The following is a 56,772-nucleotide window of genomic DNA, read 5'->3' as shown; positions in this document are numbered from 1 at the left end:
GCCGTCCGGCTGCGCATTCCATCCGCGATGCCCATTGGCAATTGACAAATGTCGCGCCGAGGTACCGGCACTGACGCGCCACGCCAATGGACACGCCGTTGCCTGCTGGGTCGACGTTCGTGACTGAGCCGATGACCGATAACCTGGTGTGGCTGCGTGCGCTTGTCGTGCATTTCCCTGTCCTCAGCGGTTTGCTGCGGCGCCAGCCGGTCGGCACCGTGCACGCCGTCGACGGCGTCGATCTCGAAATCCGGCGCGGCGAAACGCTCGGACTGGTTGGCGAAAGCGGTTGTGGAAAATCGACTTTGGGTCGTGCCATCCTGCAGCTGGTACGGCCGACCTCTGGCGAGGTCTGGTTCGGCGGCACCGATCTCACCAAACTCAGCGACGAGGAGATTCGGCCTCTGCGCCGTCGCATGCAAATGGTGTTTCAAGACCCCTTTTCGTCGCTCAACCCCAGGATGACCGTGGGCGATACCGTTGCCGAGCCGATGCTGGTGCACGGCCTGGCGGCAAATGGGGCTGAAGCCCGCGAAAAGGCGACTGAGCTTTTCAGGATCGTCGGCCTCGATCGGGGAATGCTCGATCGCTTCCCGCACGAATTCTCGGGCGGCCAGCGCCAGCGCATCGGGATCGCTCGCTCGCTCGCGGCGCAGCCGGACTTTATCGTTTGCGACGAGCCCGTTTCGGCGCTTGATGTTTCGATCCAGGCCCAGATCGTCAACCTGTTCGAGGCGTTGCGCGACCGGCTTGGCCTGACTTACATCTTCATCGCGCACGATCTGGCGGTGGTGCGACACCTGAGCGACCGGATCGCCGTGATGTATCTCGGCAAGATTATCGAGATCGCCCCGAAGCAAAGTCTCTATTCGTCGCCGCTGCATCCTTACACGGAGGCGCTGCTGGCGGCGGTGCCGGTGCCGGACCGGGCGATCGAAAAGAAGCGCAAGCGAATAGTGCTGCAGGGCGAAGTGCCATCCCCGCTCAATCCTCCCAAAGGCTGCCGCCTGCATCCGCGCTGCGCCAAGGTGATGAGCCGATGCCGCATCGTCGAGCCTGCCCTGAAGCAGCAGGCCGAAGGTCATTGGGTCGCCTGCCATCTCTACGACTAGTCTAGAGCGATGTGCAGACGCGCGGTGTCCGAGCTTCGGACCATGAGCGGTCGTTCCAGCGACATGAAGCACATTCTAGACGGCAGCACAGGTGCAGTGTCGTTCGTTCCACCATCAATCACACATTAACTGCGCTCAATGTCTCGGCTGTCGTCCGCGGAGACGGTCGAAGCCCTGCTTTATGGCGGCGAAGCGGTCGTCGATTAAGGGCTCGAACTCAGTGTCAGTGAAGATGTATGGCCAGTCATTTTCGATGCCTTCTCGAACCAATTCGCCGACATAGAGCGGATCGATGCCCTTGGATATCCGCTCCTGAAATTGTTTGATGACGTCAGCGACGGGACCTTCTGTCGGCGGGGCTTCAAGAGCGCTAGCGAACCGCTGAGGGACATTGCGGCCTGAGTTCATGATTTGCGTGCGGACAAAACCCGGACACAGAATGGACACTCCGATCGCCCGCGGCGCAAGGGTGATGCGCAGTGACTCGGAGAGCGCAACGACGCCATATTTGCTCACATTGTACAGAGGATTTACTTCTCCTGAAATCAGTCCAGCGATAGATGCGGTGGAGACGATCTGTCCTCCCTCGCCGTGCGCTTCGATCAGCGGGCCAAAAATCTCGATCCCCCAGATCACCGACATCAGATTGACGCCCAGAACCCAATTCCAACGCGCGTCGGACCAGCGGCCGTAGTTGCCGCCAGCGCCAACCCCAGCATTGTTGACCAAAATGTGGACCTTGCCATACCGCACGACGGTGGCGTCCGCGGCCGCCTGCAACTCTGCCTTAAGTGAGACATCGGCTCTCACCCCATCAACATCAGCGTTCGTGAGCTTCAAGCCTGATATCGCCTTTGCCAGCGCCTCCTCCTCGATATCGCAGAGCATGACTTTCACTCCTGCTTGCGACAGCGCGGTAGCGATCCCCAGTCCGATACCAGATGCGGCGCCCGTGACGAACGCCGTCTTTCCAGACAGGTCTTTCATGCACGTTTCCCTGCGCTTCTATTTGGCCAGAGCCGCTATTGTTTCACTCGCTCGGTTGCATGGCAATGGAATCTCCCCCTTACTTGAATTACTGTGGGGGCGTTTCCCCGGCGACAACCCTATTCGCTTAAGGTCATCCGCGTCGGTTCCATCGCCTTGCCGGCATTTCCGCTCTGCCTCCTGAAAGCTGACATTTGGGTAATCGCCCGAGTTCGTCGGTGTGGGCCAGTAACGGACTCATGCTGCGAAAAATTCGGGGCCTTAAAACTCGTTGTCAGTCGTGCAACTCATCGAGCAGCGCCTTGGACTCCTTCAAGTAACGCGTGTCGAAGCCTTGGGTGAACCAGCCGTAGATCGGCGCGAGAAGATCACGGGCTGCGCCGCGCCTGTCCTGTTGGTACCAGAGGCGCGCCAAGCTGATCGATGCCCGCAATTCCAAAAGCTTCGCGCTCTGCCGCTTCGCTGTGCTGCGCGCCCACAAGGCTGCGCAGGCTGAGGAGCTGCTAAAGCTCGGAGTGCGGCAAACCGGCGACACCCTAGTCTGCGCCCACCCCGACGGCTCGCTGACGCATCCGCGCTGGATTTCCAAGAAGTGGGCCAAGGCCATCATCAAGGAGAGCGGGCTACCTCGGCGGGGGGGGGTCCATCACTTGCGGCACGCGCACGCGACCCAAATGCTGGCCAACGGCGTCCACATTAAGGTAGCTAGCGAGCGGCTCGGACATTCTACCACCGGCATCACTATGGACCTGTACCAGCACGTGATGCCGGGCATGCAGGATGACGCCGCCGCCCAGATCGACGCCGCCTATCAGAAGGCCATCGCGGGCCCATCACGCGATCAGGGCTGAAATGGTTGCAGGAGGTTATGCGCCGAGACGGGATTGCCAGCTAAGCCATTGATTTGGCTGGCAGGAGTGGTAGGGCTCGAACCTACGACCCCCGGTTTTGGAGACCGGTGCTCTACCAATTGAGCTACACTCCTAAGGGACCGAAGCAGCCAGATCGGTCCGCGCCGTTTCAAGCACACCGCATGGCCGATTTGCAAGGGCGAAGCGCGGCAAAAGCGCTGTTCAAGTGGCCCCTTCTGCGTAACAGTTGAGACATAACAAGAGCCCAAGGGAGAGATCATGACCCCGCAGACCGCCGCCAGCACAACCGCCAAGGCCACGGCCGCCCCCCAGACCCCACCTTTACCCCACGCAAAACCCGAATCCCTCGGACTTTCCGCGTCCCGCCTGCAAATCCTCTCCGATGCCTTCAAGCGCGAGGTGGACAAGGGAACCCTGCCCGGCGCAACCGTGATGGTGGCGAGGCGCGGCCAGATCGGCTGGTTCGACGCCATCGGCCGGCAAGCCCCCGGCTCCGCCGCGCCCATGACCCGCGACTCGATCTTCCGCATCTTCTCGATGACCAAGCCGATCGTCTCGATCGGCATCATGATGCTGATGGAGGACGGCCATCTCCTGCTGAACGAGCCGGTCGCCAAGTTCATTCCGGAATTTGCCAGACAGCAGGTCGGCATCGAGAAGCACGGCAAGCTCGAGCTCGTGCCGGTCGAGCGTCCCATGACCATCCAAGACCTGCTCCGGCACACCTCCGGCATCACTTACGATCACACCGGCAACAGCCTGGTGCAGCAGCTCTACAAGGAGACGCGGCTGCGGAGCCGCAAGATCACCAATGCCGAGCATGCGGCGATCGTGGCGAGCCTGCCCCTGGTCTGCCAGCCTGGCGCCGAATGGAACTACAGCCGCTCCACCGATATTCTCGGCCGCATTATCGAGGTCGTCAGCGGCAAGCCGCTCGGCACGTTCCTCACCGAGCGGATTCTCGCACCGTTGCAGATGGCCGAGACCGCTTTCTTCACCGGTGAAGAGAACGCCTCCCGCCTCGCCGAGCCCTTCCCGACCGATCCCTGGAACGGTGAGAAGGTGCAACTCTTCAACATGCTGGAACGGCCGGCGATGGAATCCGGAGGCGGCGGTCTGGTCTCGACCACCATGGACTACGCCCGCTTCTGCCTGATGCTGCTCAATGGCGGCAGCCTCGACGGTAACAGGATTGTCGGCCGCAAAACGCTGGAGCTGATGGCCGCCGATCACCTCAATCCTCAGGTCGCGATCAAGGGCACGCTGCTCACGCCCGGCCACGGTTTCGGGCTCGGCTTTGCCATGCGCAACACCGCCGGCATCGCCTCCTTCCCGGGCTCGGTCGGCCAGTTCTTCTGGAGCGGCATGGGCGGCACCTTCTTCTGGATCGACCCGAAGGAGGAGCTGTTTGCAGTCTTCATGTCGCAGGCGCCCGGGCAGCGGGATTACACGCGCACGCTGGTGCGGAACTTGGTCTACGCGGCTGTACAGTGAGGCATAGGCCTCGCCCCCCTTCAGGCTGTCATGCCCCGCGAAGGCGGGGCATCCAGTAACCCGCGGCTTCTCGGCTCAAGCACGGCTGTCTCTGGAATACTGGATCGCCCGCGTTCGCGGGCGATGACAGGGAGGGTGTGGGCCAAGCACGCCCCCTTCCCGGCAGCCACGTCAACTGATCGTCGCGCCACCATCGACCACGATGGTCTGTCCCGTCGTGAAGCTACCCGCCTTCGAGGCCAGGAACACCGCGGCGCCCGCGATCTCGTCGGGCTCGCCGATGCGCAAAAGCGGTGCGCGGGCGGTGGAGGCCTTCAGCGTTTCCGGATTTTCCCAGAGCGCACGGGCGAAATCGGTCTTGATCAGGCCCGGCGCGATGCAGTTCACACGGATGTTGTGCTTGCCATATTCGCAGGCGAGGTTGCGCGCGAGCTGCATGTCGGCGGCTTTCGAGATCGCGTAGGCGCCGAGCACGGTCGAGCCCTTGAGGCCCCCGATGGACGAGACGATAGTGACGGTGCCGTCCTTGCGCTCGATCATCTGCGGCACCACGAGGTTGATCAGCCAGGTGTTGGCGACAATGTTGTTGTCGAGGATCTTGCGGAACTGGTCGTCCGCGATACCGGCTTGCGGGCCATAATAGGGATTGGACGCGGCGTTGCAGACCAGCGTGTCGATCTGGCCGAAGGCGCGATTGGTCTCTTCCACCAGGTTCTTGAGATCGTCCTTGGTGGAGATGTTGGCCGGAATAGCCAGCGCGACCTGCTTGCCCTTGCCGTATGTGTCGTTGATCGCCTTGGCCACCTCGTCGCAGGCTTCCTTCTTGCGCGAGGAGATCACGACCTTCGCGCCATGCTCGGCCATGCGCTCGGCGATGGCGCGCCCAATGCCGCGCGAAGATCCGGTGATGACGGCCACTTTTCCGGTCATATCGAACAGGGTCATGTAGTCCTCCCAAATGTTTCCGGCGTCGCCGGTTGCTTTCAGATCAAACGTATGGCTCGCACAGCGCCGGCAGATGCCGCCTCAGGCGAGTTTGCTTGTCGTGACTTCGGGCCCCGCCGGCTGATGCATGGCAGCGTGCGCGGCATCCGCGATCCACGGCTGCTGGTTCAGCATTGGTAACCGCCAGTTGGCCCGGCCCGGGGTTGCATAGTGATCGAGCCGTGTCACCGAGCAATTGTCGATGTCGAAGGCAAGGCATTTGTCCACGAGGTCGCCAAGCGCAACGCCGATAGCCGCCTTGATCGAGCCGCCATGGCCGACCGCGATCACATCCCTGCCCGCTTGCTCGGCCGTGATCCGTTCAATCGCGCCCTTGGTGCGGTTGTAAAGATCCATGAAGCTCTCGCCGCCCGGCGTGGGCTCGCTGATCTCGGCAAACCAGTTGCTGCCCGCCGGCCGGCTCGCCAGGAATGCGGCGCGATTCATCCCCTGCCATTGGCCGAGATTCTGCTCGGCCAAGGCGGCCTCCTTCGCCATGCTCGCTGGCTGCGGGTAGCCCGCGGCCCAGATGGCCTCGGCGGTCTGATGGGTGCGCATCAGGTTGCTGGCAACCCACACGGCGTTGCGCGGCAGTATTTTGGCGACCGCCTCGAAAACCTCGCGATCGCTGGTGTCGCAGGCGATATCCGTCTGGCCGTAGATGTTGCCGCCGTCATTGCGCACGGGCGCGTGGCGCACCCACCACCACCGCGTGGTCACGACTTCTGGCTTGTCTTTATTGGACATCCCAAAAACCCTTCAATACTGTTCGCCGCCGTCGTACGTGAGCGCGCGCGTCGCCTCAAGTGACTTCGACGTTTGAAAACTTGTTTGAAACGAGCCGAAAATTCCACCAGGAGGAAACGCATGACCCGCCTCGCAGGCAAATCCGTCATCATCACCGGCGCCGGAAGCGGCATCGGCCGCGCGGCAACGCTTCTGTTCGCCAAAGAAGGGGCGCGGCTGATCGCGGTCGATCGCACCGAAGCGGTGAAAGAGGTGGCCGCCGAGGTCAAAAAGGCCGGCGGCACCGCGGAGGCGCTGACGGCGGATGCAGGCTCGGAGAAGGATGTGATCGCGTTCATCGATCGGGCTCTGAAAGATTACGGCAGGCTGGATGCGATCTGGGCCAATGCCGGCGTCAGCGGCGGGCTGGTTCCCCTCGCCGACCAGACAGTGGAGCATTGGCAGGAGGTGCTGCGCGTCAACCTGATCGGGCCCTTCCTCGCCATCAAGCATTCCATCCCGCATATGACCAGGCAAGGCTCCGGCTCGATCATCTGCACCGCCTCCGTTGCCGGCCTGAAAGCAGGTGCCAGCGGCCATCCTTACGGCGCCAGCAAGGCGGGCGTCATCAGCCTGGTGCAGACGACGGCCTATTCGCTCTCCGGTACCGGCGTGCGCATCAACGCAGTCTGCCCGGGGCTGATCGAGACCGGGATGACCAAGCCGGTCTTCGACCGTGCCAAGGAGCGCGGCACCTCCGACAAGATCGGCCAGCTCAATCCGTTGAAGCGCCCGGGCCAGCCGCACGAGCTCGCGGCGATGGGGCTGTTTCTGGCGAGCGACGAGGCATCCTACGTCAATGGTCAGGCGATTCCGGTCGATGGCGGTTTGACGGCTTCGATGCCCTATACGGGCAAACCGATCTAGGCTGACGTGTGCGCGCCTTGTCAGCGGCGCCTGACGATTCGAGACGCGCGGCTCTGCTGCGCTCCTCACCATGACGGGTCTGAGGTCTGGCAACACGTGACGACCTCATCCTAAAGAGCCCGCGCGAGCAGGCGTCTCGAAGGGTGGGCGCGACGAGAAGGTCGACACGATCTCTCATCCTCGCCGCGCGTTTCGCCGAGCTTTGCTTCATTCATTACCCTCTCGAAAAGCAGAGGGCGCAGGGAAGGCCGGGTGACCGCTGCAGCCGGGGCGCTCGCGCCAGAAAAGTTGCGCGAAGGGCGCGTGACCATCCCCTACGTCGTCGCCCCCGCTGCAAAAGCAAGGAGATCAATCTGGCGTGGCGCCCTGATCGATCACAGGCATCTCCGCAAAACTTGATAGTCTGCTTCCGTGGCTGACGATTGTCATTCGGTACCGCTTTGCCCCCTCGCCATTCCATCGTACAACAGCGAAACGATCCACCGAGCACAGCGGAGGGGGAAGGCATGATGACCCAACCGGAATTCGCCATGGTCGAAACCAACGGCATTCGGCTGCGCGTGGCCCTGGCCGGCAAGGGCCCGTTGATCGTGCTGGTACATGGCTGGCCGGAGAGCTGGTACTCCTGGCGCCATCAGATCGGAGCACTTGCGGACGCGGGCTATCGCGTCGCCGCGCCCGACGTGCGCGGTTATGGCGGCAGCGACAAGCCGCAGCCGATCGAGGCCTATTCGATCAAGGAAATCACGGCCGACATCGCGGGCCTAATCGAGGCACTCGGCGAGAAGCAGGCGATCCTCATCGGCCATGACTGGGGCGCGCCCATCGTCTGGAATACCTCGCTGCTATTCCCGCAAAAGGTGCGGGCGGTCGCGGGATTGAGCGTGCCGTTCACCGGACGTGGCCCTGCCCCACGCATCGAGCTTTTCCGCAACATCTACAAGGATCGCTTCTTCTACCAGATCTACTTCCAGGAGCCCGGCGTCGCGGAGAAGGAGCTCGAGGCCGATGTGCGGACCTCGCTCAAGAAGATCTACTACTGGATATCAGGCGAAGGCGTGAAGACCGCGCCGAAACTGAACAAGGGTCCTGATGCCAAATTGCTCGACGGATTGAGCGAGCCCGTTACGCTGCCCGCTTGGCTTACGCCGGATGACCTCGACCATTACACCGGCGAATTCCAGCAAAGCGGCTTTCGCGGCCCCCTCAACCGTTACCGCAACTCGCATCTCGACTTCGCCCAGCTGGCCGATATCGCGGGCCGCCGCATCGAGCAGCCGGTCGCCTTCATCGTCGGCAGCCTCGATCCGGTTCTTGCCTTCTTTCCGGGCGTCGACCTCGTCGCAATGATGCGAGAGAACGTCGCCGACCTGCGGCTGGTCCGCACGATCGAGGGCGCCGGCCACTGGGTGCAGCAGGAGCGGCCGACTGAGGTGAATACGGCGCTATTGGAGTTTTTGAAGGGGCTGGGTTGATCGCGCATATGAGAACCAAGCCGTAGCCCGCATGAACGAGAGCGACATGCGGGTCCACGGCTCCCGGGTATCGTTTCGCTCACTCGGGCTACGCTTGCTTACCCCACGCCCGTTGAATGAACGAGATCATGCAAAGCTCAGCACCCGGCCCCGTCACCGACCGCATCCGCGCCCAGCTCGCAGGCCTCATCGGCTTCGATACCGTCAGCGATCGTTCGAACCTGCCACTGATTACCCATATCGAGGACTATCTCGCGTCGTTCGGCATCACTGGCCAACGCATCGTGGACGCGACCGGACAGAAGGCCTCGCTCTGGGTGACGATCGGGCCCAAGGACAAGCCCGGTATCGTGCTATCGGGGCATACGGACGTCGTGCCTGTCGAGGGTCAAGCCTGGACACACAATCCGTTCGAGATGATCGAGCGTGATGGACGGCTCTATGGCCGCGGCACCACCGACATGAAGGGCTTTGTCGCGACCTGCCTTGCCATGGTGCCAGAGATGCAGCGCGCGCCGTTGGCTACGCCAATTCATCTCGCCATCTCCTATGACGAGGAGATCGGCTGCGTCGGCGTTCGTCCGCTGCTCGAGATGTTGAGCCGCGCGCCGGTCAAGCCGATAGGCTGCTTCGTCGGGGAGCCGACGCAGATGGAGCTAGCGATCGGCCACAAGGGCAAGCACGGCGTGCGCGCCACCTTCCGCGGCCTCGCCTCCCACTCATCGATTGCGCCGCGCGGCGTCAATGCGATCGAGCATGCAGCCACCCTGATCGCGGAGATCAGCCGGCGCGCAGCACAGATCGCAACCGATGGCCCACGCGATGCGCTCTACGACGTCCCCTACACCACGTTTCTCACCAGCATCGTGCAGGGCGGCACTGCGCTCAACATCGTGCCCGACCGCTGTGTGATCGATTTCGAAGCACGCGGATTGGGCATCCAGGAATCCAGCGACGTGACTGGCGCGGTTGTCGCTTTTGCAAAGGAGACGATCGAGCCCGTGATGCAAAAGGTTGATCCGTCCTGCGGCATCGATTTCGAGGAGATCCTCGAATATCCCGCGCTCGATATGCCAGCGGATCATTCATGGGTGACGCTTGCGAAGAAGCTCTCCGGCCGTAACGACCATCGCAAGGTTGCGTTCGGCACCGAGGCGGGCCTGTTCGTCAGCATGGCCGGCATCCCGGCGGTCGTGATCGGCCCCGGCTCGATCGAGCAAGCACACAAGCCTGATGAATATGTCGAGCTGTCGGAGCTTGCGAAATGCGCCGGCTTCATCGAACGGGTGATCGCGCATTGCGCGAGCGAAGGCGCCACTTAGAGCAAGATCCAGATGAGTGGAAACCGGTTCTCCGAAAGGCATGTCCTCGGGCTATGCCCCGGCGCGACCGCGGTACGGCAACTCGACAAAAGGGCGACTGCGCCCACTCGCCGATGCGTTCATCGAGGTCTGCTTCCCGCGGCATAGCAGACCAGTTTGCTCGGGCAGAGTTTTTCGCATTTTGACCCGTAGCGGACGTTTTTGAGAGCCCAGACGTTGCCATTTCTACGAGAACTCGCGTATGCACTACGTGCAGGATCGAAGTGTGGGACACTCAAATGGCGATGGAGCTGAGCGGCGCGCGAGGCGAGGGATTTGCGACGATTGCCGCTGATGGTCGCGTGCTGGATTCCTGGTTTCTTCGGCCAAGCCTGGTTGCGGAGGCCGACAAGGCGGCAACAATACGGCTCGCGAGCGACGAGACCATCAGATCGTTGGGCGAGTCGGCAGACGGATATGCGCGACACGACGACATCCGCAATGTCGACATCGTTCCCATTCGTACGGAAATCGGCTCCCTTGCATCTGCGCCGACTGATGTACACGACGCATATCTTCGACTCCATCTTCTGAGCCACCGGCTTGTCCAGCCGAATTGCGTGAACCTCGATGGAATTTTCGGTCTGTTACCTAACGTTGCCTGGACGACGCTCGGTTCCTGTGAACCCTCTCGTGTTTCGGAAGCCCGCATCGTGGCGCGGAAGCGCGCCATTGCATTTGAGGTGACAGGCGTCGACAAGTTTCCGCGCATGACTGATTACGTGACGCCCGCGGACGTGAGAATTGCGGATGCAGATCGCGTACGCCTGGGAGCCCACCTGGCTCCCGGTACGACCGTCATGCATGAAGGCTTTTGCAATTTTAACGCGGGCACGCTCGGTCCCTGCATGGTCGAAGGACGGATAAGCGCCGGTGTCGTTGTGGGAAGCGGCAGTGACATTGGTGGCGGAGCGTCGATCATGGGCACGCTGTCCGGAGGAGGGAAAGAGAGGATTGCAGTTGGTGAGCGCTGCCTGATCGGCGCCAATGCCGGTATCGGCATTTCATTGGGTGACGATTGTATCGTCGAAGCGGGCTGTTATGTCACGGCAGGCGCGCGCATCCTTTTGGAAGATGGCCGTGTCCTGAAAGCCAAAGAACTCTCGGGCCAGAAAGGCCTTCTTTTTCGTCGTAATTCCCAGAGCGGCGCACTTGAGGCAACCAGACGTACACCAAATTGGGACGGCCTCAACGCGCAACTTCACAGCTAGGCGGTTCAATCGAAGGCGTCGGCCGCGACAATTGTGGCGCGTGAGCGATGTCGCCTTCTGATGCTGTGGACGGCTCCTCCAGCGGCGCGAGAGCGCCAAGGAGTGGGTGCCGATTGAGGCTCCACGATTCGGAGGAGCAGCCTATGCAGTCAATGTCGACCATCGGTCTGGATATCGCAAAGTCGGTCTTTCAGGTGCACGGCGTTGATGCAGCCGGCCAGGTCGTTTTGCGCCGTCAGTTGCGGCGCCGACACGTCCTGACATTTTTCCAGAAACTGCCGCCATGTCTGGTGGCCCGAAGCGGCGGACCCGGCGTGTCCGCCAGATGTCTGCTCTTTGGGGTGAAGCGGACTCGATATGCTCATTTGGAGTTTTGTCGAGATTGACCCAACTGAGACATGTGCGCCGCAGGATTGTTGCGATGCAGAGCGCGTGGATATAAAAAAGGACTACGGCGGCAAGGTAGTCCGCAACGCCAACGGCGCTACGCCTTCCCCAGCATCCGGTACCTAATCGCATGACCAAAGCGCGCGCCGTGCCCATGCCCAGCAACAGCGTGCTTGCGCCGCTTTACGCGGGCGCGGACCTTTTGGACTCCTTTGCAATTCAACTGCCGGCGGGGGCCAGCAATGATCTAGAGGTGCTGGCACGCGCCGCGCTCGAGCGACAGTCGTGGTGGATTCGTGCGCTCACTCGTGTCCGCGATGTGGTGATGGCGACAGTCGCCGTCAAATCGTCGCGCGCCGTCGGTCTTGCCGCTGCGGCGCGTGGGCCGGTTATCGGCTTCTTCCCGGTGCTGTCAAAGAGCGCGACGGAGTTGGTAGTGGGCGCGGATGACTGGCATCTCGACTTCCGCGTCACCATCCAACTTCGCGCCGATGCAGCAAATGGGCGCGAGCTGGTCGCGGGTACCGTGGTGCATTGCCATAACCGACTGGGGCGTATCTATCTTACGACGATAGCGCCGTTTCATCGCGTGATTGTGCGGGCCAGTTTAGAACAGGCGGCAAGAGCAATAAAGATTTAAGCATGCTTTGGTGGTCGCGACTGGCTGTAGTCGGCCACTAGACGCCTACGGCCCGGAGCGCTGCCACTGGGGAACGGACCTAACCAATTGATTCGCGCGGGCCACCTACCGGCAGCGCGTGACGCAATTCACAGAGGAGCTTCCGTTCCTCACCAAGAGCGACAAGGACTGGGTCATGGGGCGCGCAATCCTGGCGCGGCTTCGCTGGACATGAGCTAACCTTGCGGCGACGAACGAGTCTGCTTCTGGCCCCCAAGCAGCGGTTGGCGGGAGCCAGCGCTTCCGAAAACCGCCCCCCCTCGTTATCAAGCCGGTTTCCAATGTGCTAGCTTGAAACTAGCGATCGGTTATTTCTAGGCTTGGCGCAGGGGCGCGGGACATGAGACGACGCGAGTTCATTGCGGCACTCTGCGGCGCAGTCTGGCGGGCGAGTTTGTTGAGTGAAAGCAAGGTGGGAAGCGCATGAGAGACTTGGCTGGACAGACCGCATTCGTGACAGGCGCTGCCTCGGGGATCGGACTGGGGATCGCGACCGCGCTGTCACGGGCGGGGGTGAAGGTCATGCTCTGCGATATCGAGGAGGAGGCGCTGAAAAAAGCGGTCGCGGACCTGAAGACACGGACCAACGTCGATGTCGATGGCGTGAAAGCTGACGTCTCGCTCAAAGGCGAACTTCAGGCGGCAGCGGACGCGACCGTCGCGCGGTATGGCAGAATCCACATATTGGTCAACAATGCGGGCGTGGGCGGCGGCGGCACCTATGGTGAGTGGACTGATGCAGGCTGGAACTGGGTCCTCGGCGTCAACCTGATGTCGGTGATCTGGGGCTTCGAGATTTTCGGTCCGCTGATCGAAGCGCACGGCGAAGGAGGGCAGGTTGTTTCCACGGCGTCCGTCGCCGGACTGATTGCGGGACCAAGTCTGGCGTACGATGTGAGCAAATATGGAGTGGTGGCGCTGTCCGAGGGGATGCGTAACGTGCTCGCGCCGAGGAAGATTGGGGTATCGGTTCTGTGTCCGGGCGTCGTCCGCACGCAGATCATGAACTCTCGGCGCAACGTGCCACAGCGATTTGCTGGGGCTGTCGGCAACCCTCCGCCGACAGAAGGACCCCGCGCCGAGTTCATCAAGGCATTGCAGGAACGGATCAACAACGGCATTGATCCGCTCTATGTGGGCGAACTGGTTCGCGAGGCCATCGAAAACGACTGGCCCTACATTTTCACCGATACTGAGCACGAACCGTTCATCGACAAGCGCTTCGCAGCGATCAAGCGGGGCTTCGACCGTATACGCGGACGAACGCCGCGACGCTAGCTCTCGCATCTGCTCACAGCCTATTGTGGCCCCAAGCGGCGGACCCGGCATGTCCGCTAGATGTCTGCTCTTTCGGGTGACGCGGACTCGATATGACGATGCGATGGATGGCCCAACTAGCATCGCTGCCGAACATCTCGACATCGCAGCGATAAAGCGATCGTCACCCGTCTTGTGAATTTAGTGCTGCAAAATCTTTGCATAGGCGTTGTATTTGTTGGTGGCGATATCTTCAGGGTCGAGTTGGCCGGGCTTAACCTTGCCGTCCCGCTCCAGCACGTCGAGCCAGAATTTGACATCGTGGTCCTTATAGAGCGCGTGCTGCGGCAGGCCGTAGCCAGACCAGGCCGCCGCCGCCACCGGATCGTCGCCCCGCTTCTTCAGTATCTCAGCAAGCATTTCCCTCGCTTCGTCGGGGTGCGCACTCGCCCAGTCGGCCGCCTTGGCGGAAGCGGTCACGAACTCACTTACGATCCGGGGGTGTTGATCGATGAAGGTCTTGCTCATCACAATGTTGCCGAGCACGAGATCGCCGAGAACATCGTAATCGGTGAACAGCACCCTTACACCGCCTTCCGCCACAATCGCCTTGGCGATAGGGCCCTGCCATGCGCCGACGGCCACCACGTCTGCTTGCCGCTCGCGCAATGTTTGGTCGAGCTTCGGTCCGGCGACCTTGACCAGCTTCACTTCGTCCTTGTTGAGGCCGTGCATCCGCAGATATTCACGGATCGAATAATCGAGGTGGGCACCTATCGCGTTTACGCCAATAGACTTGTTCTTGAGGTCCGACGGAGCCCTGATTGAACTGCCATCCAGCACGAAGAGCTTGCTGTTTATGTCTTTGTTGATGCCCAGGGCCGGCATAACACAGAGTATTTTCGCACCGCCAGCGACGGCATTGATCACCGCGGGGGTGGCGATCCCGCCTGCATCGATGGAGCCTGACAGCAGCGCAGCCAATGTTTCGGGCCCGCCGTGCGAGTCCCCCTTCGATTCGATACGAATACCCTTGTCCTTCAAGAAGCCCAAAGCCTCGGCAATTTCGAAAGCACGAACGGCCCCGGGATCGTTCAGATATCGGATGACAACCTGGTTTCCGTCGGGGGCTTGGGCGCGCACCGGGCCTTCGACGAATTGTCCGCAGACCATCGCTACCACGATGGCGAATACGACCTGAACAGCTCGGCGTAGCGGATGACGCTTCATCTTCGTACTCCTCCGGCACCTCCGCGAGGGTACTCTTCAGAGCACACGGCCGGTTATGAAAACTTCCGAAGATTTGCGAAAATAAGAAACACCGCCGTCTCCCCGGAGAACGCTGCCGGTGCTACGGTGTTTCGCTGCCAACTGCCAGAAAGCGCTCTGTGGAGAGGCGTATGAGCGGCGACGAAGCGTCCGTGAACCTTCTCTTCGACGGCCTGGAGCTTAACCGGCGGGGGCTCTTCCGCCTGGCTCCAACAGGAAGGGCCGTGCCTGTCGCGCTTGGCTCGCGCGCACTCGATCTCCTGTTGCTGTTGGCCAGCCAGGGGGGCGCGGTCGTCTCGAAAGGCGACCTCATGGCAGGGGTCTGGCCCGGAATTGCGGTCGAGGAAAGCAATCTAACGAAGCAGATCTCGGTGTTGCGTCGCGCGCTGGATCGGAATCCCGGAATTGGCAGCTGCATCCAGACCGTGCCTGGCCGCGGATACCGTTTTGTTGCGGCAGTAAGGCGGACCGACCAAGCAACGACGGTTGTGCCGTTGCACGCCGTCCGTGAAGGGCCCTCGATAGCGGTGCTGCCATTCCGAAACTTGAGCGATAATCCTGCGCAGGATTGTTTTGCCGACAGCATGACCGAAGACATCACGATCGCAATCGCACGTTTTCCCAGGCTCTTCGTCGTCGGCCGCAGCTCCTACTTTGCCGATAAGCACAGCAGAGGCCTTGACGCGCGGCGGCCGGCGCGTGAACTGGGCGTGCGCTACATTCTCCAAGGGTCGGTCAGAGCCGACGGCAACCGGGTGCGCATTGGCGCGGAGCTGATCGACGCGACGACGGCGCGACATATTTGGGGCGACCGGTTCGACGGCACTCGAGGCAACAGCTTCGCTTTGCACGATCGGGTGACGGCCGCCATCGTCCGCGCGATCGAACCGCGGCTGCGGCTTGCCGAGATCAAGCGCGTGAGCCGGAAGTCCGCTGAAACCCTCGATGCGTACGATCTCAACCTCCGCGCATCGGCACAGATGTCAAAAAGAACCGAACGGGATTTCGCCGAGGTTGTCCGGCTCCTGCATCGGGCGCTGAGGCTCGATCCCGGCTATGCTCCAGCGATGGCCCAGCTTGGCTACGCGCGCCTTATGCAAACCGCGCGGCATTGGATCTCCCCCGCCGGGTCTGAGGTTGACGAGGCGACTAGCATCGCACGGCGGGCGATCGTGGAAGCCGGGGATGACCCCGAAGTGCTTACAGCTGCCGGTCACACGCTGGCCTTTTTCCTGGGTGACGTCGAAGCCGCACTCGGCGCGTTTGAGCGCGCTATCGACCTTAATCCGAATTATGCCCACGCCTTCGGCCAGCAGGCCATGATTCTGGCTTGGCTCAATCGGCCCGAGGACGCCATCGCTGCCGCGCAACAGGCAATCCACCTGAGCCCGCACGATCCCGACAGATTCGTCTGCTGGCTAGCGCTGGCTTGGGCGCATTTGACCGCCGGCCGCTACGAAGAGGCGTTGCTGTGGACGAACCATGCGCTGCAGGAAAATACCGGGGCACCGGCGCTTCGGCTGAAGCTGAGCCTTTGTGGCCATCTCGGGCGCGATGATGAAGCGAAGGCGTGCCTGCGACTGTTGCGGGAAGTTCACTCAGAGCCGACGGTCGCCGCCGTAAAACGGGCCTTGGGGCGGGGCAAGTCCCCACAAGTCGTCGTCAACCTAACCGAGGGACTGCGCCAGGCCGGCCTGCCGGCTTAGTGAGTCCGGCGCATCGGCGACAGGAGGTCCGATTTCTCGGTCGCATTTGCTCGCCTGCGGCCGCTGATGTCCGTTGCTGAAGGTAACTACTTCCTCTGGTGGGCCCCAAGCGGCGGTTGGCGGATGTCGGCTATTCCGCCGCTGTCAGTGCATAACCGGACATGCGCTCACTCCCGATGCCTTCGCCGATCATCATTCCTGTCCGAAGCAGGTCCGCGCTGGAGCACTGTCCGCAGGATGCCAATGAAGAGCAATACTGCGACTGGCCAATGAAACCAGATTCGGTGCAGACCGGTGAAAACATTGATTAGAATCAGAAAGCCCGAAACCGTGAGGGTTACTGCAAGCGGGCGAGGCAGACTAGCCAACCGATCCGGGATGGAGCTTATCCATGTGGATGGCGCATATCCGCCGTAAATCCGTTGAGCGCCAGCTTCCGAGGTTGCAGCTGCTTCAGTTCGGTGAGCAGGGCTTCCGTCAACCGGGAGTCCTTGTCGCCCGACGGCGCGGCCCCCCATGGTAACTCGATAGCTGATTACGGGAGCAACGTTTTTCATCTGTTGCCGGCCGAGACTGTCAAAGCCAAGGGATAGTTTGTTGTGCACCTGATCGTAGACGGAGGCGGAGACCACGATGCCACCGGGCTCGGCGAGTTCTTGCAGCCGCGCCGCGATGTTGACCCCGTCGCCAAAGATGTCGGAACCGTCCACCATCACATCTCCCAAATTGATGCCGATGCGAAACCGCATCTGGAGCGCCTGAGGCGGGTCCTGCTCCTGCTTGGAAATTTCCTGCTGAATTTCGACCGCACACTGCACGGCCTCGACCACGCTGGCGAACTCGGCGATCACCGCGTCGCCCCAAGTATTCACGATCCGCCCGTCATGGCGCTCGACCAATCCCGCAATGGCGCTGCGGTAGCGGCGCAGTGTCCCCAACGTTCCCGCTTCGTCTGCTCCCATGAGGCGAGAATAGCCGTGCACATCGGCACACAGCACGGTGGTCAGCCGCCGTTTCACCTTGTCGTCGGTCATCGACCACATCGTAGCCTTACCGACGGCCAAATGCATCAGGCACATTTGGCGCCACAGCGGTTAAGGGCCGCGGCTGGCCCAACTCGGACCTCGCGCCGCGGCCAAGATAGACGTGTGCGGAGGACGACAACATCGCTATCCGCTCATTTGCGCAACTGAGGAGAACCGAGATTTTGGTCGGAGCGTTGAACCAATCGCACGCGTTCAGCGTACGAAGCCCTCGAGGCGCACATCCTGCGAAGCTTCACGCCGCATGCAAAAAGGGCGCGCCCTCCAAGGACGCGCCCTTCTGATTCAGACCGCCCCCGCCTTCTGCGCGTATTCCCACGAGGCCTTGGCGAGCGGGACGGTGCGCTTGGCGGATTCGATCGCCTTGGCATTGGCCGCGGTGCCATCGCGGATGCGCCCGGCGATACCCTGCGTGATGCCCGCGAGGCGGAACAGATTGTAGGAAAAGTACCAGTTGAGATCAGGCAGCGGCGAGCCGGTGTAATCGCAGTAGATCTGTGCGGCCTCTTGCCAGCTCGGGATATTGAGCGCCTTCAAATCCGCGCCCTGCAGGCCCGGCATGATCCACTGCATCAACAGATAGGTGAAATCCGCCATGGGATCGCCGAGCGTCGAGAGCTCCCAGTCGAGCACCGCGAGCACCCGCGGCTCTGAGGGGTGGAAGATCATGTTGTCCAGGCGGTAGTCGCCATGGACAATGGAGACGCGCTTCTGCTCAGGCAACGTCTTGGGCAGCCACTCGATCAGCTTCTCCACTTCGGGAATGTGCTGTGTCTCGGAGGCCCGATACTGCTTGGTCCAGCGATCGACCTGGCGTGCGAAATAATTGCCGGGCTTGCCGAAGTCGGCGAGTCCGATCTTGTCGGGCTCGTACATGTGCAGCTTGGCCAGCGTCTCGATCTTGCTCCGGAAAATCTTCGGCCGCATTTCAGCCGGCTGGCTCGGCAGCGTGGGATCCCAGAACACCCGGCCCTCTTCCATCGACATGATGTAGAAGGCCGAGCCGATCACGGCATCGTCGGTGCAGAGCGCGTAGGCATGTGCGACCGGAAAGCCCTGCTTGCCGAGTGCGGAGATGACGCGGAACTCGCGATCGACCGCATGCGCCGACGGCAGCAATTTGCCGAACGGTTTGCGCCGCATCACATAGGAACGGCCGGGTGTATCGAGCCGGTAGGTCGGGTTGGACTGGCCGCCCTTGAACTGCAGCACGGTCAAAGGGCCGGCATAGCCCTCGACATTTCCGGCCATCCAGCGCGCGAGGCTGGCCTCGTCGATGCGATGACGCTCCTCGACCGGCCTCGTGCCCGAAAACTCTTCGTCTTTCCTGACGCCGTCCGCCACGCTGACGCTCCCTCTTTGTTTGTTGGGAGAGCCATCAAACCCTCCCGCAATTCGAGGCGGATCGAGTTTGGCTGAATGGTCCGTCGGGGGACATGGCCTACCTCTCCCCAGCGGGGAGAGGTCGATTTGCGAAGCAAATCGGGTGAGGGGCCGCAGCTCCAATGAGAGAGCATAACCCCTCACCCGGCGCTACGCGCCGACCTCTCCCAATGGGAGAGGTGAACCCCAACCGCCGGTGCCGCTTCGGTTCAATCCAAACTCAACTCACGCTCGTGAGTGCTAGGAGTTTGCATACTTCCGAAGTTCAAGTCTGGCAATGGCGCGGCAGTGAACTTCATCGGGGCCATCCGCCAGGCGCATGGTGCGCATGGAGGCATAGTCGCGCGCGAGCCCCGCCTCGTCCGAAACGCCGGCGCCGCCGAAGGCCTGGATCGCCTCGTCGAGGATCTTGAGCGCCATCCGGGGGGCCGCGACCTTGATCATGGCGATTTCGAGCTGGGCGGTCTTGTTGCCGACCTTGTCCATCATGTCGGCGGCCTTGAGGCAGAGCAGCCGGTTCAGCTCGATGTCGATACGGGCTTCCGCTATGCGCTGCTCCCACACCGAATGCTCGATGATCTTCTTGCCGAAGGCCACGCGCGAATTGAGCCGCCTCACCATCTTCTCCAGCGCCTCCTCGGCCTTGCCGATGGTGCGCATGCAGTGATGGATGCGGCCGGGCCCGAGACGGCCCTGCGCGATCTCAAAGCCCCGACCCTCGCCGAGCAGGATGTTGCTTGCGGGCACGCGGACGTTCTCGAGCAGCACCTGGGCGTGGCCGTGCGGCGCATCGTCATAGCCGAAAACGGGGAGCATCTTCTCGACCGTGATGCCCTTCGAGTCCAGCGGCACCAGGATCTGCGACTGCTGCTGGTGGCGCGCGGCCTTCGGATCGGTCTTGCCCATCAGGATCGCGATCTTGCAACGGGGATCGCCGACGCCCGACGACCACCATTTGCGGCCGTTGATCACGTAATGATCGCCGTCACGCTCGATCCGGGTCTCGATATTGGTGGCGTCGGAGGACGCAACCGCCGGCTCGGTCATCAGGAAGGCGGAGCGGATCTCGCCGTTCATCAGCGGCTTCAGCCACTGCCGCTTGTGCTCCTTGGAGCCGTAGCGCATCAGGACTTCCATGTTGCCGGTATCGGGGGCGGAGCAGTTGAAGACCTCCGAGGCCCAGCCGATGTGGCCCATTTCTTCGGCAAGCGATGCATATTCCAGGTTGGTCAGTCCCGCGCCGCGGAATTCATCGTCCTCATGCGAGGACGGCGGCATGAACATGTTCCACAGGCCCTCGGCCTTCGCCTTCTTCTTCAATTCCTCAAGCACCGGAATCACCTTCCAGCGCGGACCTTCGGCGTCCTGCTGCTTGTAGACGGGCACGGCCGGGCGGACATGCTTTTGCATGAACGACTGCACCCGCTCGAGCCAGTCCTTCTGCTTCGCCGACATCGTGAAATCCATGGGACGCTCCTCTCCTAGACTTGGGCCGCTTTCAGGCAGGCTGAGCAGCCGATTGGGCCATAATTTCTTCCCGCAGCCTTCGCATCGCAAGTGCGTTTCGCACGACTTGCCAAGACCGGCGGACCGCTTTTTGCCGTCGCGCGGAAAGCCGCACATTGACAAAACCAGCTCTCAAACGATAGTTTCATACAAATGTTTGAAATGCAACTCCCCACCAAGGGGTGACCTATGGCGAGCGATCAGACGAGGTCTGCGATCCTTGCGGCGGCTGAGCGGCTCTATGCCGATCGCGGCTTCGGCGACGTGACGCTGCGCGACATCGTCGCGGAGGCCAATGTCAATTTGGCCGCGGTGAATTATCATTTCGGCTCCAAGGACGAATTGATCGCCGAGCTCTTCGTCACCCGCAGCCTGCAGCTCAATCGCGAACGCTTGCGCGAATTGCGCGAGGCGGAAGAGGCAGGAAACGGCATCGGCGATATCGCGGACATCCTGCGCGCGCTCGTCGGTCCCACCCTGCGCGGCTGCCTCGGTCCTGACACCCAGCACTCGACCGCGGCGCGCTTCATGATCCGCGTGAATATTGAATCCGTGCCCGCAATCCGCCGCATCCGCAACCGCGAGATCGACCATTTGCGCAAGTTCATTGCCGCGATGAAGCGGACGCTGCCCGAGCGCAGCGACGTCGAGCTCTATTGGGGCCTGCACTTCGCGCTCGCCATGGCGCAACAGACCGTGCGCGACACCGAGCGGCTGACCAAATTGTCGGAAGGCAAATGCGACGTCGACGACGTCGACGGCGTGATCGACCGCGTGGTAAGGGTCGCGGTGATGGCGCTGAGCGCGGGCGATGCCACGAGCAAGGCGCTGACGCGAGCGATGGCGCGTGAAGCGCGGTAGACCTTTAACGGGGAGTCTTACGACAGCTTGAGCATCGCCCGGGCCTCGCGCGATGTCGCGATGGGCGCCCCCAGGCTGCGCAGGATGCCTGCGGCATGCGCGACCAGTTCGGCGTTGGTCTTGGCCAGCACGCCCCTGGACATATAGAGATTGTCCTCCATGCCCACCCGCACATGGCCGCCGAGCAAATAGGCTTGCGCCACCATCGGAAACTCCGCGCGACCGATGCCGAAGCCGGACCAGATCGCGCCCGGTGGCAACAGACTGCGTGCATAGAACATGGTCTCGGGCGTGGCGGAAAAGCCGTATTTGACGCCAAGCACCAGCGAGAACAGCCCGGGTCCTTCGAGCGAGCCGTCGGCGAACATGTCGCGGGCGAGATGGCAATCGCCCGAGTCGAACAGCTCGATCTCCGGCAGCACGCGTGCCGCCTTCATCCGCGCGGCCATCTTGCGGACATTGCGCGGCGTGTTGATCACGACCTCGCCGCCCGAGTTCATGGTGTTGAGATCGAGAGTGCAAATGTCGGGACGCAGGATCTCGATATGCTCCACCCGCCTCTCCGGCAGCATCAGCGTGGTGCCCGGACCCGCGACCTTCGGATCCTCGTCCGAGGGCACGAAGCGACCGCCGGGGCCGGTGGTGAGGTTGATGATGAGATCGCGGTTGCGGTTGCGGGCGCGGATGCGGTCCATCACCTCGCGATAGAGCTCGATCTCCATCGAGGGCCGTCCGGTGGCGGGATCGCGCACATGAATATGGGCGATCGCCGCTCCCGCCTCCGCCGCCTCCAGCGCGCTGTCGGCGATCTGCTGCGGCGTGATCGGCAGATAAGGCGACTGCTCCGGCTTGGTCAGGTTGCCCGTGATCGCGCAGGTGATGAGAGTCTTTTGGACTGGATCGTTCGCCATGAGTGATGCCCTCCGCCGCCGGCTCGATCGCCGCCCTAAAGCGCGATAAGATTTGGTTGAACCGTCATCGCGCTTTAGGTCCTTTGATTGAGCATGATCTTTTCGGAAAACCGCTACACACTTTTCCGGATCATGCTCTAGATAACGCCCGCCTTCTTCAACTCGCCGATTTTCGCATCATCATAACCGAGCTTCGACGACAACACATCCTGCGTGTGCTCGCCGAGTCGCGGCGGATAACGATACTCGGTCACGGGCGTGCCCGAGAAGGTCAGCGCGTTGCGGATCAGCGACAGCGAGTGCTCGAAGGGATGATCGACCTTCACCTCCATGCCGCGCGAGCGGACCTGCTCGTCGGCAAACACCTGCGCGAAGTCGTTGACGGGGCCGGACGGCACGCCGGCCTTTTCCAGTTCGTCCAGCCAGTGGGCGACCTTATTCTTCAGGAACAGCCCGGCGAAGATCGCCATGATCTCCTTGCCGTGCACGACGCGGTCATTGTTCCTGAGGAATTTGGGATTGGTCGCGAGTTCCGGCTCGCCCAGTACCGCGCAGGTGCGCGCGAACTGCGCGTCGTTGCCGACCACCAGCATCAATTCGCCGTCGGCACAGCGGAACACGCCGGCCGGCATGCCGCCATTGCCCCAGGTGCCGCGACGCGGCGGCGTCCTGCCGCTGACCAGATAGATCTGCGCATAGTGCGAGAGCGAGGCGATCACGGTGTCATACAGGCAGACGTCGACATGCTGGCCCTCCCCGCCATTGACCTTGCGGTGATAGAGCGCCGAAAGGATACCGATCGAGGTGTTCATACCGGTCATGTAGTCGACGATCGACGGGCCGACCTTCATCGGCCCCGCGCCAGGTTCGCCGTCCATGTGGCCCGTCACGCTCATCAGGCCGCCCATGGCCTGGAAGATCGCGTCGTAGCCGGCGCGCGGCGCATAGGGCCCGGTCTGGCCGAAGCCGGTCACCGAGCAATAGATCACGCCCGGATTGATCTTGCGGATCGCTTCGTAGTCGAGACCGTAGCGCTTGAGGTCGCCGACCTTGTAGTTCTCCATGAAGACGTCGCAGTCCTTCGCCAGCTCGCGAATGATCGCCTGCCCCTCGGGCTTGGCGATATTGACCGTGACGGAGCGCTTGTTGCGGTTGGCGCAGAGATAGAAGGAGTTGTTGTTGTTCGCCTTGCCCTCGGGGTCCTCGAGATAAGGCGGCCCGAAGGCGCGGGCGTCGTCGCCAGTGCCGGGCCGCTCGATCTTGATCACGTCGGCGCCGAGATCGCCCAGCATCTGCGCGGACAAAGGCCCCGCCAGCACGCGCGTGAGGTCAAGAATCTTGATGCCAGAAAGCGGCAGGGCCGACATGAAAGCTTCCTCCGATATTGGGTTTTGCGGCGCGGGGACGAGCCTCGGTTACGCCGCCCGATCCGATACACCATTTTTGCCCCTTGAGCCCTGCGCCCAAGGCATGACGCCATCCGCCCGCGGCGGCATCTCATCCGTTACAACCAGGATTCAGTGACGTTTCGGGGCTTGGACGGCGTACAACCTCTGGTGAACCATCCACTCAGGCAGCCCGTCAAGCAGGGTGTAACCCAGCGGCAGCTTGAGCAGGCTCGCAACAATTCTAGATGACGGCGGATCCTCATAGACCGACAAGTTATAGAATTTGACGGGCGTGAATCCCAGGGACCGGAATTCGTGCATCAACCGCTTATGACCAAATTGCCTGACGTAATCGACAATTGGACCCGAAAGCAAAAGCATCTTGCCGGAGTGTTCCGTAGCGACTTTCTGCAGAAAAGCTCCCCGCTCCTGAAGAGACAGATAGTGGATGCATTCAATGGCCGCGATAACATCATAGCCTTCGAATGAGACTTCCAGAAAATCGGCGCTCTCGAATCTGGCATTTGGCAGGCTCAGCGATTTCGCGCGAGCAATCGCCACATCGCTGATGTCGATACCGACCACGGATCGCGCCTTGCCAAACACGGCTTCGGTCAAGTGGCCCTCGCCACATCCAAGCTCGAGAACCGACCGGTTGCGGGTGAACGGCCTTAGACAGTGGCGCAGGACCTTGTCCCTGAATCGTGCCTGCGTGATGCGCCAGGGATCGGGAGACGCGTAAAACGAATTAAACTCAGCTGCAGTGCGCATTGGGCCGCACCTTCCTACCGAGTGCAAGGGCACAAGCTACGACGACTGCGCTGGATTGGCTATTGTTGGGAGCGCGCTAGGGCAAAATTATGGTGAGGGTATAGCCGGTTCGCCATCGAGATGCGCGACCATGCACCGCCCGCCCGAGTGCAGCGCAGCGCTCGAGATCGCAAATTCTCGCGCGGTTCCGCGGCCAGCACAGCATTCACAGTAACTATTGGTCTTGAACTATTGGTCTTGCGGCGGCAATGCGCCGGGCGACGATCTCGCTTGAGGCGACGCATGCGCCGACGTGGGCTGACGGGGCGCAATGGGAATTGGTCGTCGCGAAGGTATTGGTGCCGATGACGAAGATACGGGCAATCCCCTGGGCTGCGCGCTCGGTTCGGAGCTCTTGGTTACGAGGCGCGTCATTTGCTCCTGGCCCGCTTTGAGCTCCTCGATGGCCTTTGCATTGTCGCTGGCGATTTGCACCTGGGCTGCCTTGAGCTGCTCGAGCTTCTGGTCCAGGTTTGCGATGTCCTGCGTTATCGTCTGTAGCTGTTGGGCCAGCTCGGGAGACAACGGAGCAACGGTCAACGCGACGTCCTGCGGTGCTGCCTGAGCCGGCGAGCTCGCCGGCACCGCTGTCGGCCCCGCCGCGGCGAGCTGGACCGCGCCCGGCGAAGCCTGCAGCTCCGGCCTTTCAATCGACGCCGAGGAAGCGAGGGCGGCCTGAGGCACCCACCGGGCGATCACCAGCCTGGTTGCCTCGCCCCAGGACGACTGCGAAACGAACGCCGCACCAACGATGCAGGCCGCAAGCAGCAATCCGGTGACGCCGCGAAGCGTGGACCTTCCAGCCGACGGCGGTCGGCCCGGAGGCGCCAACGCTCGTTGCGCGGCATCACGTTCCAGCTTCGAAAGCTGCTCGGTTACGCGAACGAGCTGCTCATCCGCGCTCGCGATCTGCTGGTAAGCGTGCTTGAGCCGCTCATCCGCGGCCGCGGCAACGGCATTGTTGGGTTCAACTGCTATGGGGTCCAGAATGGTCATCGCGCCTCTCCGCCACCAACACTCAATTCAGTTTTGACCAAAGCAAGGCCGCGGGATGGAGAGTGTGGGGCCACTTGCGGATTCCAGGTCAGCAACGGTGCCATATCGATTCTTCCGGCAACCGCTACGTCTCACCAGTTCTCCCCATACGGCCGCAGCTCGGTCAGGAACGACCACGCGGAGCGCGGCTGATGCACGAGGTGCCATGCTTCATCCGCAATCGCGGCCGGCTGGATGAAGAAATCATCGGGCTTGTCCTTGAAGCGCTCTCGGGTCCAGGGCACGTCGATCACCGCATCGATCATGAGGTAGGCGACGTGAATGCCCTTCGGGCCGAGCTCGCGGGCGATGGATTCCGCGAGGATGCGCTGCGCCGCCTTGGTCGGAGCGAAGCCGGCGAAATTGGCTTTGCCGCGCAGCGCGGAGGTGTTGCCGGTGCAGATCAGCGCGCCCCCCTTCCCCATCATCTTTGGCGCGGCCCAGCGGGCCAGATGCAGCAGCGCCATGACGTTGACCTGGAAGTTGCGTTGCACGATGTCGGGTGAGATATCCAGGAAGGAGCCGAAGGCGCCGCCAACGGCGTTGTGGATCACGACCTCGGGCGCACCGGCACGGGCGGCGATTCCGTCGAGCGCCCCGAGAAAGGCTGGGCTATCCGACACGTCGCAGACGACGGCAAAACTGTCGGGCAATTCGTGCGCGATTGCGTCAAGCCGCCCGGCATTGCGCGCGATCATGGCGACCTGGTAGCCGCCCGCACTGAAGCGCCGCGCCATCGCGGCACCGCTGCCCGGGCCCACCCCCGTAATGATCGCCAGCGGCTTGCGCGCGATGAGATCAGGCTCGATCGTCATCGCGCTTTAACTCTTCGATTGATCATGATCTTCCCGGAAAACCGCTGCACACTTTTCCTTATCATGCTCTACCGCCCCTGGAATACGGCGGCGCGGCGCTCGACGAAGGATTTGATGCCCTCCGCCGCATCCTGCGTGTCCAGCACCCGGTCGCGGATTTGCGGCACGATGGCGATTGCGGCCTGCTCGCCCTGCTCGATGAATTTCCGCCCGGCTTCCTTGGTGACCTGGATCCCGAGCGGTGCGTTGCGCGCAATGATGTGCGCAAGCTCCATGGCCCGATCGATCTGCTGGCCGACCGGCACCACCTCCTGCACGAGCCCGATCCGGTAGGCCTCGCTGGCTGAAAATTCATCGCAGAGGAAGAGATGGTACATCGCATTGCCCCATCCCGCCCGTGTCGTGTAGCGGAAATGCGCCCCGCCGAGCGGAGCGATGCCGCGCTTGGCTTCCATCTGGCAGAAGCGGCTGTCCTCGGCGGCGACCACGATGTCGCCGGCCAGCATCATTTCGATACCGACCGTGAAGACAATGCCCTGCACCGCCGTGACGATCGGCTTGCGGCACTGGTTGGCTAGCCCAAACGGATCGATGTTGCCCTCCGGGCGCGGCTTTCTGGTCGCGTTAGGGCCGAAAAATTTCGGCATATCGAGTCCGGCGGTGAAATTCCCTCCGGCGGCGCAGAGCACACCTACCCAGAGCCCCTCGTCCTGGTCGAGCAGAGTGAAGGCGTCCGACAGTTCCGCCATCATCTCCGGGCTGAAGGCGTTCTTCTTGGCTACATTGTCGATGGTGATCTTTAGAATGTGGTCGAACCGCTCGTGGGTGACCCGCCCTTCGGTGCTGCTGGCCATGTTCAAGCCTCCCTGCGTGCCGTAACCGGAAATGGATCGGCCCTCTCGCCTGCTTTTGGGTATGGAAGCCGCCCACGTTTCTGCATTATAATTATCATCCAGATGGATGATGGGTATCATCCAGAAATCCCAACCAAAGTCAACGAGGGATCCGACGATGGGCCATTCCCAGGCCGACAAGGCGCAAAATCGCGAACGAATCCTCAACGAGGCGGCGAGGCAGATCCGCCAAGGCGGGCTGGAGAACCTGAGCGTCGGCCCTCTGATGGAGAGCGTGAACCTCACCCATGGCGGCTTCTACGGCCATTTCGCGTCCCGCTCGGAGCTGATCGCGCAGGCGCTGGAACGGGCGCTTTGCGAAGGCGAAGCAAAATCTCGCGCCTCGGACGATCCCGACAAGCTACCCAGCGCGACGGTGATGGTGAGAAGCTATCTGAGCCGGACCCACCGCGACGCGCCTGACACCGGCTGCGCGATCGCGGCGCTGATCTCCGATGTCGGCCGCGCCGACGCGCGCTGTCGCGCGGTGATGCAGCCGCACATCGAGACCTTCATCGCCAGGGCCGCACGCGTGCTCGGCAGCGGAAGCGAAAATGAGGCGATCCTGGCCGTGAGTGCAATGGTCGGCGCGCTCGCGATCTCGCGCGTCATCACCGATCCCAAACGCTCGGATGCCATCCTGCGCGCGGTCCGCGATGCCGTCATCGCGATGAACGCGAATGATTGAGTCACCCGTGCGTGAGACGCTGGTGATCCCCTCGATCGTCACTGCCAGAGCTTGGCTTGTGTAGCGTAAGCAACTCCAGAAACATTGCGAAACGTTTGTCGCCGTGCTGCTCGCGTACGTGTTACCGAAGCGTCACCCAAGGTTAAGAACTTTTCATCGAGGCGTGAGGCGCCGATGCATTAACGTACCTGCCCTAGAGTCTTAAAGGGGCGGCCTTTCGATGGAATACATGCGCGATCTTCCGCGTGCCGATGGGAGAAGAACTTGCGTCGTCGTTTGCGGAATGCATCGAACCGGCACGTCGGCCGTCGCCAGGACGGTGAGTCTTCTCGGCGCAGATATTTCCAGTGACTTGATCGAGCCTGCTACGGACAACATCCGCGGCTACTGGGAGTCCAAGAGCGTTGTTCAGATTCATGAACAATTGCTGGAGGACCTCGGTTCGTCTTCGGCGGACCCGCTGCCGCTTCCCGACGACTGGATCAGCACGTCCTTTGCGCGACTGGCACGCGAGCGGCTGGCCGAGCTGATCCACACCGAATTTCTGGACTCACACCTGTTCGTGATCAAGGATCCCAGAATCTCCAAGCTCCTGCCGCTGTGGATCGAGCTTCTTGACGAGATCGATGTCGACATCGTGGTCGTCACGACATTCCGCAATCCGCTGGAGGTCGCTGCCTCGCTGGAAAAGCGCGATCACATGCCGCTCGCCTCCTCGCTGCTGCTGTATGTCTCGAGCTATCTGAAAGCCGAGATGGCGAGCCGCGATTGCCCGCGGTGCTTTTTGAATTATGCGCACATGGTCAGCGACTGGCGGGTCCTAGAAAGCCGGCTTCGCTCGATCCTGGGCTCGCGGCTGCCAACGCTGAATGAAAAGCGATCGCTGGAAATTTCGCAGTATCTCGTCCCCGACCTCAGGCATCATCATTACGATCGTGCGGAGCTGAAGCGACGCGGCGAGATTCCAAGCATCGTCGCCGATCTCTATGATCTCCTGAGCGAAGCGGAGGCCCAGGGCAATGCGGCCTCGCTTTCCCGCGCCTTCGACGAGCTCCTGAGATCGGCCGACGGCATGGCCGCCCTGTTTCGTGACCTGGTGCACAACGAGCGGGCCGAGCGCAAGGCTTTCGAGAATTCCACCAGCTGGCGCGTGACCGCGCCGCTTCGCTGGCTGAAGCACGAGCTGCAGCGCAAGTGACGCGGCGGCCGGCCCAGGCCCACTGGTTACCTTCGGGCACCTCTTGCCGGCGGGGAGAGGTAACTCAGGTCGGCAGCTCGCGACCGTCCTGCTCGCGATGCCGCGGTGACATTCTTGCCGAAGATGACCGAGCATGCCGACCCCGGCGGCGTGAACTGAACCACCCGGTAGTCGTCACCGACGGCAAAGTCGGCGTCCAGCCGCCAGCCGAGGCCATTGTAGAAGCGCTTGGCACGATCGACGTCGGACACGGGGATGACCACGACTTCGAGCTTCATAGCGACCTTCTGCGCGCTTGCGGTCGCGATTGAGGCCTGATTGCGCAGAATGCTGTCCATGTTGGGCTCCCTCGAGGATTGGTTCGGCGTAGACCGGACCCTACCCGGCTACGGGACGACCTTGCTACGGGAGCCGTGAAATTGCGCGTTATTGGTTGTTAGCGGCTGTTAAGTATTGCGAGCCGAGGCCTGCTGTCGGACCGGAACCGGCCGGCGGCTTCGCTCATTCGGTCAACAGCGGCATCGCTCGCGAGCCTGCGCCCCTCGCCCGGACTGCTTCCACGGCCGCAGGGCCGCTGCTAGGATCGCAAAAAATTCCAGGAGGAAACCATGAAAGCTCCGGCCTTCAGGGAGACGGGCGCGGGCGACATTGTGCCGGCGGTGCTGGCGATCGGACGCCCCTCATTCCCACAAGCTCTGATCGACACGCTGCGCCGTGTCGCCGATGTCGGCCACTGCATGGTCTTCACCTTCGACGGCGAGCGCGCCACGCGCTGCCTGCTCGACGTCGGTAACATCCCGACCGGCGCCGATCTCGGTGTCGCCTATGCCGGGCACTTTCATCTCGCCGATCCCAATCGCGAGACGATCTTTCGGGAACGCGAACGCTCCTCGCCGATCGTGCTGCCGACTTTCGCGCGACGGAAGTATGGCGAGCGATACCGCAAGATCTTCTTCGAGGATTCCGCGATCGTTGACAAATTCGCGACCGCGATCTGGATCGAAAGCGCCTGCTTTTACGTGAATTTCTACCGGACCACCGCGCAGGGCCGCTTTGCTCCGGGCCAGATCCAGCGCCTGATGCAGGTTTCCCCCGCGATTGGCGCGGCGGTAGCACGGCATTTCCGGGATGATATTGGCGATCCGGCTGCGCCGGAGCCCGATCCGTTCGGCAAACTTGCGAGCCTGTTTGCCAGCTGTGCACCGCTGACGCGCCTGACCGAGCGAGAAAAGGAGGTCTGCCTGCGCATTCTCGCCGGTTTCAGCTCGGAGGCGATTTCGGCCGACCTCGGCATCGGCCTGCACTCGACCCTGACCTATCGCAAGCGCGCCTATGACAAGCTCGGCATCTCCTCCCAGAACGAGCTGTTCGCCATCGCGCTGCGCCTGTTCGCCGCACCGCAGCGCCTGAACTGAGCAGGCGATGCTTGCTGGCCGGCTGTCCCCATCCATTGGGACAGACGCGGCGCGCTGCGCGGTCTATGCTGGCGCGATCGAACATCTCGAGGCCACCCCGTGAGCAGCGCTCCCCGCATCGATATCGACGTCAAGGCCTTCTGGCAGGACCCCTACCCGACGCTGGCCCAGTTGCGGAAGGAGGCGCCGATCGCATTCGTGCCGCAGCTCAACTCGACACTGTTGTGCAGCCGCGACGACATCTTTGTTTCCGAGAAGCAGATCGATATCTTCAGCTCGCACCAGCCCGAAGGTCTCATGAACAAGCTCATGGGGCACAACATGATGCGCAAGGATGGCGAAGCGCATCTGGCCGAGCGCAACGTATTCTTCCCGGCAGTCTCGCCACGGGCGGTGAAGTCGAACTGGATCGCGCAATTCCAGGCTCATGCCGATCGCATCATCGATAACCTGCCATCATCGGGCGCGGTCGATTTCGTCCAGGCCTTTGCGTTACCCTTCTCGGCCGAATGCCTGAAGTCGATCACCGGGCTCACCAACATGCGCTTCGAGGACATGAATGCCTGGTCGCAAGGCATGATCGACGGCATCGCCAACTACACCGGCGATGCCGCGGTCGAGGCGCGCTGCCATGTCGCGACCGCCGGCATCGATGCCGCGATCGACGACATGCTGCCGGTGCTGCGAAGGACGCCCGACAAGAGCCTGCTCGGCGTCATGGCGGCTTCGGGCATGCCCATGGAGAGCGTGCGGGCCAACATCAAGCTTGCGATCTCGGGCGGCCAGAACGAGCCGCGCGATGCGATTGCAGGCGCGACATGGGCGCTATTGGCGCACCCCGAGCAGCTCGCGCTGATCCAAAGCGGCGAAAGGCCGTGGCTGCAGGCGTTCGAGGAATATGCCCGCTGGATTTCGCCGATCGGCATGTCGCCGCGGCGGATCACAAAACCCTGGACCATTCGCGACATCGCCTTCGAGCCGGAGGAGCGCGTGTTCCTGATGTTCGGCTCCGCCAATCGGGACGAGAAGCACTTTGCCGCGCCTGACAGGTTCGATCTTGCCCGTGACACCTCGAAGAGCGTCGCGTTCGGCGCGGGGCCGCATTTCTGCGCCGGCGCCTGGGCCTCGCGCGCGATGGTCGCTGATGTGGCACTGCCGACCGTGTTTGCACGGCTGAAGAATCTCCGGCTGATTGCAGAGCCGCCGGTGCGGATCGTCGGCTGGGCGTTCCGCGGCCTGCTCAATCTGCCGCTCGAATGGGACAGGGTGGCGGCGTCAGCCCGCACCACGCATTAGCGCTGCACTTGGGTGTCTCCGTTCGGCCGCTCGCCCCATCGGTTCGTCTCCGTATTGTTCGGATCCCGATCCGGGCAAGTTTCCGAAGCCAAACGAGCCTTGTGAGCGACGATACACCCGCAAAGCACGCACATTCGAGCGTTCGGATCGCCGCCGGCCACGGCCTGGTATATCAGCCGCTTGGGGGCCCGCATGACATTGGGACACTCGGTGCAAGCGGCCAAGCGTCTCTGAAACGTTGGATCATCGACGGTGTCAAATCCCGTCTTGCTCCATCTCCAGAGATCGCCGGCAGCTCGCACGAGCAGGTCCGCATCGGATGGTCCACGCTTCTCCAAGCTGCTTTCCCTCGAACACTGGCGAGTTACCAAGATTCGACCCGAACGCCAGTGGATTATCATTCCCTGGGCGCATCGACAAACAGCTTGAACAGGTTCAAGGCCATGGGAAGATACTTCCACTGAAGGTCATCAGACTTCAAATGAGCAAGCTCGACGACCGCCGCGCTGACCATGGCTTCAACGAAGCGAACTTCGTCCTCGGCAACGACGCCGTGATCCTCGTTTTTGAAGTAATTGCCTCCTGCACAGCCCTGGAGAAAACGCCATGCCCACGATTTCGCCAGGCTCGGAATTGCTTCGGGCCTGAGACCTTCGACAAACGCCTTCTGAGCGACGTCCTCGAGAACCTTGGCATCGCGTCGAACGACGGAGCCAAGACGAAACTTCGAATTCCGGTAGAACATGAAGCAAGGATAGACGGTGCCGTCTGAGTCGACAGCGATGGTGCCGTTGCCGGCCGGGCAAATGAAAATGGATGGGTGATCCGAGGGATGAACGAGTGTGTCCACCATTTCGACTACGGCACTCAGGAGGCAGAGCTCGTCAACCGGCTTGGTGACGACATCGCGAATGGAACGGGACACGGCCGCGGAGTAGTACGAGTTTACGAGATCGAAGTCTTCGGGCCTTATCGCGAGTGGATCGTGCCGATTTGACTTTCCCAACACGTTGATGGGCATGTGCAGAAGATGAATCCCGAGCTCATCGCGAATATAATCCATCACGTCGGTAACCTTGACGCCCTGCTCAACGTGTAACCGCGTGTAGGTGCCTTCGATTTGACCCGGCTGGCCGGTTTCGTGCTGGAGGATACGGATGTTTTCCTCGACGCGCCGTGTGATCGGCTGTCCCGTGCGCGCGATCCGAAGCTTGTCGTTTATCTCCGGAGGGCCGTCGAGACTCACCGTCATTTTCAGCTGATACCGCTTGATCAGATCGATGATCCGTGGCGAAAGGATCGTGCCGTTGGTAATCATCGTATAAGTTGGCCGGGCGCGCCCGAGCTCATCTGCGGTTTGCCATCCGAATTCGCACAGTCGCTCGATCACGTCAGCGTTCAATAACGGCTCGCCGCCAAAAAACATCACGCGTGATATTTCGTCGTAAGTGTCATAGAACTTCCTGAACGCGCTGCGCCCGACTTCGAAGGTCATTCGTTCATGCGGGCCGCCATAGTCTCCGCCCTGCGCATAGCAGTACACGCAATCGAGATTGCAATAATTGGCGACGTTCAGCACCAGTCGATCGAGCCAACGCCCGCGTTTCCACTGCCGTTGTGCCCGGCCACCCGGCAATTCGAAGGCCCGTGCATTTCCGACAGCCGTAGGCGCGTCACGCAGCAGGGCGGCCGTGCCAGACGGCTCGCCGACACCGTTGACCATCTCAAAAGCAGCGAGGGGCTCGAAAGCAAGTGTTCCAGGATCAAACGACGCGCGGCGGTCTTGATAGGAGACGATCATTGTCAGGGCCTTTCCGCGTTAGACAATCAGCCTCGTCCTCTTCAGCGGTATCTCGAATACAGCAGCGGGTCACTGGCTACACGTCATTGATATGTCCGCAGCCGCAGCCACCACCACAGCAATTGCCGTTTTCATAGATCTTGGCCAAGCTCCGAAAAAATTGTTCCTCGCTCGGACTCGCCGCTCCGCCGTAGTATTGCTTGATGAAGCCCGATGGATCTCGAATAAATGCGGCGCGTGCCTTCGGGTCGCTGCTCAGCTCCTGGCTAATCATTCCAAGTGCCATTTTGGCTAGCAGCGGACTGCCCGAGCCGCGCAGGGTATCCAGGCTATAAATGTCAGTCATGGCGACCTCTTTGCTTGAGATTTCGGATGCCGTGATGGCTTATCCTCGCGCGGCCCTTCGAGCCGCATCAGGGGCGCACTATTCTTCCCGCACTCGAGCGGCGGCACTGCATCCGGACCCTTGCCCACCGCCGCCGCAACCGCACCCGCCGCCGCAGCAGTTTCCGTCTTCATACATCTTCGCAAGGCCCTGGAAGAACGCATCTTCGTTCGGTCCAGTTAACGCTCCGTAACGGGATTTGATGAACCCCGACGGATCGCGAATGAACGCAGCTCGGGCCTTTGCGTCGCTGCTCAGATCCTGGCTGATCATGCCCAAAGCCATCTTAGCCATCAGCGGAGTGCCTGATCCGCGCAGTGTGTCGATGCTGAACAAATTTTCTGCCATGTGACGCCTCCTCATCCAAGATGCAAGTGTCGACGGCCTGATCCAGATGTATCGATCCGGATTGATCCAGCGTAAAATCATCACGCTCTTAAATCGCTGACGACGCCGCTCTGCCTGCAGCAATAGTGGAGCCACGAAGCAGATTTGCTAGTCACCCTTTTGAGCGACCAGCACGCAGGCTTGTTCGGCATGTACCCGCAGCTGGGTCCAAGCAAAACTCGATCAAGCCACGAAAATTCAGGCCATCTGACTGCTTGAGCGTGTCAATTGAGCTGATGCACTGATCAGTTCCGTGCGAACATTTGTCGCGCAGTGCGAGATTTTGTCGCGCGTCGCCCAAACGAGTGACTTGCACCTTATGGCTGTTTCAGTGGTAATATAGCAACCTTGTCGTGTGTCTGTTTCAGCAGAACCAACGACGGTTTCAGCGCTTCATGCTGCTTGTAAGCGTAGGGCAACGGCTGTGTCGTTCCGACAATCCCTGGATCGCGTTAACGAGGAACTGCCGCATGAGCAGGAACGTGATCTTGAAGAAGTTGTTCGCCGGCTCATTCGTCTCACTGCTACCTGTAAGTCCGCGATTCGACCCGAGCAGGAATGTGAAGAGATTATTTTGGACATCAATGTCGATGGAGCGCGCTACCTTCTCCTTCGAACCTCTTCCTCACCCCCGGCGCTTAGTTCTCTAAGTCCACGCGAGCGAGAGATCGTTCGTATGGTAGCGAAAGGCTACCACAACAAGACGATCGCCTCGGCCCTCCGGATCAGTTCGTGGACAGTCCGCACTCACCTGCGCCGAACGTTCGCGAAACTTGGCGTCACGTCTCGAGCTGCCATGGTGGGGCGCGTGCTGGAAGAGCATAAAGCTCCGCGGGAATAGACCAGCGATCGCGGTGAGAAAGACCGTCGTGCTAACTGAGCCGCAAGAATTGGCTATTCCGCCTGGTTATACGTCGGTCCGGGAGCCCGCAACCCGGATATCCAGCCAGCCCAGCGGGTTGACCGACAGCCGATCTCCCTCGTTGATCATCACCGTCGTGGTCTCCGCCTCGATGATAGCAGGGCCTGCGAGCGTCTGCCCCGGCTTGAGATCGTCGAGGGCATAGACATCGACGTCGCGCCAGGCGCCGAACCAGGCTTGCCGGCGCCCGCGCGGAGCGGCACGCGAGGCCGGCGTCGCCGCGCGGGCGTGCTGTTCAGGCACGGAAACCGCGCCAATGGCGGCGACGCGCGCGTTGACGAACACGACCTCCTGCTCGGGGGAAGCATAGGTGTAGAGCTCTTCATGGCGGCGGTGGAAGCGCGCCTCGATCTGTTCGATCAAACGGGGTGAATTGAGATCGATGCCGTCGAGCGGCACGTCGATCTCGAAGATCTGCTCGCCATAGCGCATTTCAGCGGAGCGCTCGACCGTAACGGACCCGTCGAACCAGCCGCGCAGGCGCTTTGTCGCGCGCGTTTCGAGATCGGCAAAGATCGAGCGCACCTCGTCCGCCGTCGAGCGCGCACCGCTCTCGAAATGGGTGCGGCTCAGCTCATAACGGAGATCACTGGTCAGCATGCCCCAGGCCGACAGCACCGATGCGGTGGTCGGCACGATGATGCGAGAGATGTCCAGCTGCCGCGCGAGTTCCACGGCATGCAGGCCCGCGGCGCCGCCGAAGCTGAGAAGTGCAAAGCGGCGCGGATCGACGCCACGGCGAACCGTCATCAGGCGTATACCGTCGGCCATCTTCAGATTGACCAGACGGAAGATGCCGGCGGCCGCCTCGACGCTGGTGATGTTCAAAGCGGCCGCGAGATGGTCGATCGCAGCTTCAGCAGCCGCCACATCGAGCGGCCGCGCACCGCCCATGAATGCCTTCGCATCGAGATAACCGAGGACGACGTTGGCATCGGTCACTGTCGCCGCGAGACCGCCTTGGCCGTAGGCCGCCGGCCCCGGCATGGCCCCAGCGCTTTCGGGGCCGACCCGGAAAATGCCGCCGCGATCGACCGAGGCGATCGAGCCGCCACCGGCGGCGATCGAGGCGATGTCGAGGCTGCGCAGGGCGATGCGCTCGCCGGCCAGGCCGCCATCGGCCGACAGCGTCACGCGGCCGTCGGCCACGAGCGAAATATCGGTCGAGGTGCCTCCCATGTCGAAGGCGACGAGATCCTTGAGCTCCAGCATGTCGGCGCAACGCCTGCAGCCGGAAATGCCGCCCGCGGGCCCCGACAAGACAGTTGCCGCTGCCAGCCGCGCGGCTTCCCCGACGGGCGCCATGCCGCCATGGGAGAGAATGATAAAGAGACTGCCCTTGAGGCCCGCCTCGACCAGGCGCCGCTCCAGCCGCTCGAGATAACGGCGAACCACGGGGCCGACATAGGCGTTCACGACCGTGGTTGAGACGCGCTCATATTCCTTGATCTGCGGCAGCACGTCGCTGGAACAGGACACGCTGACATCAGGTAGCTCGCGCCTCACGCGCTCGGCCGCTTCGATTTCATGTGCGGGATTGCGGTAGGCATGCAGGAAGCAGATCGCGACCGATGTGACCCCGGACCGCTTGATTGCGGCGATGGCTTCGCCGAGCGAGGCCTCATCAAGCGGTGTCATTACCTCGCCAGAAGGCCGCAGCCGCTCGCGCACGCCGAAACGCAATTCGCGCGGCACCAGCGGTTCAGGCGGCGAGGAACGGAGATCGTAGCGATTGGGCTTCAGCCCCTCGCGCATCTCGATGATGTCGCGGTGGCCCTCGGTGGTGAGCAGCGCGACGCGCGCGCCCTTGCGCTCGAGCAATGCATTGGTCGCGACCGTCGTGCCATGGACGAAGCGCTGCGTCTGCGCCAGCATCTCCGCAACCGGCAGGCTCAGCCGACGCGCCAGCTCCTCCAATCCCGCCATGACGCCGATCGATTGGTCGGCCGGCTTGGATGGCGATTTCGCGAACACCGTACGCCCCGCAGCATCGATGGCCACGAGATCGGTGAAGGTGCCGCCGACGTCTACTCCAATGGTGAACATGCTCAAGCTTTCAGTGCCTTCGCCGCGTCATCAGTAACAAGACCGGCCGCGCGGTCGCGCTCGCGTGCTTCAGCCGTGCGCTTCCCCGGAGGTCCCCAGCCGCCACCGCCGGCAGAACGGATCTCCAGGCAATCGCCGGGATGAATTGCGATACCGACCTCCTTGGTGCGCAGCTCGCGCGGCGGTCGGTCCTTCGAGAGCAGCCGATAGTGATGCGGTCTGGAATCCTCGCCGCCGAGCAATCCGGCCGAGCCGTGCCGCGTTCCCTCGCCCGCGGTGTTGCCGAGCGCGACTTTCTCGGTTTCCACGATGAGATCGAGCGCGACGCCAAGCCCGCCTCGGAACTGGCCGTCACCGCCCGAGTCGGGCAAGAATTCGTGATGGCGGAAAAGCAGCGGAAAGCGCGCTTCCGCGACCTCGATGCTGCCGAACTTCAACCCGCCGACCGAGTGCCATTCGCCGATCGAGGACCAGCCGTCACCACCGGCAGAGGCGCCGCCGCCAGGACGGGCATGAAACAGATGCCAGATGAAGCCGCGCCCGGTGCGGGGATTTTCCCCCTTGATGGCAATGCGGAAGCGGCGGCCCCAACCCGCCATCACCCTGTCAGGGCAGGAGCCCGCGAGCGCCTTGATGATCGCTTCCACAATCTCGTTCGAGGGGTGACTGGTGCAGAGCGTCACCGGATGGCCCGGCTCGGCCCAGACGATGGTGCCTTCCTTCGCCTTGACCTTCAGCGGCCGCAGCGCGCCGGAATTTTTCGGCGTGTCAGGATCGATCAGGTAGAACAACGCCATCGCCACCGCCGCATGCATGTTGGCATGCGAGGAATTGACGAAGCTCTGGACCTGCGGATCGGAGGCGGTGAGATCGACCTCGATATCGCTGCCGCGCTTGGTCACCTTGGCCGCGATGCGGATGTCATTGTGGCCACGCCCATCGTCATCGAGAAACGCCTCGCCTTGGAAAACGCCGTCCTTCCAGGTCGCAATGACAGAACGGGCCTGGGCCTCCGCCGCATCCAGCACGCCCTCGATCGCGGCCTCCACCACCGGCGCGGTGAGCTCGGCGAACAGCTTCTGCAGCCGCCGCTCGCCGAGATGCGCCGCTCCGATCATGGCAAAGAGATCGCCGCGGAAATCATGGGCGTTGCGCGTATTGAGCGCGAGCATGTCGAGAATGTCGTCGCGCAGCCGGCCCGCCTCGTAGAGCTTGATCGGCGGAATGCGCAATCCCTCCTGCCAGATCTCGGTGGCTTCAGGATTGTAGGCGCCATGGGTGGCGCCGCCGATATCGCTCTGATGCGCCCGCACGACGGTCCAGAACAGGCGCCGGCCATCGGCGAACACCGGCACGAACACGGTGACATCAGGCAAATGGCTGCCGCCGTGATAGGGATCGTTCATCAGGATGACATCGCCGGGCGCAACGTCCAAGAACCGCGCCTCGACCGCACGTGCCGCCCAGGGCAGCGCGCCGACATGGACTGGGATGTGGTCGGCCTGCGCGATCAGCCGGCTCTGCGCGTCGCAGATCGCGAGCGAAAAATCACGGCTGGAATTGAGGATCTGGGAATAGGAGGTGCGAAGCATGGCCTCGCCCATCTCGGCGACGATGCCGCTCAGCCGGTGCTGAACCACCGAGCGGGTGACGGGATCAACGGTGCCTGTCATCTAGACTTGGATTCCTTTGCCTTTCCATATCCTGTCCAATCGGGCACGCATCGCAGATCACCGATCGAGCGGCCATTTGGGACGCTTGATCTTGCGATACGGCAGGCTGGCAAGATCGGGCGTCGCCGCTCCGGGTGCCTCGACATGCAGGACGGATTTGGCAAAGGGCGCGAAAGCCGCCTGGAAATGCTGCGCGGACTTGACGACAATGATGTCCTTCGACGCGAGGTCACAGCCGAGATTTGTGAAGACATCGGTACCCATGGCCTGATTACGCCGCGTGATCAGCACGATCTCGATGCCGTCGGCCACAACCAGCGCCGCGTCCCCGACCGGCGTGGGCGCGCCGGAAAGCCCCGTCATCATCATGTTCGGGACCAGGGCCTTGACCTCGCACATCAGATCAAGCGGGTCACCGGATGCGGGGCCGACCTTGCCACCGATGCGCAGCGGAAGGTGCGCGCCGACGCCGGCCTCGAAGGCGATGCGGACCGCAAGAAGATCCCACATCGGGCCGATGGCGGCGTTGCGGATGCCGCGCTCGCGCATGCGCCGCAGAATGAAGGTCGAGTCGCCCGGAGAGCCGCTGCCCGGATTGTCGGCCCTGTCGGCAAGCACGACCGGTTTTGCCGGCGCTGCCACCGCCTGGTCGAGCGCTGCTTCGATGCCGAGAAAGGGCACGGCCAGTTGTTCGCGCAAGGAGATCAGCTCATCGGCAAGGCTCTGCGCCAGCGCGTCGGCCTTGGCCTGATTGCCGTCGGTATAGACCAGCACCTTGGTGCCCATGCCCGGAACGTCGCCGAGTGCAAAACCGTGCGTCAGCGAAATCGACAACACGCCGTCACGTCCCTCCAGCGCGCGAATGCGGTCGACCAGGCTGCGTCCCGGCTCGTTCGTGGTGTGAATGGTGACGATCATCTCGCAATCGACCACCGCGTGCACCGGACGCACCTCGCCCCGCGCGGCGGCGCTCGACAGCGCCACGAGCTCACGCGCGCGCTCGACGATGTCGGTGTGCGGATATTCCTTGAACGCGACCAGCAGGTCGGCATTGCCTGTCATCTCGGCGGTCAGATGATTGTGCGGGTCGAGCTCGGCGCCAATCACGACGCCGGGGCCGACGATCTCGCGAACCCGGCGCAACAGATCGCCTTCACAATCGTCATAGCCGTCCGCGACCATCGCGCCGTGCAGGCCAAGCAGCACCATCTTGACCGGAAGCGCGCGCCTGAGATCGGCGAGCAACTCGTCGCGCAGGCTCTCATAGACGGCACGAGTCGTCACTCCGCCGGGCTGGGCGCCCGCGACGAGGCCCTCGATCAGGGTCCATCCTTCGGCTGCGCAAACCTGGCGCGCCACCCATAGCGGCGCGGCGAAGAACGACAGCGCTTCGGGATGTGTCCCGGCCGGAAAGTAGCCACGGGCCTTGAACGCATCGGCCCCGGTCGGAATTGGACCGAACGTGTTGGTTTCGGTGGCAAGTGAGGCCGTAAATACACGCATTCCTGACTTTCCCCACGCTAGCCCGTCAGCGACGCGTCGCGGCAAGCGAGCCATCGCGGCCGTAACTGCGCATTGGGAATGCTGCGAAACAAGGTCTCACGCGTCAAGCCTGCCATGCCACCCGGCCGATGCCGGACCGGCGCACAACTCGAAGGGATCGACGGCGAGCCGCAGGTCGATCTGGCCGCATGGCGGGCATCCCAAGCCGCTTCGCTCGGTCCTTATTTCCTCTTATTTCTTATTTCTTCTTGGCCGGCTTCGCCTTGGCGGCCGGTGCTTCCTTCGGCTTTGCTGCCGCCAATTCCTCGGCCGCCTTCTTGATCGAGCGGGCGTAGCTTTCGGCGGTGTTTTCCGCGGTGATCTCGAGCCGTCTCGCGGCCGCGGCCGCAAGCTCTCGCGTCGTCTTGGCGAGCTGCCGGTAACGGTCCCTGCTCGCCTTGTCCTTGGCCTTGCCGGCCATCCCCATCAGCCGGCCCTGCCGCCTCCTGGCGGCCTCGGCCAGCGCCTTGACCTGCTTCTTCGCCATGGACCGAATGACAACGTCCAAGTCTGCTTCGGCCATTTCTCTCATGTCCCGAAATCAATTATGCGAGCGTTTGATACACTGGCTCTCCGCTGCAATCAATTTGGCAAGCGCGGATATCCAGCGTTCGCGCGTGCGCGGCTCAGCGGGGACGAGAGCTTTCCATCGGGCCCGCGATCTCGAGCTGAATTCTCACAAATATCAATAACTTAGACCGGCAACACATCACCGATCTCTTCGATCATCGCGATCGCTTGCCCGCAGCTACGCGATACAATCGTCGAGATGCTCCAGACGCAGACGATCCGCATTCTGGCCGCGCCCGGCATCATGCGGCGCGCATGACCGATTGCAGGTGCTGCGCCAGCTCCGATCGAGCGAAAGGCTTGCCGATAATTGGAAACTCGTCGCCTATCCTGTACCTTGCGAGCACATCCGTCGCGTTGCCGGAAGCGAGCAGCACCTTGATGCCTCCGCAAATCTTCCTGGCTTCGCGGGCAAGCTCGATACCGTTCACGCCCTGTGGCATGAACACATCCGTTAGCAGGAGATCGAATTCCTTGTCCGATTTGAGGATGCGGATGGCCTCTACGCCGCTGCGGGCGCAAACCACTCGATAGCCAAGCTTGCTCAACATCGCCGACGTGACCTCCGTGACGTCATCGTCATCATCGACCAGGAGAACCCGAACCCGACTGGAATGTTCGGAAGCCTTTTGCACCCGAACGACGGGCTCATTCGCATCGAGCCGTTGGGATGATCTGGGCAGATAGAGGCTGATCGTGGTGCCGCTGCCGGGCGTGCTTTGGATCGTGACATGACCGCGCGACCGCCGGACAAATCCATAGACCACGCTAAGGCCGAGCCCGGTGCCCTTGCCTACATCCTTGGTCGTGAAGAACGGATCAAAGGCCCGATCGATAACCTCGGGCGTCATGCCGCACCCTGTATCCGTCACGGAAATCTTCACATACGCTCCGGGCTCGACACCGACAGCGTGTTCCACCAAGCTGTCATTTCGCGCCGCAATCTCGAGGACACCGCCACCCGGCATGGCGTCGCGACCATTCAAGGTCAGATTGAGGAGCGCCGTCTGAAGCTGGGCGGGGCTCACATCACAGGACCATAGTTGCTCATCGGCTGATATCCTCAGCTCGCACTTCTCTCCAAGCGCTCGCCGGATCAACTTCTCGAAGTCTCCAATGAGATGGCCTACCTGCACGGGCCGAGGATTGAGCTCCTGGCGACGCGAAAAGGCTAGGAGCTGGCCGATCACGGCCACCCCCCGGTCGGCAGCCTTCCGGGAAGTCGCCGCAAGCCGCCGTACGCTCTCATGGTCGGCCGCTTGCTCCTCGATCACTTCAAGGTTCCCGGCGATGATCATCAGCAGATTGTTGAAATCGTGGGCGACACCTCCCGTGAGCTGGCCGGCGGCCTCCATCTTCCGGACCTGATCAAGCTGCTCTTCCATCCGGCGGCGTGCCTCCACGGCTTGCCTATGTTCGCTGACGTCACGAAACAGGACGGCCAGACCCTCACCAGACGGGAACGCGTTGATTTCGTACCATTTGCCCCAGCCGGGACAATATGTGTCGAGGCAGTACTGGCGCTGAGTCGACATCGCCTTGCGAACCAAATTGGCAGCGTCTGGGACGACCACATCTTTGAACGTGTCCCAGAATTCGGTGCCCACGACGTCAAGTCGTTCGGCGAGCTGCCGCCTCGTCCTCCCGTTGATATACGTTATGCGCCAATTGCGGTCGATGGTAACCACGCAGTCGATCATGCCCTCGAAGATCGCCGTGATACGGGCCGCCGCGTCCTCGGCTCTCTCCTTTGCCTGGTAAAGCTCGCGCTCGCGTTGCCGGAGCGCCTCGGCCATCGAATTGAATGCGTCGTCGCCCCCGGCAATTTCCGATTGCAATTCTGGCATTTTCACGGGGCGTACATGGTCGCCAAGACGCAACTCCTTCGCCCGGTCGACCGGGAACCGGGGAACGCCGCGCCATGCGAGGAACAGCACCAGCGACGTGCTGACGGCGATAAGCACAATATCGAGTAGCGGCGGCATCCCCTCAAAAGCCCACATCCTGGCGAGATCGAAAATCGTGACACGCCCCTTGGAATCGGCGTGCACAGGCGATAAGCCGGTGATCCGCCCTGATTTCAGGAAATTCCACGAAGTCAATCAGCGTATGAATCCCGCCTTCCATAATCAGCTCTGTTTCCGAGGAAGAAAGCTCGACGATAGCAAAGGACGTGCGTAAGACTCCCGAAACGCGTAGCCGGTGTCCGCGGCGACTGACATGCTGCAGCTCCAGATTGACCAAGAAAGACCAAGGTGGCGAGACAAGCGTCTTGTTCGCATCCCTGGTACGCGGACGACGATGAAAGCTTGACATTTCACATTTGTTTTCGCGCGGTAGAAGTTGGCTACAGCGGTAGCTTACAGCGGTAACAGGAGATCGGAGCGCTGAGTTGTCCGCGCATGTCCGGGCCCGCTTGGGCCGGTGCCTGCCGAAAATCTGTGCAAGCGACCGCCTGCCCCTGCGAGAGCGTGCCAGGCCGTTGGCCATCTTGATCACTTCGAGATGGCGTCCTTACATTGGCGCAAAATGCATATCACCGTGGCCGGGCTACGTTATAGTTACCGCTAAAAATTCGATTAGAACCGCCATGCGGGAAGCTCGGCGGGATGGATCGCGCGGAAAAAAAATAGGGCAAGAGAGCCCGCGTAATCTTTCGGCGCGAGGGGCAGGACTGTCAACTAGCTGTCAAATAGATGAAAGACGACGTGAGCTTACGATTGTTGAGCAAAGGCGTCGGAACGGGATTGCATCATTGCGCCCGGAAGGCAATCCGAGTGGGAAAAGCTTGGGTAAGCGAGCGGCCATCGACTTATGAATCAAAAGTCGTGGACAGCATCGACGTACTGAAGCGACCGGTGGATGGGGCTGACGCCGAGATCGTACAAATCGGAAGAGGTCGCATGAAAGGTCGATTGACCCGAGCGACCATCGGTGACTTGGCCTTTAGCAAGGGGGCTTTCTCTCTCCCGATCCGGGCGTCCGGAATTTTCAGCCAGACCAGGTTGACCCTGGGCATACTTCTCCAATGCACCTCCGTCAGGGATATTTCGGGCAGCGCAGCCCTTCCTGGCGACATTTTTCTCGTTCCACCCAAATTCGACCATCACAACGTATATGGCGGACCGGCATCGTTCGCGGCGATGACCATCGACTCGATTGAGTTGACGATGCTTTTTGCAGGCGAGTCCGTCCTTTCGGACCCCGGTTATTGGTCGCGTCGACAGCGCTGCCGATCTCTGAATCCCCGTGCTGCCTTAGCGATAGAGCCGCGCTTGCGAGCCGTCTTTGCACTATTGGCGAAGCAACAGCCACTTTCGGACCGCGCCACCAATTACTTGAGGCGCGCTATCGTCGAGGGTTTTGCTGCGCCGCTCGCTACGATTACCGGTCACAACGAGGCCTCGACTGCTTCATCACCTATCAAAATTGTAAAAGAAATCGAAGCTTACGTGGATGCAAGGCGAGATCGACCCATCCACATCTCGGAGCTGTGCAGCTTTGTCAACGTTTCCCGGCGCACCCTTCATCGCTGCTTCGAGGACGTGGTTGGAATCGGACCCAGCGCGTTCCTGCGACACAAGCGGCTGTGTTCCGTTCACTCCGAACTGCGACGGCTCGATCCGCAAACAACCAGGGTGACCCAAATCGCTACAGAATTCGGCTTCATTGAACTTAGTCGATTTGCACGCCAGTACCGCCTGCTCTTCGGTGAATATCCGCACGAAACCCTGCACCGATAGCTCGTGACGCGCTGCGGTATTCGATATCGTTTAGCTGTCTGAAGCGACGTCTGTCTCCATCGAGCGCTGGCACAAAACGCCTATTCGCAGACGCCAACTGCATCTAGACTTGAGATTGCTGCATCGTGCGGCTTTATTCCCGATCAAGTCGTTCGATCAAAGAAGACGTCTTTCTGTACAAATGGGAGTAGTCTCGAATGACTGATGATGTCAGAGGCAATAGCCAGACTGGCGCGGGACAACCGATCGACCGCCGAAAACTCCTTCTTGGCACATCTACGCTGGTTGCGACGGCGACGTTGACGGCTGAAGCTCTTGCACAGGCGCAGAAGGCAGCACCATCGCCGACCGCCGCAGCGGCGGGCCGCAAGCCGAATATCCTCGTCATTTTCGGTGACGACATCGGCCAGACCAATCTTAGCTGCTATTCGTTCGGCTTGGTCGGCTACAAGACGCCGAACATCGATCGCATCGCAAAAGAAGGCGTGATGTTCACCGATTACTACGCGGAGAACAGTTGCACGGCCGGACGCTCGACCTTCATCACCGGCCAATCATGCAAGCGTACCGGCCTGTCGAAGGTTGGCTTGCCCGGTGCAACTGTCGGCTTGCAGGACCGCGACATTACCATCGCCCAGGCGCTCAAACCGCTCGGCTACGCGACCGGCCAATTCGGCAAGAACCACCTCGGCGATCGCGACGAATATCTGCCGACCAATCACGGCTTCGACGAGTTCTTCGGTAATCTCTATCACCTCAACGCCGAGGAGGAACCGGAAAACCCGACCTTTCCGAAGGGCGACCCGTTGTTCAAGCAAAATCCGCGGGGCGTGCTGAAATCCTCTGCCGACGGCAAGGTCGAAGACACCGGTCCTTTGACCAAAAAGCGGATGGAAACGATTGACGATGAGACGACGGCTGCCTGTATCGACTTCATCGAGCGCCAGACCCGGGCAAATCGGCCGTTCTTTTGCTGGATGAACTTCACGCGCATGCATCTGTTTACGCATGTGCGGCCGTCCATGATCGGCCAGAGTGGCATGCCTGGTAACTTCTATGCCGACGGCATGATCGAGCATGACGGCGATGTCGGAAGAATTTTGAAGGCGCTGGACGATCTCGGTATTACCGACAATACCATCGTGATCTACACGACCGATAACGGGCCCAATCGCTGGACCTGGCCGGATGCGGCGACATCGCCATTCCGCAACGAGAAGGACTCGAATTTCGAGGGCGCATTCCGGGTCCCCGCGATGATCCGTTGGCCCGGTCGCATCAAGCCGGGCGAGATATCGAACGAGATGTTCTCAGGTCTCGACTGGTTCCCTACGCTATTGGCCGCGGCAGGCGACGCCGATATCAAGGACCGATTGCTCAAAGGTACGCCTGTTGGCAGCAAGACTTTCAAAGTGCATCTCGATGGCTACAACCAACTGCCTTATCTGACGGGCCAGCAGCCAAAGAGCGCCCGCGAGGAATTCGCCTATTTCAATGATGACGGCGTCCTGGTCTCGTACCGCCTTGGCGATTGGAAAGTGGTCTTCGCTGAAATGAAGTATCCCGGTGGCTTCGCCGTCTGGCAGGAGCCTTTCACTCCCCTGAGGGTCCCCAAGCTTTACCACCTGCGGATGGATCCCTATGAGCAGGCGGATATCGTTTCGGATCAATACTTCGACTGGCTGGCCAGGAATGACTACAAGATAGCCCAGCTCACGAGTCACGCGGCGGTCTTCCTGCAGACATTCGTTGAGTATCCGCCCAGCCAGGAGCAGGCGAGCTTCTCGATCGACCAGATCGAGCGCAACATCGAAGCAAAGATCAAGGCCAACGAGAAGGCGGGAAGCAAGTAGCCGGATGCCCTGCGGGCCGCGAACCACGGCCCAAGCGGCACGCGCCGCTGGCGAGGGAGACGCTGCTGGGTTGCCGGCGTCTCGTTAAATGAGTGGAAATTCGATGACCGAGCATGCGTCAAGCGAGTTGTTGGCTGTCCCGGCCTCCCAGAATGTAAAGAGTTCGCCAGCGCGCGATGCCTTGATCGAGCTCAAGACCCGTATCGGAAAGTCGGTCCTCGGCCAGGACCGTCTGGTCGAGAGCATACTGATCGGCTTGCTGGCGAACGGGAATCTCTTGATCGAAAGCCTGCCGGGATTGGCCAAGACCCGCGCGGTCAAGACGCTCGCGAAGCATCTGGCCGCCGACCTGTCGCGCGTGCAATTCACGCCGGATCTGCTGCCGTCCGACGTCACCGGCGCCGAAATCTACCTGCAGACCGACAAGGGCGGCGAGTTCCAGTTTCAGAAGGGACCGATTTTCGCCAACCTGGTGCTTGCGGACGAGATCAACCGCGCGCCGGCCAAGGTGCAATCGGCTCTGCTCGAAGCGATGGAGGAACGCCAGGTCACGGTCGCTGGAAAGACCTACAAGATGCCCGATCTGTTCATGGTGCTCGCTACCCAGAACCCGATCGAACAGGAAGGTACCTATCCGCTGCCCGAGGCACAGCTCGACCGCTTCCTGATGCAGATCGTCATCACTTATCCGGACGAGGCAACGGAAGGCGAGATCATCAGGCTCAACCGCGCAGAAAATGCTCAAAAGCCAAAAGAAGGCAACGCCGAGCAGCCGCCTGTGCCCCAGCAGGCCATCTTCGATGCGCGCGGCGAGATCGACGGCATCTTTGTCTCGGATCTCGCGCAGAAATACATGGTCGATCTGATTCACGCGACCAGGTTCCCGGACCGCTACGGCGACTCCTTGAAAAATTTGATCCAAATCGGCGCCAGTCCGCGCGGCAGCCTCGCGCTCGATCGTTGCGCGCGGACACGCGCCTGGCTCGATCGATACGACTTCGTGACCCCCGATCACGTGCGTGCAGTCATGCATGACTGCCTGCGGCATCGACTGATCCTGAGCTATGAGGCGGTATCGCAAGGCGTGACTGCCGACCAGGTCATTGACAAGATTGCGGCACTGGTCGTGCCGGCGTGAGGCGGTGAATGACAGGCGTCAACCAAAAAGTGCCTGGCGTCTATGTCGATCTCGATGAGCTGATCGCGTTTGAACACGGGGGCCGGAGGGTATCGTTCCTGCCTCGCCAGCCGGTGCACAGCCTGCTCTCCGGGCGCCTCGCATCCCGCATGCGCGGCCGCGGGCTGAGCTTCGAGGAGATCAGACGTTATCGTGCGGGCGATGATGTTCGCGCGATCGACTGGAAGGTGACGGCCCGGTTGCGGAAACCGTATTTGCGCGTCTTCAGCGAGGAGCGGGACCGGCAAACCGTGCTGTTGGTCGACCAGCGCATGTCGATGTTCTTCGGCAGCCGGCTCGCGATGAAATCGGTCGCGGCGGCACAAGCGGCCGCGATCGGGGCGTGGCGGGTGCTCGGGGTGGGCGACCGCGTCGGTGCCATCGTGTTCGACGACCGCGACCTCGTCGAGATACGCGCTCGGCGCAGCCGGGCGACGGTGTTGCAGATCCTCTCCACGATCGTCATGCAGAATCACGAACTAGGCGTCGGCCGCGGACTGGTTTCCGCGCCGCCCATGCTCAATTCCGCGCTTGGGCACGCCCAACGCAGAGCATTGCACGACGCTGCCGTGATCATCATCAGCGATTTCGACGGCGCTGATGAGACCACGCGTAAGATGGTCGGCGCGCTCACCCGGCATAACGACGTCGTTGCGCTGCTCGTCCATGATCCGCTGCAGAGCGACCTGCCGCCGTCGGCAAGCATGACGGTGACGGACGGCGAGCTGCAGATACGGCTCGATGTTGGGCGCGACAGCGTGCGGAGGAACATATTGCAGGCCACCAAGGAACGCCTGCACGGCGTCTTCGCGTGGACACGCGAGATCGGCGTTCCCGTGCTCCCGCTCAGTGCCGCGGAAGACGTCGTCGAACAGCTTCGCCGCCTGCTTGGCACATTGCCGGCGCGCCATGGACATGGCGGCGGCCACAGCCAGACGGAGGCAACACTTGGCTGATGTCCACCCGCTGCAGGCTGATCCTGTCGCCGGCTTGATCGACATTCCACTGCCGCAGCCTGTGAGTCTGCTGCCGCAGACCTGGGCGTCGCGGATTGCGATTTTGGTTCTGCTTGTGGGTGTAATCGCGGCGCTCTGGCGTCTCATGCGTCAGCGTCACATCAATAGATATCGTCGAGCAGCGCTGGCGGAATTGGACCAGATCGGACGCGCGGCCGATGCCGGGCCCCGGCCGGAATTTCTGGCGCGGCTGACCGTGCTGGTGAGGCGCACGGCGCTTGCGGCCTTCCCTCGGGAAGAGGTCGCTTCGCTGGTGGGGCCAGCGTGGCTCGCGTTTCTCGATCGCAGCTACGGCGGGATCGAGTTCTCTCAGGGTGTCGGCCGGCTGTTGGCGAGCGGCGCCTATCAACGCAATCCGCCCGACGATGTCGCCCTTCAGTCGCTCGTGGCGCTCATCCGCCGTTGGATCAGGGAGCACCATGTTTGAGTTCGCCTGGCCCTGGCTGCTTGTCCTGTTGCCGCTGCCGATCCTGGCATGGTGGTTGCTGCCGCCGTATCGCTCGCGGCTCGCCTCGGTGCAGGTCCCGTTTTTCGAAAGGCTCGCGTCGGCAACCGGGCAAACGCCGCAGCAGGGCGCCGTGGTGCTGCAGCGGCGCTTCGTCCAGATGATCGTCGCAGCGTTGGTCTGGATCCTCCTGGTCGCGGCGCTGGCAAAACCACAATGGGTCGGCGACCCCGTGACGCACGAGGTCTCAGCGCGCGACCTGGTTCTTGCTGTCGACATATCGGGATCGATGGACCAGCGCGACTTCCGCGCGCCCGATGGGCAGATGTTGACGCGGCTCGACGGGGTCAAGCGCGTCGTCAAGGATTTCATTTCGCGCCGGCACGGTGATCGTGTCGCACTGATCCCGTTCGGCACCAGGGCCTATGTGCAGGTGCCCTTCACACAAGACCTGGAAACGGCAGAGCAGCTACTCGAACAGACGCAAGTTGGAATGGCCGGGCAGCAGACCGCGATCGGCGATACGATCGGGCTTGCGATCAAGACATTTGCGACCAGCACCGCGAAGCAGAAGCTGCTGATCCTCTTGACCGACGGGAATGACACGGCAAGCCGCGTGCCGCCCGAGCACGCTGCCGACATCGCTCGCCAAAATGACGTGACCATCTACACCATCGGTGTCGGCGACCCCAAGGCGACCGGCGAGAACCGCGTCGATCTCGGCGTTCTGCAGGCCGTTGCGAGCACGACGCACGGTCAATTCTTCCGGGCCGAGGATGGCGCGCAACTGCAGGCGATCTATGCCGACATCGACCGGCTTGCGCCGGCCAAACTGGAGACGCTGTCGTGGCGTCCGAAGCTGCCTCTGTTTCAGTGGCCGCTGGGCGCCGCCGTGATCCTTTCGCTGTTGCTGTGGCTTGCGATGCTCGCGAGCAGCGAATGGGGGCGCAGGAAGACCTTGAGCCATGCATGAAGCGGTAGCCACCTCCTTCCATCTGCTGCGCCCGCTCTGGCTGTTGGCACTGATTCCGGTCGGCGCCGTGTGCGCGCTGGTGCGCTGGCGACAGAGCCCGCAGGCGCAATGGGGCGGCGTGATCGCGCCGCATCTTCTGAACCACCTGATCGTTCAGCCTGGGCGGGGGCGCCGCATCAACCCGCTCTATCTCGTGGCCACCGCGATGGTGCTTGGCATTATCGGCTTGTCGGGACCAACTTGGCGGCGCGAATTGCCACCCTTCGTCGAGGACAAGGCACCGCTGATGATTGCGCTGGAACTCGATCCGTCGATGGGCCAGACCGACATCGCTCCGTCGCGCCTTGAGCGCGGCAAGCAGAAGATCAGGGATCTCCTGACGGCGCGCGCTGGTGCCCGAACCGGGCTGATCGCCTATGCGGGCACGGCGCATCTGGTGATGCCGCTGACCGACGATCGGACCGTTATCGAACCGTTCCTCGCGGCGCTTGCGCCTGACCTGATGCCTGTGCCAGGCAAGAATGCGGCAGGAGCAATCGACCTCGCGGCACGGTCACTCGCGAGCGAACCGGTTGCCGGTACCATTTTGCTGGTCGCCGATGATCTGGGCGGCGCCGACGCCACGGCGATCGGTCGGGCCACTGGGCACAATAATCTGGTGATGCTCAGCCTCGGCCCGCGATCTGGCGCAACCGCGTCGCTCGGTTCGGACGTCGTGCCGGTCAGTGTCGATAGCGCGGACATCCGTGCGCTCGAGCGCCGGATCGAGACCAGATTCCAGGCCGCACAGAGCAGCGCCTTCGGCGTGCAGTGGCGCGACGACGGTTATTGGCTGCTGCTGCCGGTGGCGCTGCTCAGCCTGCTCTGGTTCCGTCGCGGCACAACGGTGGCCTGGGCCGTTGCGCTGGTGATCGCGTTCCACGCGTGGCCGGCGCATGCGCAGGAGTCGTCGCGTTTTGCGGATTGGTGGCTGACACCGGACCAGCAGGGGCGGATCGCCTTCGATCGCGGGGATTATGCAGGGGCTGCAAAACTCTTCGCCGACCCGATGTGGCGAGGTCTGGCCGCGTACCGTGTCTACGACTTCCTGACCGCGGCCCAGGAATTTTCCCGCGTCGAGACAACGGAGGGCCGCTTTGCGCTCGGCAATGCGCAGGCGCAGAACCACGCCTATGAGAAGGCCATCAAGGCCTATGACGAGGTGCTCAAGGCGCAGCCGGGTCACTTCGCCGCGAAAACCAACCGCGCGATCGTGGAGGCCGCGCTGAAGGCGCAGGAAGATAAACGTCGGAAGCAGGAGCAGGCAGACCCGGCCCCGCCTGATGAAAAGGCCGATGAGACCCGTGTCGACCCGGATCAGAAAGGCGGCAAACGAATTCAGGTCACGCCGGAGGACCTCACCACCGCCGGAGCCGCCGAAGCGTGGATGCGCGAAGTGCAAACGACGCCCGCCCAGTTTCTCAAGCTGAAATTCGCAATCCAGGCAACAGCTCCGGCCGGAACGGGAGCGCCGAAATGAGAAACTGGGCGATCGCCATCGTCCTGTTGCTGGCGCCATCGCTGCCGCTGCACGACGCGCGCGCTCAGCAGGATGACGCCGCCAAGCCGGCTGTACGTGTCACCATCGATCCGTCGCGCGTCGTGGTTGGCCAGCAAACAAGGCTGCGGATTGACGTGCTGGCGCCAAACTACATGACGGCGCCACCTGAGCTTCCGGGTTTCCAACTCCGGAATGCAACCACCCGTCAACTCCAGAGCGTCAATATCAATGAACAGCACGACGGCATCACTTACGCGGGTGTCCGGTTCGAGTTTGCGATCTATCCGTTGGAGCCGGGTTCCTATTCCGTCGCCGACCAGACGGTCACGGTCAGATATGCGGCCGAACCGCCGGCGACACGCGAGGTGGCCATCGCGCTGCCACGCATCTCGCTCGAGGCCTTCATTCCGAACGCAGCCTCCGCCCTGCGTCCGTTCCTGGCTGCAAACCGACTGACGATCGAACAGACTGTGCGGAACTCATCGGACCAGCTCAAGGTTGGCGACTCGGTCACCCGGATCGTGACGGTCAAGGCCGCGGGCACACCGGCAATGCTGTTGCCGCCGCAGCAATTTGCCGCGGTCGAGGGGCTCGCGCTCTATCCGGCGCAACCTGCGCTCGATGACCAAGCCGACAGCCGGACCGACGAGACGTCATCGACGCGGGTCGATTCTGCCACTTACATGCTGGAGAAGCCCGGCGACTACGCGCTGCCGGCCATCGATGTTCGCTGGTGGAATGTCCAGGAGAAAAAGGTCGACCTCGCGCATCTCGATGCGGTGACGCTGCATGTTGCCGCCGATCCGACCGCGACCGGAGCCGCAGCGGCCGGCGAGACCGGCACACACATGACCTGGGAGGCTCTGATCGATTTCGTTGCGGATCACTGGCGTCTGGTCATCCCTGCGGTGGCTATCGTCGCTGTGATGGCGTGGTTCGCTCCGCGTGTGTGGAAGAGGATCGCGATCCTGCTCCGACAACGTCGCGAGACCTATCTTCAATCCGAGGCCTACGCCTTCGGCCTGTTACGTCGGGCCGTCCACCATCGCGATGCAAGGACCACGTATTTCTTGCTGCTCGAGTGGTTGCAGCGCTTTGAGCCGGTCGCACCGTATCACAGCGTCGACGCGCTCAAGGCGGCTGCGCGCGATCCGGCGCTCGATCGTCAGCTTGGCGCGATCGAAGACGAACTGTTTGCCCCGCAGCACATCGGTGACGGCTGCTCGCGGCGCCTGTTGCTGCGCCGGATCAGCGCCGCCCGGCGCGGTCTGCGGCGGCGAACGGCGCGCGGCGGACGTCCCCCCTTGCCCAGAGAGCTGAATCCGATTGGCGGAGAGGCCGCGCCCACCTATCGCGGTCGAAAGCCCGCCCGATGAGGCACTGCCCTACTCCCAGACGAGCGCGGCCTTGCCGCAAATCTCGATCAGGCAGCCTTCGCAGGCTCTGGCCCCAATCGCCGCCGCAAGCTCTTTTCCGGATCATGCTTTAGTCGGGCGGCGGCAGCACGAGCCGGTGCTTCCGGGGTCGCCCGGCATATTTGCCCGAGATGTCGTCCGCCTTGGTCGCAACGAAGGACTGCGACACCGCCTGCTCGGCCACGTTCGCCATCGGCCCAAAGATCAGGTTGGCGTTCTCCACGGTCCCGGCGTCAAGACCCGCATAGGCTGGCTCGGCATTCACGACGCCGAGCGCCTGATCCGCCTGATATACGACTGTGCCCGCCGCGCTGGTCAGCGTGGCGCGCGAGCCGCCGTAATCGCCGCCGATATTGTACTGGAAGCAGTTGATCGGCGCGAGGTTGGCGGCTGTCGCCGGCTTGCCGGTTGTCCGCAGCGTCTGCCCGACGATAGCGATGGACGCGGTGCCGACAGTGTTGCCGTCGTTGTCCATTACCTTGTAGTTCGCGCCCGTCACCGTGCCGGTGCCATCGCTGGTGTAGGTCAAGGCCATGCTGATCGCGTATCCGGCCGGGATGGTCGCACTCGGCAAGGTCGCGAGACTGGTGTCGATGCGGTTCAGCTCGTTTAACGCGCTGTCCCAGGTGTCGATGCGCGCGAAGAGCTGCGAGCTCGACGGGCTCGCATACACGACGAACTGCTGGACCTCCGCTGTGTTCGCGGTGCCCGGCGCGGCATAGGCATTGAGCTGGAAGCTGTAGCCGTTCGCAGAACTCGCGAAATCAACCGAAAAGTTGATCGTGGCGACGACGCCGGTCAGGGGGTTGCCGCCGTTCTCCAGGAAGTAGTTGGAGTTGCTCACCAGCCCGCCCGCCGGCGCCGCCATCGCGGCGGGACCGGTCAGGTCGGCTTCCAGAAAGGCGTATTCGACGACGCTGTTGCTGCGGTTCTCCACCACCAGGAAATAGACGACGTTCGCCAGATCGTCGCTGAGCTGACTCCACATCGTGCTGACGCCGAGCTGGTTCCAGTGCGGATAGCCATCCGATTCCACCCACCATAGATTGTCGGTGAACGACGGCGTCACCGGCATGACCCGCAGCACTGGTTGGAACCACGGCGTGTTGCCGCGGACGAAGAACCAGCCGGCCGAGGCGCCCGGCGCCAGGCTGTTACTGCCCCACTGCATTGCCATGTCTCTCTCCCTTGCCGAACGGCCGCGCCCCGGGTTCGTCCGGGACTGCGCGGCGGCGACGGTCAGGAATGCTTCTTGACGAGCTTTCCCGCCGCTGCATCGATCCGATAGCCGGCGTGCAGCTCATGCAGCGGACGGTTCGCGTGCTCCTGATCCAGATGGATCTCGGCCACGTGCTGGCCCTTGCCGGGCACCATACCCACTTGCACGAACTTGCTGCCTGCGGCTTTGAGGTCGCCGATCTTGGCGACCGACAGGATGTTGCCGTGCGCGTCGTGCAGGACCGTCGCTTTCATCGTCCTCTCCCATCGTTGTCGGGACGCCAAATGTGGGCGCGCCTACAGGTCGCTCTCCAGGAAGGCGTATTCGATCGTGTTGTTGCTCTTGTTCTCGACGACCATGAAATAGATTAGCGTCTGGGAATCATTGCTCAACTGGCTCCAGATCGTGCTGACGCCCAGCTCGTTCCAGTACGGATAGCCATCGCCCGCCACGTACCACAGATTATCTGTGAAGGACGGCGACATCGGCATGACCTGCAGGACAGGAAGGAATCCGTCTTCCCGCGATCGTGCGAAGAACCATCCGGCGGAGGCGCCGGCTGCCAGGCTGTTGTTGCCCCATTGCGCTGCCATGATGCTGCCTCCACTAAGACCGCGATCTGTTCGAGCCTGGTCCATAGGTCTCCGAGACGCGAACGTATTAATGGTAGTGCGACTTGTAAGCCACTCGTATGAAGTGCGCCACATTCACTGAAATTTTCGGATTACAATTCGAGGGCTCGTCACTTGGCGACACCCGCCACGTCGCAGAAGCCCTCAACGCGAAACGCGTTGGCCAGGTCAGTTTCTATCCGAGGTCACCTCCCGCCACCGGCAGAATGCTGCCAGTGACGTAGCTCGCTTCGTCCGAGGCCAGGAACAGGATCGGCGCCACCTGCTCGTCAATCGTGCCGTAGCGCTTGAGAAAGCTGGATCCTTTAACCTGTTCGACCGTCTCGGCCATCCACTCCTGCTCGTCGAGCGTGTCGCCATCGGCGTTGCGAGGGACGCGTCGTGGGGGCGCCTCTGTGCCGCCGGGTGCGGTGGCGACGACACGGATATTGCGCGAGGCGTATTCCATCGCCAGGCTCTGTGTGGCGGCATTGATCCCGCCCTTCGCTGCCGAATAGGGTACGCGATGGATGCCTCGCGTCGCGTTCGACGAGACGTTGACGATCGTGCCCCCTCCCCGCACGATGAGGTGAGGAAGCGCCGCATGACAGCACCAGAGCGTCGGCATCAGTGAGCGGCGGATCTCCGCCTCGATCTGCTGTGGCTCGAAGCGGTCGTAGGGTCGCATGCGGATCGCGCCGCCGACGTTGTTGATGAGAATGTCGATGCCGCCGAAGCACCGGACCGCTTCGCCCATCGCTTTTGCGGCACCCTCGTAGGTTTCGAGGTCGCATACGAAGCCACGCCCCCGAACGCCCGCTTCCGACGCGACGTCACCAACGAAGTCCGCTCGATCGACGAAGAAAACGTTTCCACCCTCGGCAGCGGCTCGCAACGCTACGGCCCGGCCGATGCCTTGAGCGGCACCAGTCACGACGAGCGTCTTTCCGGCGAAGCGATCGGTGAAGATCATGCCGCCACCGCTTCGGTCGCGGAGAACTTCTCGTAGTAGAAATGCGAGGGGTTCACCCCCTTCTCCGTGAAAAAGACCCGCACCGCCTCGACCATCGGTGGCGGACCGCACAGGTAGACGTCGCAGTCCCCGGCGTTGAGATGTTCGTCCGCAAGATGCGCCGTTACATAGCCCTTCAAAGGATGCGCGCTGTCTGGATTGGCGACGCAGGTCGCCCAAGTGAAGGTCGATATTCGCTTGGCAAGTGCTTCAATCCTTTCGATCTCTACCAAATCGCCATCGTTGGTGACCCCGTAGATCAGGTGCACCGGCTGATCGGTGCCCCGGTCCGCGAGAACCTCGAGCATCGACAGGATGGGCGCGAGTCCCGTGCCACCGGCGAGCATCACGACCGGACGGTCCACTGCGCGCAGGAAAAAGCTCCCTTGCGGACCCACAAACTTCATCCTGGTGCCCATCTTGGCCTCGTTGGCGAGCCAGCCGCTCATCAAACCGCCCGGCACGTTGCGGATGAGGAAACTCGCTTCAGCCGCTCCTACCTTCGAACTGAAGGAGTAGGAGCGATGTTCGCTGGTCCCGGGTACCGTGAGGTTCACGTATTGGCCTGGAAGGAATCCCAGCGCGTCGGGTCTGTCGAGCTTGAGCTTGAGGATGATGGTGCTGTCGGAGAGGAGTTCGACCGAACTTACCTCCCCGCCATGTTCTGCGGGCTTTACCTTGCACGCGCTGGACGGAACGGGTACCGCTATGACGCAGTCCGAGGAAGGCACCATCTGACAGGTGAGCACCATT

Annotated in this window: 52 protein-coding genes, 1 tRNA gene and 2 pseudogenes (2 of these 55 cut by a window edge); 26 read left to right on the top strand and 29 right to left on the bottom strand. The window is 62.1% G+C overall.

The genetic code is table 11. The features are described 5' to 3' along the window. Positions 1–127: the final stretch of an ABC transporter ATP-binding protein gene (locus tag A3AI_RS0119770; RefSeq protein ID WP_024517228.1), read on the top strand. Its footprint begins 863 nt before the window's first position; only the last 127 of its 990 coding nucleotides appear in the window; the start codon falls outside the window, past its left edge; it ends in the stop codon at positions 125–127. A gap of 4 nt (positions 128–131) precedes the next feature. After that, entirely contained in the window at positions 132–1,112 is a 981-nt protein-coding gene (locus tag A3AI_RS0119765; protein ID WP_036048751.1) for an ABC transporter ATP-binding protein, read from the top strand. A gap of 135 nt (positions 1,113–1,247) precedes the next feature. On the opposite strand, the gene A3AI_RS0119760 is transcribed toward A3AI_RS0119765, so the two are convergent. Next, positions 1,248–2,099, bottom strand: a complete 852-nt coding sequence (locus A3AI_RS0119760; RefSeq protein WP_024517226.1) for an SDR family NAD(P)-dependent oxidoreductase — start codon at positions 2,097–2,099, stop codon at positions 1,248–1,250. A gap of 274 nt (positions 2,100–2,373) precedes the next feature. Then, a complete protein-coding gene (locus A3AI_RS48795; RefSeq protein WP_198030150.1) occupies positions 2,374–2,532 on the bottom strand; it encodes a hypothetical protein in 159 nt (52 codons plus the stop codon). Between the two features lie 31 nt (positions 2,533–2,563). Here A3AI_RS48795 and A3AI_RS45410 point away from each other — a divergent pair, with 31 nt between their 5' ends. Then, positions 2,564–2,950, top strand: a complete 387-nt coding sequence (locus tag A3AI_RS45410) for a tyrosine-type recombinase/integrase (RefSeq protein ID WP_024517224.1) — start codon at positions 2,564–2,566, stop codon at positions 2,948–2,950. Positions 2,951–3,008: 58 nt separating this feature from the next. Here the strand turns inward: A3AI_RS45410 and A3AI_RS0119745 are convergent. Further along, positions 3,009–3,084 (bottom strand) — tRNA-Trp (locus A3AI_RS0119745). A 145-nt stretch (positions 3,085–3,229) separates the two neighbouring features. Between A3AI_RS0119745 and A3AI_RS0119740 the strand changes: the two genes are divergently transcribed. Then, on the top strand, positions 3,230–4,465 hold the full coding sequence (locus tag A3AI_RS0119740) for a serine hydrolase domain-containing protein (RefSeq protein WP_024517223.1): 1,236 nt from the start codon (positions 3,230–3,232) through the stop codon (positions 4,463–4,465). A 171-nt stretch (positions 4,466–4,636) separates the two neighbouring features. Here the strand turns inward: A3AI_RS0119740 and A3AI_RS0119735 are convergent, their stop codons facing one another. Together A3AI_RS0119735 and A3AI_RS0119730 are read right to left on the bottom strand one after the other, a co-directional pair. Then, positions 4,637–5,410 carry an SDR family NAD(P)-dependent oxidoreductase gene (locus A3AI_RS0119735; RefSeq protein WP_024517222.1) on the bottom strand — a complete coding sequence of 258 codons (774 nt, stop codon included), beginning with the start codon at positions 5,408–5,410 and terminating at the stop codon, positions 4,637–4,639. An 81-nt stretch (positions 5,411–5,491) separates the two neighbouring features. Beyond that, on the bottom strand, positions 5,492–6,196 hold the full coding sequence (locus A3AI_RS0119730; RefSeq protein ID WP_024517221.1) for a histidine phosphatase family protein: 705 nt from the start codon (positions 6,194–6,196) through the stop codon (positions 5,492–5,494). A gap of 120 nt (positions 6,197–6,316) precedes the next feature. Between A3AI_RS0119730 and A3AI_RS0119725 the strand changes: the two genes are divergently transcribed. The 7 genes and pseudogenes from A3AI_RS0119725 to A3AI_RS0119695 all read left to right on the top strand — a co-directional run bounded on the left by A3AI_RS0119725 (position 6,317) and on the right by A3AI_RS0119695 (position 13,493). Beyond that, positions 6,317–7,102: an SDR family NAD(P)-dependent oxidoreductase gene (locus A3AI_RS0119725; RefSeq protein WP_024517220.1), complete on the top strand. Its 786-nt coding sequence runs from the start codon at positions 6,317–6,319 to the stop codon at positions 7,100–7,102. Between the two features lie 506 nt (positions 7,103–7,608). Beyond that, positions 7,609–8,577 (top strand): alpha/beta fold hydrolase, encoded by a 969-nt coding sequence (locus A3AI_RS0119720; protein WP_036048749.1) that lies wholly within the window; start codon positions 7,609–7,611, stop codon positions 8,575–8,577. Positions 8,578–8,705: 128 nt separating this feature from the next. Continuing rightward, positions 8,706–9,899 (top strand): acetylornithine deacetylase, encoded by a 1,194-nt coding sequence (gene argE / locus A3AI_RS0119715; protein ID WP_024517218.1) that lies wholly within the window; start codon positions 8,706–8,708, stop codon positions 9,897–9,899. A gap of 278 nt (positions 9,900–10,177) precedes the next feature. After that, a complete protein-coding gene (dapD, locus tag A3AI_RS0119710) occupies positions 10,178–11,149 on the top strand; it encodes a 2,3,4,5-tetrahydropyridine-2,6-dicarboxylate N-succinyltransferase (protein ID WP_036048747.1) in 972 nt (323 codons plus the stop codon). A gap of 143 nt (positions 11,150–11,292) precedes the next feature. Then, positions 11,293–11,442: pseudogene (locus tag A3AI_RS49355) on the top strand (IS110 family transposase); the annotation flags it as partial. A 224-nt stretch (positions 11,443–11,666) separates the two neighbouring features. Further along, positions 11,667–12,176 (top strand): DUF2867 domain-containing protein, encoded by a 510-nt coding sequence (locus A3AI_RS0119705; protein WP_024517216.1) that lies wholly within the window; start codon positions 11,667–11,669, stop codon positions 12,174–12,176. Between the two features lie 462 nt (positions 12,177–12,638). Beyond that, positions 12,639–13,493 carry an SDR family NAD(P)-dependent oxidoreductase gene (locus A3AI_RS0119695; protein WP_024517215.1) on the top strand — a complete coding sequence of 285 codons (855 nt, stop codon included), beginning with the start codon at positions 12,639–12,641 and terminating at the stop codon, positions 13,491–13,493. 180 nt (positions 13,494–13,673) lie between these two features. On the opposite strand, the gene A3AI_RS0119690 is transcribed toward A3AI_RS0119695, so the two are convergent. Next, positions 13,674–14,702: an ABC transporter substrate-binding protein gene (locus A3AI_RS0119690; protein ID WP_051382448.1), complete on the bottom strand. Its 1,029-nt coding sequence runs from the start codon at positions 14,700–14,702 to the stop codon at positions 13,674–13,676. 170 nt (positions 14,703–14,872) lie between these two features. Here A3AI_RS0119690 and A3AI_RS0119685 point away from each other — a divergent pair, with 170 nt between their 5' ends. After that, positions 14,873–16,447 carry a winged helix-turn-helix domain-containing tetratricopeptide repeat protein gene (locus A3AI_RS0119685; RefSeq protein ID WP_024517213.1) on the top strand — a complete coding sequence of 525 codons (1,575 nt, stop codon included), beginning with the start codon at positions 14,873–14,875 and terminating at the stop codon, positions 16,445–16,447. 167 nt (positions 16,448–16,614) lie between these two features. On the opposite strand, the gene A3AI_RS0119680 is transcribed toward A3AI_RS0119685, so the two are convergent. From A3AI_RS0119680 to A3AI_RS43165, 3 genes are all read right to left on the bottom strand, one after another. Continuing rightward, positions 16,615–17,481 carry an adenylate/guanylate cyclase domain-containing protein gene (locus A3AI_RS0119680; protein ID WP_024517212.1) on the bottom strand — a complete coding sequence of 289 codons (867 nt, stop codon included), beginning with the start codon at positions 17,479–17,481 and terminating at the stop codon, positions 16,615–16,617. Positions 17,482–17,775: 294 nt separating this feature from the next. After that, positions 17,776–18,834: a phosphotransferase family protein gene (locus A3AI_RS0119675; protein ID WP_024517211.1), complete on the bottom strand. Its 1,059-nt coding sequence runs from the start codon at positions 18,832–18,834 to the stop codon at positions 17,776–17,778. Between the two features lie 279 nt (positions 18,835–19,113). Beyond that, the gene (locus A3AI_RS43165) at positions 19,114–20,340 is read right to left on the bottom strand and encodes an acyl-CoA dehydrogenase family protein (protein ID WP_036048745.1); all 1,227 of its coding nucleotides are present in this window, start codon (positions 20,338–20,340) and stop codon (positions 19,114–19,116) included. A gap of 228 nt (positions 20,341–20,568) precedes the next feature. On the opposite strand from A3AI_RS43165, the gene A3AI_RS0119665 reads away from it, so the two are divergent. Continuing rightward, positions 20,569–21,240 (top strand): TetR/AcrR family transcriptional regulator, encoded by a 672-nt coding sequence (locus A3AI_RS0119665; protein ID WP_024517210.1) that lies wholly within the window; start codon positions 20,569–20,571, stop codon positions 21,238–21,240. Between the two features lie 17 nt (positions 21,241–21,257). Here the strand turns inward: A3AI_RS0119665 and A3AI_RS0119660 are convergent, their stop codons facing one another. From A3AI_RS0119660 to A3AI_RS0119635, 6 genes are all read right to left on the bottom strand, one after another. Further along, complete coding sequence (locus A3AI_RS0119660) at positions 21,258–22,151, bottom strand: beta-keto acid cleavage family enzyme (protein WP_024517209.1); 894 nt, start codon at positions 22,149–22,151, stop codon at positions 21,258–21,260. Positions 22,152–22,288: 137 nt separating this feature from the next. Then, positions 22,289–23,518 carry a CaiB/BaiF CoA transferase family protein gene (locus A3AI_RS0119655; RefSeq protein WP_024517208.1) on the bottom strand — a complete coding sequence of 410 codons (1,230 nt, stop codon included), beginning with the start codon at positions 23,516–23,518 and terminating at the stop codon, positions 22,289–22,291. A 150-nt stretch (positions 23,519–23,668) separates the two neighbouring features. After that, complete coding sequence (locus A3AI_RS0119650) at positions 23,669–24,310, bottom strand: class I SAM-dependent methyltransferase (protein WP_024517207.1); 642 nt, start codon at positions 24,308–24,310, stop codon at positions 23,669–23,671. Between the two features lie 228 nt (positions 24,311–24,538). Further along, positions 24,539–25,345: a hypothetical protein gene (locus tag A3AI_RS0119645; protein WP_024517206.1), complete on the bottom strand. Its 807-nt coding sequence runs from the start codon at positions 25,343–25,345 to the stop codon at positions 24,539–24,541. 131 nt (positions 25,346–25,476) lie between these two features. Further along, positions 25,477–26,199, bottom strand: coding sequence for an SDR family NAD(P)-dependent oxidoreductase (locus tag A3AI_RS0119640; protein WP_024517205.1), 723 nt, complete (start codon positions 26,197–26,199; stop codon positions 25,477–25,479). A gap of 68 nt (positions 26,200–26,267) precedes the next feature. Beyond that, positions 26,268–27,053, bottom strand: coding sequence for a crotonase/enoyl-CoA hydratase family protein (locus A3AI_RS0119635; protein ID WP_036048743.1), 786 nt, complete (start codon positions 27,051–27,053; stop codon positions 26,268–26,270). Positions 27,054–27,210: 157 nt separating this feature from the next. On the opposite strand from A3AI_RS0119635, the gene A3AI_RS0119630 reads away from it, so the two are divergent. Both A3AI_RS0119630 and A3AI_RS0119625 read left to right on the top strand, forming a co-directional pair. Further along, positions 27,211–27,780: a TetR/AcrR family transcriptional regulator gene (locus A3AI_RS0119630; RefSeq protein ID WP_024517203.1), complete on the top strand. Its 570-nt coding sequence runs from the start codon at positions 27,211–27,213 to the stop codon at positions 27,778–27,780. Between the two features lie 352 nt (positions 27,781–28,132). Continuing rightward, entirely contained in the window at positions 28,133–28,978 is an 846-nt protein-coding gene (locus A3AI_RS0119625; RefSeq protein WP_156927863.1) for a sulfotransferase family protein, read from the top strand. 98 nt (positions 28,979–29,076) lie between these two features. On the opposite strand, the pseudogene A3AI_RS43160 reads toward A3AI_RS0119625, so the two are convergent. Further along, positions 29,077–29,316, bottom strand: a pseudogene (locus A3AI_RS43160) (VOC family protein); the annotation flags it as partial. A gap of 270 nt (positions 29,317–29,586) precedes the next feature. Between A3AI_RS43160 and A3AI_RS0119610 the strand changes: the two are divergent. Further along, positions 29,587–30,393 (top strand): helix-turn-helix transcriptional regulator, encoded by an 807-nt coding sequence (locus A3AI_RS0119610; RefSeq protein ID WP_024517200.1) that lies wholly within the window; start codon positions 29,587–29,589, stop codon positions 30,391–30,393. Between the two features lie 99 nt (positions 30,394–30,492). Continuing rightward, positions 30,493–31,689 (top strand): cytochrome P450, encoded by a 1,197-nt coding sequence (locus A3AI_RS0119605; protein ID WP_024517199.1) that lies wholly within the window; start codon positions 30,493–30,495, stop codon positions 31,687–31,689. Positions 31,690–32,086: 397 nt separating this feature from the next. Here A3AI_RS0119605 and A3AI_RS0119600 read toward each other — a convergent pair whose 3' ends face one another. The 3 genes from A3AI_RS0119600 to A3AI_RS43155 form a co-directional block, all read right to left on the bottom strand. Continuing rightward, positions 32,087–33,490: a radical SAM protein gene (locus A3AI_RS0119600; RefSeq protein WP_024517198.1), complete on the bottom strand. Its 1,404-nt coding sequence runs from the start codon at positions 33,488–33,490 to the stop codon at positions 32,087–32,089. Positions 33,491–33,566: 76 nt separating this feature from the next. Continuing rightward, positions 33,567–33,836 carry a hypothetical protein gene (locus tag A3AI_RS0119595; RefSeq protein WP_024517197.1) on the bottom strand — a complete coding sequence of 90 codons (270 nt, stop codon included), beginning with the start codon at positions 33,834–33,836 and terminating at the stop codon, positions 33,567–33,569. Positions 33,837–33,914: 78 nt separating this feature from the next. Next, positions 33,915–34,223 (bottom strand): hypothetical protein, encoded by a 309-nt coding sequence (locus A3AI_RS43155; protein ID WP_036048741.1) that lies wholly within the window; start codon positions 34,221–34,223, stop codon positions 33,915–33,917. Between the two features lie 394 nt (positions 34,224–34,617). Between A3AI_RS43155 and A3AI_RS50275 the strand changes: the two genes are divergently transcribed. After that, a complete protein-coding gene (locus tag A3AI_RS50275) occupies positions 34,618–35,103 on the top strand; it encodes a response regulator transcription factor (protein ID WP_502685750.1) in 486 nt (161 codons plus the stop codon). Between the two features lie 66 nt (positions 35,104–35,169). Here A3AI_RS50275 and A3AI_RS0119585 read toward each other — a convergent pair whose 3' ends face one another. The 5 genes from A3AI_RS0119585 to A3AI_RS43150 form a co-directional block, all read right to left on the bottom strand. Next, positions 35,170–37,230, bottom strand: a complete 2,061-nt coding sequence (locus A3AI_RS0119585; RefSeq protein WP_024517196.1) for a hydantoinase/oxoprolinase family protein — start codon at positions 37,228–37,230, stop codon at positions 35,170–35,172. 2 nt (positions 37,231–37,232) lie between these two features. Further along, a complete protein-coding gene (locus A3AI_RS0119580) occupies positions 37,233–38,903 on the bottom strand; it encodes a hydantoinase B/oxoprolinase family protein (RefSeq protein WP_024517195.1) in 1,671 nt (556 codons plus the stop codon). Between the two features lie 57 nt (positions 38,904–38,960). Beyond that, entirely contained in the window at positions 38,961–40,406 is a 1,446-nt protein-coding gene (locus tag A3AI_RS0119575; RefSeq protein WP_024517194.1) for a M81 family metallopeptidase, read from the bottom strand. 238 nt (positions 40,407–40,644) lie between these two features. Continuing rightward, positions 40,645–40,968 (bottom strand): hypothetical protein, encoded by a 324-nt coding sequence (locus A3AI_RS0119570; RefSeq protein WP_024517193.1) that lies wholly within the window; start codon positions 40,966–40,968, stop codon positions 40,645–40,647. Positions 40,969–41,257: 289 nt separating this feature from the next. Then, positions 41,258–43,117, bottom strand: coding sequence for an ATP-binding protein (locus A3AI_RS43150; protein ID WP_156927862.1), 1,860 nt, complete (start codon positions 43,115–43,117; stop codon positions 41,258–41,260). A gap of 726 nt (positions 43,118–43,843) precedes the next feature. Here A3AI_RS43150 and A3AI_RS0119555 point away from each other — a divergent pair. The 8 genes from A3AI_RS0119555 (at position 43,844) to A3AI_RS0119520 (ending at position 53,138) form a co-directional block, all read left to right on the top strand. Next, positions 43,844–44,758, top strand: a complete 915-nt coding sequence (locus tag A3AI_RS0119555; protein WP_051382447.1) for a helix-turn-helix domain-containing protein — start codon at positions 43,844–43,846, stop codon at positions 44,756–44,758. A gap of 197 nt (positions 44,759–44,955) precedes the next feature. After that, positions 44,956–46,611 carry an arylsulfatase gene (locus A3AI_RS0119550; protein ID WP_036048739.1) on the top strand — a complete coding sequence of 552 codons (1,656 nt, stop codon included), beginning with the start codon at positions 44,956–44,958 and terminating at the stop codon, positions 46,609–46,611. A gap of 103 nt (positions 46,612–46,714) precedes the next feature. Continuing rightward, complete coding sequence (locus tag A3AI_RS0119545) at positions 46,715–47,749, top strand: AAA family ATPase (RefSeq protein ID WP_024517189.1); 1,035 nt, start codon at positions 46,715–46,717, stop codon at positions 47,747–47,749. Positions 47,750–47,757: 8 nt separating this feature from the next. After that, the gene (locus tag A3AI_RS0119540; RefSeq protein ID WP_024517188.1) at positions 47,758–48,744 is read left to right on the top strand and encodes a DUF58 domain-containing protein; all 987 of its coding nucleotides are present in this window, start codon (positions 47,758–47,760) and stop codon (positions 48,742–48,744) included. Continuing rightward, positions 48,737–49,231: a DUF4381 domain-containing protein gene (locus A3AI_RS0119535; protein WP_024517187.1), complete on the top strand. Its 495-nt coding sequence runs from the start codon at positions 48,737–48,739 to the stop codon at positions 49,229–49,231. The genes A3AI_RS0119540 and A3AI_RS0119535 overlap by 8 nt, the downstream gene beginning before the upstream one ends. Then, positions 49,224–50,222, top strand: coding sequence for a vWA domain-containing protein (locus A3AI_RS0119530; RefSeq protein WP_024517186.1), 999 nt, complete (start codon positions 49,224–49,226; stop codon positions 50,220–50,222). Before A3AI_RS0119535 ends, A3AI_RS0119530 begins: the two co-directional genes overlap by 8 nt. Continuing rightward, on the top strand, positions 50,215–51,741 hold the full coding sequence (locus A3AI_RS0119525) for a vWA domain-containing protein (protein WP_024517185.1): 1,527 nt from the start codon (positions 50,215–50,217) through the stop codon (positions 51,739–51,741). The genes A3AI_RS0119530 and A3AI_RS0119525 overlap by 8 nt, the downstream gene beginning before the upstream one ends. Next, positions 51,738–53,138 (top strand): BatD family protein, encoded by a 1,401-nt coding sequence (locus tag A3AI_RS0119520; protein WP_024517184.1) that lies wholly within the window; start codon positions 51,738–51,740, stop codon positions 53,136–53,138. Before A3AI_RS0119525 ends, A3AI_RS0119520 begins: the two co-directional genes overlap by 4 nt. A gap of 109 nt (positions 53,139–53,247) precedes the next feature. Here A3AI_RS0119520 and A3AI_RS0119515 read toward each other — a convergent pair whose 3' ends face one another. The 5 genes from A3AI_RS0119515 to benC form a co-directional block, all read right to left on the bottom strand. Further along, the gene (locus tag A3AI_RS0119515) at positions 53,248–54,354 is read right to left on the bottom strand and encodes a hypothetical protein (RefSeq protein ID WP_024517183.1); all 1,107 of its coding nucleotides are present in this window, start codon (positions 54,352–54,354) and stop codon (positions 53,248–53,250) included. A gap of 62 nt (positions 54,355–54,416) precedes the next feature. After that, a complete protein-coding gene (locus A3AI_RS0119510; protein ID WP_024517182.1) occupies positions 54,417–54,650 on the bottom strand; it encodes a hypothetical protein in 234 nt (77 codons plus the stop codon). A 42-nt stretch (positions 54,651–54,692) separates the two neighbouring features. Further along, positions 54,693–54,989: a hypothetical protein gene (locus A3AI_RS0119505; protein ID WP_024517181.1), complete on the bottom strand. Its 297-nt coding sequence runs from the start codon at positions 54,987–54,989 to the stop codon at positions 54,693–54,695. 214 nt (positions 54,990–55,203) lie between these two features. Then, positions 55,204–55,980 carry a benzoate diol dehydrogenase BenD gene (gene benD, locus A3AI_RS0119500; RefSeq protein WP_024517180.1) on the bottom strand — a complete coding sequence of 259 codons (777 nt, stop codon included), beginning with the start codon at positions 55,978–55,980 and terminating at the stop codon, positions 55,204–55,206. Further along, positions 55,977–56,772: the 3' portion of a benzoate 1,2-dioxygenase electron transfer component BenC gene (gene benC / locus A3AI_RS0119495; protein WP_024517179.1), read on the bottom strand. 227 nt of this gene lie beyond the right edge of the window; only the last 796 of its 1,023 coding nucleotides appear in the window; its start codon lies beyond the right edge, outside the window; it ends in the stop codon at positions 55,977–55,979. Before benC ends, benD begins: the two co-directional genes overlap by 4 nt.

The sequence above is a fragment of the Bradyrhizobium sp. Tv2a-2 genome, from assembly GCF_000472425.1.
GTDB lineage: Bacteria > Pseudomonadota > Alphaproteobacteria > Rhizobiales > Xanthobacteraceae > Bradyrhizobium.
Note: the sequence above shows the minus strand (reverse complement) of the source record. Positions and strands in the feature narration are given on the sequence as shown.

Bases quoted from the DNA above. Each gene is read 5' to 3' on its own strand.
- A3AI_RS0119765 (WP_036048751.1), top strand. From the start codon at position 132: ATGACCGATAACCTGGTGTGGCTGCGTGCGCTTGTCGTGCATTTCCCT.
- A3AI_RS0119760 (WP_024517226.1), bottom strand. From the start codon at position 2,099: ATGAAAGACCTGTCTGGAAAGACGGCGTTCGTCACGGGCGCCGCATCT.
- A3AI_RS0119740 (WP_024517223.1), top strand. From the start codon at position 3,230: ATGACCCCGCAGACCGCCGCCAGCACAACCGCCAAGGCCACGGCCGCC.
- A3AI_RS0119735 (WP_024517222.1), bottom strand. From the start codon at position 5,410: ATGACCCTGTTCGATATGACCGGAAAAGTGGCCGTCATCACCGGATCT.
- A3AI_RS0119730 (WP_024517221.1), bottom strand. From the start codon at position 6,196: ATGTCCAATAAAGACAAGCCAGAAGTCGTGACCACGCGGTGGTGGTGG.
- A3AI_RS0119725 (WP_024517220.1), top strand. From the start codon at position 6,317: ATGACCCGCCTCGCAGGCAAATCCGTCATCATCACCGGCGCCGGAAGC.
- A3AI_RS0119720 (WP_036048749.1), top strand. From the start codon at position 7,609: ATGATGACCCAACCGGAATTCGCCATGGTCGAAACCAACGGCATTCGG.
- argE (WP_024517218.1), top strand. From the start codon at position 8,706: ATGCAAAGCTCAGCACCCGGCCCCGTCACCGACCGCATCCGCGCCCAG.
- dapD (WP_036048747.1), top strand. From the start codon at position 10,178: ATGGCGATGGAGCTGAGCGGCGCGCGAGGCGAGGGATTTGCGACGATT.
- A3AI_RS0119705 (WP_024517216.1), top strand. From the start codon at position 11,667: ATGACCAAAGCGCGCGCCGTGCCCATGCCCAGCAACAGCGTGCTTGCG.
- A3AI_RS0119695 (WP_024517215.1), top strand. From the start codon at position 12,639: ATGAGAGACTTGGCTGGACAGACCGCATTCGTGACAGGCGCTGCCTCG.
- A3AI_RS0119690 (WP_051382448.1), bottom strand. From the start codon at position 14,702: ATGAAGCGTCATCCGCTACGCCGAGCTGTTCAGGTCGTATTCGCCATC.
- A3AI_RS0119685 (WP_024517213.1), top strand. From the start codon at position 14,873: ATGAGCGGCGACGAAGCGTCCGTGAACCTTCTCTTCGACGGCCTGGAG.
- A3AI_RS0119680 (WP_024517212.1), bottom strand. From the start codon at position 17,481: ATGACCGACGACAAGGTGAAACGGCGGCTGACCACCGTGCTGTGTGCC.
- A3AI_RS43165 (WP_036048745.1), bottom strand. From the start codon at position 20,340: ATGGATTTCACGATGTCGGCGAAGCAGAAGGACTGGCTCGAGCGGGTG.
- A3AI_RS0119665 (WP_024517210.1), top strand. From the start codon at position 20,569: ATGGCGAGCGATCAGACGAGGTCTGCGATCCTTGCGGCGGCTGAGCGG.
- A3AI_RS0119660 (WP_024517209.1), bottom strand. From the start codon at position 22,151: ATGGCGAACGATCCAGTCCAAAAGACTCTCATCACCTGCGCGATCACG.
- A3AI_RS0119655 (WP_024517208.1), bottom strand. From the start codon at position 23,518: ATGTCGGCCCTGCCGCTTTCTGGCATCAAGATTCTTGACCTCACGCGC.
- A3AI_RS0119650 (WP_024517207.1), bottom strand. From the start codon at position 24,310: ATGCGCACTGCAGCTGAGTTTAATTCGTTTTACGCGTCTCCCGATCCC.
- A3AI_RS0119645 (WP_024517206.1), bottom strand. From the start codon at position 25,345: ATGACCATTCTGGACCCCATAGCAGTTGAACCCAACAATGCCGTTGCC.
- A3AI_RS0119640 (WP_024517205.1), bottom strand. From the start codon at position 26,199: ATGACGATCGAGCCTGATCTCATCGCGCGCAAGCCGCTGGCGATCATT.
- A3AI_RS0119635 (WP_036048743.1), bottom strand. From the start codon at position 27,053: ATGGCCAGCAGCACCGAAGGGCGGGTCACCCACGAGCGGTTCGACCAC.
- A3AI_RS0119630 (WP_024517203.1), top strand. From the start codon at position 27,211: ATGGGCCATTCCCAGGCCGACAAGGCGCAAAATCGCGAACGAATCCTC.
- A3AI_RS0119610 (WP_024517200.1), top strand. From the start codon at position 29,587: ATGAAAGCTCCGGCCTTCAGGGAGACGGGCGCGGGCGACATTGTGCCG.
- A3AI_RS0119600 (WP_024517198.1), bottom strand. From the start codon at position 33,490: ATGATCGTCTCCTATCAAGACCGCCGCGCGTCGTTTGATCCTGGAACA.
- A3AI_RS0119595 (WP_024517197.1), bottom strand. From the start codon at position 33,836: ATGACTGACATTTATAGCCTGGATACCCTGCGCGGCTCGGGCAGTCCG.
- A3AI_RS43155 (WP_036048741.1), bottom strand. From the start codon at position 34,223: ATGGCAGAAAATTTGTTCAGCATCGACACACTGCGCGGATCAGGCACT.
- A3AI_RS0119585 (WP_024517196.1), bottom strand. From the start codon at position 37,230: ATGTTCACCATTGGAGTAGACGTCGGCGGCACCTTCACCGATCTCGTG.
- A3AI_RS0119580 (WP_024517195.1), bottom strand. From the start codon at position 38,903: ATGACAGGCACCGTTGATCCCGTCACCCGCTCGGTGGTTCAGCACCGG.
- A3AI_RS0119575 (WP_024517194.1), bottom strand. From the start codon at position 40,406: ATGCGTGTATTTACGGCCTCACTTGCCACCGAAACCAACACGTTCGGT.
- A3AI_RS0119570 (WP_024517193.1), bottom strand. From the start codon at position 40,968: ATGGCCGAAGCAGACTTGGACGTTGTCATTCGGTCCATGGCGAAGAAG.
- A3AI_RS0119550 (WP_036048739.1), top strand. From the start codon at position 44,956: ATGACTGATGATGTCAGAGGCAATAGCCAGACTGGCGCGGGACAACCG.
- A3AI_RS0119545 (WP_024517189.1), top strand. From the start codon at position 46,715: ATGACCGAGCATGCGTCAAGCGAGTTGTTGGCTGTCCCGGCCTCCCAG.
- A3AI_RS0119540 (WP_024517188.1), top strand. From the start codon at position 47,758: ATGACAGGCGTCAACCAAAAAGTGCCTGGCGTCTATGTCGATCTCGAT.
- A3AI_RS0119530 (WP_024517186.1), top strand. From the start codon at position 49,224: ATGTTTGAGTTCGCCTGGCCCTGGCTGCTTGTCCTGTTGCCGCTGCCG.
- A3AI_RS0119525 (WP_024517185.1), top strand. From the start codon at position 50,215: ATGCATGAAGCGGTAGCCACCTCCTTCCATCTGCTGCGCCCGCTCTGG.
- A3AI_RS0119520 (WP_024517184.1), top strand. From the start codon at position 51,738: ATGAGAAACTGGGCGATCGCCATCGTCCTGTTGCTGGCGCCATCGCTG.
- A3AI_RS0119515 (WP_024517183.1), bottom strand. From the start codon at position 54,354: ATGGCAATGCAGTGGGGCAGTAACAGCCTGGCGCCGGGCGCCTCGGCC.
- A3AI_RS0119510 (WP_024517182.1), bottom strand. From the start codon at position 54,650: ATGAAAGCGACGGTCCTGCACGACGCGCACGGCAACATCCTGTCGGTC.
- A3AI_RS0119505 (WP_024517181.1), bottom strand. From the start codon at position 54,989: ATGGCAGCGCAATGGGGCAACAACAGCCTGGCAGCCGGCGCCTCCGCC.
- benD (WP_024517180.1), bottom strand. From the start codon at position 55,980: ATGATCTTCACCGATCGCTTCGCCGGAAAGACGCTCGTCGTGACTGGT.